Raw genomic sequence first — 56,797 nt, 5'->3', positions numbered from 1 at the left:
CGGCGTCCTCGCTGATGAGGTACGCGATCGCCGCGGCGATGTCGCGGGGCGTGCCGATGCGCGGGAGCACGCCGTCGGCGGCCATGGCCGTCTTGCGCTCCTCGGTGAGGGTGCCGCCCATGATGTCGGTGTCGATCGGGCCGGGGGAGATCGCGTTGACGGTGATCCCCTGGCCGCCGAGCTCCCGGGCGACGCTGCGGGTGAAGCCGATCACGCCGGCCTTGGCCGCGGAGTAGGCGGTCTTGCTGAAGGTGCCGCCGCCGCGCTGGGCGGAGACGGAGGAGAGGCTGACGACGCGGCCGACGCCGCGGGCGACCATCGACTCCACCGCACGGCGGGTGCTGAAGTGCACGCCGTTGAGGTTGACGTCGAGGACCCGCTGCCACTCCTCGGGGGTGACCTCGAGGTACGAGACGGGGGAGGCGATCCCGGCCAGGTTGACCAGCGCCACGACGGGCGGGAGGGCGGCCTCGAGCGTGTCGAAGGCGGCGCGGACCTGCGCGTCGTCGGCGACGTTCGCGCCGGCGCCCGCGGCCTGGACGCCGTGCTGCTCGGCGATCTCGGCGGCCACCTCCTGCGCGGCCTCGGCGTGGAGGTCGATGACGCCGACGTTCCAGCCGAGCTCGGCGAGGTGGTGGGCGGAGTAGCGGCCGATGCCGCGCGGGGACGCGGCGCCGGTGAGGACGACGGTCCGGGACTCGGGGAATGCGGTCATGAGGGTGCTCCTTCTCGGTCGGCGCGTCAGGCGATCGGCGCGGGGCCGAGCTCGTCCATCAGCTTCTTGATGGCGACGTAGGCGCGGTTGCGGTACGCGATCAGCTCCGCGGTCCGCTCGGCGGGCACGTCGAGGTAGCCGGCGCCGGACTTGGTGCCGAACTTCCCGGCGTCGACCAGCGCGGCCAGCGACTCCGGAGTGGCGAAGCGCTCGGGCCAGCGGGTCTGCAGCGAGGCGTAGCAGAAGGCGTAGACGTCGAGTCCGGCCATGTCGGCGATCGCGAACGGGCCGAAGACGGGGAGGCGGAAGCCGAAGGTGGTGCGGACGATCGTGTCGATGTCCTCGGGGGTGGCGATGCCCTCCTCGACGATCTGCGTCGCCTCGTGGAAGAGCGCGTACTGCAGGCGGTTGAGCACGAAGCCGGTGGAGTCCTTGACCCGCGCGGTCTCCTTGCCGGTCGCCGCGACGATCTCCTCGGCCAGGGTGATCGCGCTCTCGGCGGTGCCCCCGTGCGGGATCAGCTCGACGCCGGGGATGAACGGCGCCGGGTTGGAGAAGTGCACGCCGAGGAAGCGCTCGGGGTTCGTGACGGCCTCGGCCAGCGAGCCGATCAGGATGGTCGAGGTGTTCGAGCCGATCACGGCGTCGGGGCGCGCGGCGGCGCTGATCCGGCGGAGGGTCTCGTGCTTGATCTCGATCTTCTCGGGCACCGCCTCCTCGATGAAGTCGGCGGTCGCGACGGCCTCCTCGATCGAGGCGGCGGGGGAGAGGTTCCGCCGGATGCGCTCGACCGCGTCCTCGGGGAAGAGGCCGTCGGCGACGAACTGCGCGGTCTCGGTGAGCAGGCGCTCGTAGTTGCTGCGGGCGATCTCCTCGGAGATGTCGGCGATGACGACGGTGGCGCCGGAGAGCGCGAGGACCTGGGCCATGCCTCCGCCCATGTAGCCGGAGCCGACGACGGCGATGGTGCGTGCGGTCGGGGTGGTGGTGCCGGTGGTGTCGCTCATGTCTGTCGTTCCTTACTGCGAGGCCCGGGCCGCGCGGGGCAGCAGCGAGCGGATGTAGGTCTGGTTGGTCGAGCACATGCCGAGGCTGTCGCCGCCGTAGTGCTCGGCGAGGAGGATGCCGCGGAAGCCGCCCTCCACCGCGTCGCGCAGGACCTGGCGGTAGTTGATGAGACCGGCCTCCATGGTCGAGGGGACCGAGGTGGCCCAGGAGCCGTCGGCCGACTCGTCGCGGGTGTAGTTCTTCACGTGCATGTAGTTGGCGTAGGGGAGCGTCTTCGCGAACAGCTCGCGCCAGTCCTCGACCGGGCGGTGCAGGCGGATGAGGTTCGCGACGTCGGGATTGAGGCCGACGTTGTCCAGGCCCACCTCCTCGACGAAGCGGACGGCGCTGTCGGCGGTGCCGAGGTAGGTGTCCTCGTAGAGCTCGAGTGCGAGCGGGAGGCCCACGTCGGCGGCGTGCTTGCCGAGCTCGCGGATGCGGCTGACGGCGGCGTTCCAGACGTCGGGGTCGTCGGGGTCCTTCGGGCCCTCGGCGGTCCAGAACCAGAGCGCGCGCTTCTGGGCGGCGCTGAACGGCTGGTGCAGTCCGGTCGAGAAGACCTGCATGCCCCACTCGGCGGCCGCGTCGATGGTGCGGTGCGCGTAGGCGAGGTTCTTCTCCTCGTGCCCGGGCATGATCACGCTCTGGCGCTGCAGGTGCACCGAGGGGATGCCGATGCCGTGCGACTTCGCGATGCTGAGGAACTCGTCGCGGCGCGACGGCTCGAGATCGGCCGGGCGGACGTGGCTGTCGGCCAGCTCGGCGAGGGTGAAGCCGACCTGCTCGACCTGGGCGAACATGTCGTCCCAGACCTCGGGGGCCGCGTCGTGCAGGGCGACGCCGTCGCGGCCGACGGGCGGTATGCCGTGCAGGCAGGTGGCGATCGGCCAGGTCTCGGCGGTCCAGCTGTCGGGGTTCCAGTCGACGCCGTCCCAGGACTGCGCCCCCTGGAGGTTCGGCGCCCCCTGGACGGTCCGCGCGGGTGTGCTCTCGCTCATCAGTGCTCCATTGCGCTCGATTGCGACCGGCGTTGGTCGCACAAAAGATCCTATAGGAAATATAGTCCTGGAGCGGCGGAGCGCAAGGGGCGGGTGGGAGCGCGGCAGGCGGGACGCCATCCCGGCCACCTCCGGCACGTGGAAACCGCTTCGGCACGCTGAAACTGTCCGATTCCGCGAGCCTGAGCCGGATCCGCGAGTCGAACATCCGCCCCGGCCACGTCCGGCACGCGAAACTCAGTCCGGCACGTCGAAACCGACCGATTCCGCGAGCTTGAGCTAGAACTACGAGCCGAACATCCGCCTCGGCTACCTCCGGCACGCGCGAATCGTTTGGGCACGGCGGAACCGCCCGATTCCGCGAGCCTGAGCCGAAACCGCGAGTCGAGCATCCGCCCCGGGCACCTCCGGCACGTGGAAAACAGTCCGGCACGCTGAAACCGTCCGATTCCGCGAGCCGAGGCCGAAACCACGAGCCGAGGATTCGGCCCGGCTGCCTCCGGCACGCAAAAATCCGTCCGGCACGTCGAAACCGTTCAGTTCCGCGAGCCGAGGCCGACTTTGCGAGCCGAACCTGCGGTCCTGGGCAGTCCGCCCATCCTCGGCGCGTGAGAACCTCCCCCGCACGCCGGAATCGCCCGATTCCGCCAGCCGGGGAAGACTTCGCGAGCCCGCCCCTGAATCACGAGCCGAAGATCCGCCCCGGCCGCCTCCGGCACGGGAGAACCGCTCTGGCACGTCGAAACCGTGCGATCTCGCGAGCCCGGGCCTGAACCGCGAGCCGAAGATCCGCCCGGCCGCCTCCGGCACGCGAGAACAGCTCCGGCACGTCGGAACCGTGCGATCCCGCGAGCCCGGGCCTGAACCGCGAGCCGGATGTGCACCCAGGCCGCCTCTGGCGCGCGGAATCTGCTCCGGTACGTGAAAACCGTCCGATTCCGCGTGCCTGGGCCGGAACTGCGAGCCGAACATCGGCCACCGGCCACCTCCGGCACGTGAGAACCGCTTGGGCACGCAGGAACCGCCGGATTCAGCGAGTCCGAGCCGGATCCGCGAGCCGAAGTTTGACCTCGGCCACCTCCGGCACGCGAGAACCAGTACGGCACGCCGGAACCGGCTGATTCCACGAGCCCGAGCCGATCGAGCGAGCCGAGCCTCCGGCACCGGTCAGTCGGCGTGTCTCCGGCACGTCGGAACCGCTCCGGCACGGAGGAGCCGGCCGATCCCGTCGGACGGGCCGGGGCCACGAGTCCTTCGTCGTCCAGCGCGGTGGCGGCGGCGGGCGGACAGCCGAACGGCGGGGACCCCCGAGGGGATCCCCGCCGTCAGCGGTGGTGCGGTGGTGCGGTGGGTGTCAGCTCAGCGTGGAGCGGACGGCCGCGCGCGCCTGGTCGAGCGCGCTGCGCAGGGCGTCCGTGCTCGCCGCGCTCACCGAGCCGTGCGCGGCGGCCGTGCGCAGCTCGGCGCGCAGCTCGTCGCGGAACTCGGTGAGCAGCACCTCGGCGTCGCGCAGGGCGAGACGGGAGGCGGTGCGCGCGTCGACCGCGGCGGTGTCGGCGGCGGGGTTCTCGGCGGGCGGGGCGTCCTGCGGGCGCTCGCCGGTGGTCGAGCCCGAGGTCGAGTCCGACGTCGACTCCGCCGGGGCGGGCGTCTCGGCCGAGTGCTCCGGACCGCCGCGCGACGGACGCGAGTCGCGGGCGGCGCTCGCCAGATCCGCGCGCAGGCTCTTCATCGCCTCCGCGACGCCGAGGCGCACCTCGTCGGCCAGGCGGCGGACGGAGTCGGTCAGCTCCTCCTCGATGTCGCCGAGGTCGGTCGCGCGGTTCGCCAGCTCGTCGCGGCCGGCGTCGGTGATGGAGTAGACGGTCTTGCGGCCGTCGGCCTCCTTGGTGACCAGGCCCTCCTCCTCGAGCTTCGCCAGGCGCGGGTACACCGTGCCGGCGCTCGGGGCGTAGGTGCCGCCGAAGCGCTCGCTGAGCGCCTGGATCAGCTCGTAGCCGTGCTTGGGCGACTCCGCGAGGAGGTTGAGCAGGTAGAGGCGCAGGCGGCCGTGCGCGAAGACGGGGCTCACAGTGCGCTCGCGTCGGTGAGGCGCTGCGCGGCGGGAGCGGCGGGGGAGCGGCGGACGACGGTGACGGCGCCGGTCACCGAGTTGGCGGTGACGTCGACCCACTTCGAGTCGAGCGAGCCGGTGGTCGCGGTGTAGCCGCGGCCGAAGGTGCCCTTCACGACCTCGCCGTCGAGTTGGAGCGTGCCGGTGGCGGTGTTGATCCGGTAGCGGGCGCCGAGGCCCTCGTCGATCCGGATGGTGAGGTCGCCGCTGACGGTGTTGCACTGGATCTCGTCCGGTGCATCCTCGGCGTCGACGAAGACGCTGCCCGAGACGCCGTCGACGGAGAAGCGGGTGAGCGCGCCGGCGGTGGTGACGTCGCCCGAGACGGTGTGCGCGGTGACGCGGCCGGTGTGGTTGCGGACGGAGAGCTCGCCGTGGACGGTGTTCGCCTCGATGTCGCCGCGCAGGCCGTCGATGACGATGTCGCCGCCGACCGTGGAGACGCGGGCGTCCGAGTGCAGACCCGAGACGAGGCCGTCGGCCGAGACGGTGTCGAACTTGAGCGCGACGCCGCGGGGGACGAGCAGGCTGATGTCGGCGCGGTCGCCCTTGCGGCCGAGGCCCTTGGCGACGTCGACGACGGTGTCCCAGCGGAGCTGGATGTGGTCGACCTCGAGGCGGTCGCCGTCCATCGAGACCTTGAGCGGGCGGCCGGAGACGCTGTGCACCTCGACGCGGGCGGTGGGCTCGTCGTGCCCGATGACGTCGATCTGACCGCCGACCAGGGCGATCTTGATCGCGCGGACGACGTCGAGGTCGATGACCTTCGTCTCGCCCGCCTGCACGAGCCATTTCTCGAGCGACATGGTGCTCCTCCTCCTGCGCCCTCGCGGGGCGATCCTGCTGCTGGTGATACCGGGACGACTCGCGATATAGCGCGAGTCGATGGAAGTCACGATATATCGCGTGTTGCGCCGCGGGCAAGGGCGCTCGGCGATCACCCAGGGGAGCGCGAGCGTCTGCTAGACCGGGAGCATGGATCCGCTCACGGCACTGCAGGAGATCGCCGCCCTGCTCGAGCAGGAGCGGGCGTCGAAGTACCGCGCGAAGGCGTTCCGGAAGGCGCTCGCCGTGCTCGAGGGCATGGCCGAGGGCGAGCGGGCCGATCTCGCGCTGGTCCGCGCGGCGCCGGGGATCGGCGACACGACCTTCACCGTGATCCGCCAGGCGCTCGAGGGGCGGGTGCCGGACTACCTCGCCGAGCTGCGCGGCACCGCGTCCCTGCCCGAGAGCGCGCTGCGGAGCCTCCTCCGCGGCGATCTGCACAGCCACAGCGAGTGGTCGGACGGAGCGACGCCGATCGCGGCGATGGCCGACGCGGCCCGCGCGCTCGGCCACGAGTACCTCGCGCTGACCGATCACTCGCCGCGGCTGCGGGTCGCGCACGGGCTGAGCGCCGAGCGGCTCGCCGACCAGCTCGAGCACCTGGCCGGTCTCGACACCGGGTCGCTGCGGCTCCTGAGCGGGATCGAGGTCGACGTGCTCGAGGACGGCGCGCTCGATCAGTCCGAGGAGATGCTCGCCCGGCTCGACGTGGTGGTCGCGAGTGCGCACTCGAAGCTGCGGATGCCGAGCCGCGAGATGACGGCGCGCCTGGTCGCGGCGGCCGCGCATCCGCGGACCCGGATCCTCGGGCACGTCACCGGGCGGCTCGTCACGGGGGAGCGCGGCACCCGGCCGCCGTCGACCTTCGACGCGGAGGCCGTCTTCCGCGCCTGCGCCGACCACGGGACCGCGGTCGAGATCAACGCGCGCCCGGAGCGGGAGGACCCGCCGGACGAGCTGATCGCGCAGGCGCTGGAGCTCGGCTGCCTCTTCTCGATCGACAGCGACGCGCACGCCCCCGGTCAGCTCGGCCTCCTCGACTACGGCGCCGAGCGCGCCGAGCGCCTCGGCATCCCGCCCGACCGCATCGTGACGACGTGGCCGCTCCCGAGACTCCTGGACTGGCTCGCGCCCTGATCCCCCGCCGCGAGATGCCACTTGTGCACGCCTTTCACGGCGTGTCGCGTGCACAAGTGGCATCTCGCGGAAAGCGAAGTCGCGGGTGGTACCCCCTTGACAGGAGGGGCTAGCGCGGGGGGAGTTCCGGCGCAAGTAGTGATTTCCCAGCGTCGGGAGCGGCATGCTCGTGGGGGCCGTCTCCGAGGCGCGCCCTCCTCCGCTCCGACCAGACCAGGTGATCCCGTGGCCACGCAGACCGTTCTCGACGCCGTGCGCGCAGCGCCCACCCTCCTCGAGGCGATCCGGGCGGCCGACGCCCTGACGATCGCCGCCGTGAGCGACGGAGGCGGACGCGCGGTGCGCCTGCTCACCCGCGCGGCCCTCGACCCCGCCGACCAGCTCACCGCCATCGCCGCGGTGCACTCGCTCGCGCAGGTCTTCGACGAGGAGGCCGACCTCGCGCTGCTGCGGCTGCTCGCCGACGAGCGCGCCTTCATCCGCGAGCACGCCGCCTGGGCGTTCGGCGGCCGCCTGCCCCGGCCGGCCGCGGTCGGCCCGCTGCTGCGCATGGTCCGCGACGGCGGCTTCGCCGGCATGCTCGCGCAGCGCACCCTGCTGCTCTGGGCGTCCTCCACCCCCGACCTCGTCGCGCTCGCGCTCGAGGGTGCGCTGATCGGCGAGCGCGACCGCGACGTCCGCGCGCGCTACGTCGAGACGATCGGCCTGGTCCCCGGCGCGATCGCCGAGCGGACCCTCCTGCACACCGCCGCCGACGAGGGCGAGGTGTTCGAGGCGCGCGCCGCGGCCGCCGACGCGCTCGGCGAGCGGCCCTCCGACGACGCCGCGCTGATGCTCGCCCGCCTCGGCGAGATGCCGGAGCCGCTCGGTCCCGTCGCGCGCGTCGCCCTCGCCGACCGGGCGATCGCTCCCGTCGCCGACGCCGGCCCCACCGTCGCGCAGCTCTTCGTGCACGCCGACATCGACGGAACGCTCACCCGTGTCGGCGCGGGCGACAACGGCGGCATCGCCACCCTCCTCGTCCGCCTCGGAGACGCGCTGACCGAGGAGGACTGCATCGAGCGCGTCCTCACCCTCTCCCGCGGCACCTGGGCCGAGGCGGAGCGCGCGCTGGCCGAGCTGCCCGCCGCGGGCCACGGCTTCGCGCCCGTGCCGTTCGTGGGCGCCGCCGTGCCGATGCCGCTCGCCTGGCCGCGGCGTATCGCCGCCGAGCGCGGGATCCGCCGCTACCTCCGCGCGGCCGGCCGCGTCGACGTCGTGCACCTGCGGATGGCGGACGTCGGCTCGCTCGCCGCGGCCGCCGTCGCGCGCGAGCTGGAGATCCCCGTCGTCTTCACCGTCGCACCGGACCCGCACGCCCTGATCGCCGGGCTCGACGAGGCGGGCACCCTCTCGCGCGCCGACTTCGGCGACCGCGACGCCGTCGAGCACTTCTGGTTCCGCGTGCGCCTGGTGCAGCGGCTCGCCGCCGACGCCGCGCACACCGTGCTCTTCCCGCGCGCCGAGCTCGCCGAGACGATGCGCGACATGCTCGGCATCGACATCACCGCTCACCCCGAGCGGCACACGATCGTCCCCGAGGGGATCGACCTGCGCCTGGTCGAGCGCGGCGAGGAGGCGGCTCGCGCCGCCGCGGCCGGTGAGCCGGTCGCCCTCGACGCCGGCGACGACCTCTCCTCCCTCGACGCGCTCCTCGCCGAGCTGCCGGCCGAGCGCCGCGGGCTGCCGCTGCTGCTCAGCGTCGGGCGGCTGCACCGGGTGAAGGGGATGGCGACGCTGGCGGAGGCCTGGGCCGGCTCGCCGCTGCGCGACCGCGCGAACCTCCTCCTCGTCGGCGGCGACCTCGACGCGCCGACCCCCGACGAGACGGAGCAGCTCGACCGGATCCGCGCCGTCGCCGTCCGGCCCGGCTCAGCGGGCGGTCTGCTGCTCGCCGGGCACCGCCCCAACGGCACCGTCGCCCGCTGGCTGGGCGCCGTGCGTCACGGCCGCCCCGGGCTCGCCGCGGCCGGCGGCGCCTACGTCTGCGCGAGCGTCAAGGAGGAGTTCGGCATCGCGCTGCTCGAGGCGCTCGCCGCGGGGCTGCCGGTGGTCGCTCCGGCCACCGGCGGCCCGGCGACCTATGTGGAGGAGGGCGTGACCGGCTTCCTCGTCGACACCTCCGATCACGAGGCGCTCGCCGTCGCCGCCTGCTTCGCGCTCGACCTCGCCGCCGGTCCGCTCGCCGAGTACTCCGCCGAGCGCGGCCGCGCCATGGTGCGCGAGCGCTACACGATCGAGGCGATGGCGCACGCGCTCTCCGCCGTCTACGCGCGGGCGACCGCGGAGCAGGAGCGCCCGCTCGGCTCGGACCTCGTGCTGGGCGCCTCGTGACCCTGCTGATCGTCAGCCCCGACTACGCCTCGCACCTGCTGCCGCTGGCGACCCTCGGCACCGCCTGGCGCGAGGCCGGGGAGCGCGTCGTGGTCGCGACCGGCGACGCGACGCGCTCGATCGTCAACGGCTTCGGCTTCGAGCACGTCCCGCTCCGGCTCGGCCGCGGCTCCAACCCGGGCACGATCCGGGCGGAGGAGCAGGCGCCCGACGAGGGCGATTCGCTCCGCGGCTTCTTCGACGCGACCCGTCGCGGGATGGTGCCGACGCTGGAGTACCAGGCCGGCGAGCGGCTGACCGACCTGCTCTGGGACCCGGCGGGAGTCGCCGCGCGGCTGCGCGAGATCCTCGACGAGGTGCGGCCCGACGCGATCGTCGTCGACCACCTCGCCTTCACCGCGCGGGTCGCGCTGCGGGCGCTCGGCGTCCCCTACGGCGACGTGGTGCTCGGGCACCCGAGCGCACTGACGGTGCCGGGCGAGGTCTACGGCTTCCCGCCGGTCTGGCCCGACGCCTTCGAGCCGCCGGCCGAGGATCTGGCTCGGCTGCGGGCGCTCTGCGAGCGGGTCCGTGACTCCTTTACCGCGGAGTGGAACGCCGCGCTGACCGCGCTCGACCCGGCCGCGCCGCTCAGCCTCGACGCGTTCGCCGAGAGCGGCGACGTGCTGCTGCTGAACTACCCCGGCGAGCTGCACGACGCGGCGCGCACGGCGCAGCTCCCGCCGCACGCCTTCCTCGGCTCGGCCGTCCGCGGCGAGCCGCGCGACGCCGAGGTGGAGGAGTGGCTGGCCGCCTCGGACGACCCGGTCGTCTACGTGAGCTTCGGCAGCTTCCTCTCGGTGCGCGACGACGTGCTCGCGCGGGTGGTGGCGGCGCTGGCCGGCGTCTCCGTCGATGGGCGGCCGGTGCGCGTCGCGCTGGCCTCGGGCGCGACCGATCCGTCGGCCCTGGGCGACGTGCCCGCCGGCTGGCTGGTCCGCGGCTTCCTGCCGCAGGTGACGCTGCTCGGCCGGGCCGCGCTGGCGGTCACGCACGGCGGCAACAACAGCGTGACGGAGTCGATGACGGCCGGGGTGCCGCTGGTCGTGCTGCCGTTCTCGACGGACCAGTTCGCGGGGGCCGCGGGGCTGGAGGACGCGGGGGTCGCGGAGGTGCTCGATCCGAACGGTGCGACCGTCGATGAGCTGGCGGACGCCGCGCGGCGGATGCTCGCGCTGGACGGCGCGGCGCGGGAGCGGCTGGACGAGCTGTCCGCGGCGCTCACCGGGACGACCGGCCCCGAGCGGGCCTACGCGGCCCTGGCGCACGCCGCGTCGTGAGCACCGATCAGTCCGGCGCCGACGAGCCGGTCGCCGACGGACCCACCGCCGAAGAGCCTCTCGCCGACGGCCCCACCGCTGACGGACGCTGGCTGGTCGTCGACGGCCGCCGCTGGCGCCGGACCGACCCGAGCCTCCCCGAGGACGTCGTCGCGGCGCTGAAGTCGCACCTCGGCCGCGGCCGCTCCGGCGTGCGCACGGCGAAGAAGGCCGGCGACGAGGACGCGGTCGCCGCCGCCCGCACGCGGACCGGCCTGGCCAAGCACGGTCTCGGCGAGCGCGGCCCGAAGTGGTGGGACGAGCCCGAGCCCGCCCGCCTCGCCCGCGCCCTGGCGGCCCTCCGCGACCTCGACGCCCTGTAGCCCCTCCGCGAGATGCCACTTGTGAGCGCCCGCGTCGGCGTGTCGCGCTCATAAGTGGCATCTCGCGAAGGAGGCAGAGGGCGCGCGTCAGAGCAGGGACTGCGCCAGGGAGAGGGCGCCGCGGACGCCGGCCTCGTCGCCGAGGGCCGGGGGGACCAGGCGGAGGTGGGCGGCGCCGGTGCCGTTCGCACCGGGGGCGCCCATCAGGCGCTCCACCTCGGCCTCGGTGGCGGCGAGCAGGCCGGGCGTCTTGGCGACGCCGCCCCCGACGATCGCGAGGCGGACGCCCGCGACGTAGGCGAGTGTCGTCACGAGCTGGGCGAGGTAGTAGGAGCTGAAGCGCAGGTTCGCGGCCGCGTCCTCCGGTCCGAGGCTCGAGCCGTCCACGCCCCAGCGCGCCGAGATCGCCGGGCCGGCGACGAGCCCCTCGAGGCAGTCGCCGTGGAACGGGCAGGTGCCCTCGAAGCGGTCCTCCGGGTGCCGGCGCGGCAGCACGTGCGCCACCTCGGGCCAGCCGCTGCCGGCGAGCAGGCGGCCGCCGGCGATGATGCCGCCGCCGACTCCCGTGCCGACGGTGAGGTAGACGAAGTCGGGCTCACCCTGCCCCGCGCCCCAGCGCGCCTCGCCGAGAGCGGCGCCGTTGACGTCGGTCACGAGCGCGGTGCGGGCGCCGGGCGCCGCGGCCTCGAGCGGGGACAGCACGTCGGTGCCCTCCCAGCCGAGCTTGGGCGTGGAGGTGAGCCGGCCGTAGCCGGGCGAGGCGGGGTCGATGTCGAGCGGGCCGAACGAGGCGACGCCGATCGCGGCGACGGTCCCCTCGACGCCGTGGTCGCGGGTGAACGCGGCCAGGTCGCCGAGGGTCTCCGCCGGCCCGCGGGTGGGCAGGGTCGTCTTCGCGAGGATCCGCTCGGGGTCCTCCTGCGCGGCGATCGCGGCGACGACCTTGGTGCCGCCGGTCTCGATGCCGAGGAGGAGGGCGCGGGTTCCGGTGGTCACCGGGTCAGCAGGCCGCGACGCGTCCGACCTCGGCCGAGAGCGTGAGCTCGCTGCCGAGGACGACCGCGTAGTCGAGGTGCAGGCGCTTCAGCGAGTCGACCGTGGCGGCCGGAACGCACTCGGGCCGGCTCAGCGAGATCGGCGAGCCGTCCGCGGCGGCGATCGCGGCTCCGGAGAGCGCGTCGGCGAAGCCCTCGCCCGAGGCGAGGTAGGTGGTGTCGGTGAGCTCGGCGGGCGCGTACGCCTCGTTGATCAGGCGGCTGGTCGCGTAGCGGCTCTCGCCGCCGATGCGCGTGGTCCGGTCGACGAGGCCGGCCGAGGTGAGCTCGGCCTGGATGCCCGCGGAGATCGACGGCTCCTGGCCGAGCACGACCGCGGTCGTCGGGTCCAGGCGCGAGACCGCCGCGCGCGTGGCGGCGTCGAGGGCGGCATTCGCGCCGTCGACGAGGAGCACGGGCTCGCCCAGGCGGCCGGCGACCGGTCCGACGGAGAGGGCGTCGGGGAAGTTGCCCCCGGTGGCGAGGAAGACGTCTTCGGCCGAGCCGGCCGGGAAGGCGTCGGCGACGATCCTCCGCGAGGTGTCGTAGCGGTCGGTGCCGCCGATCCGCACGACCGTGCCGGCGACGGCGTCGATCTGCTGGAAGACGGCCGCCGACACGGTCAGCTCGCTGCCGACGACGACGACCTTCTTCGGGGCGAGCCGCGTGATCTCGGCGCTGGTGACGGGGAAGAGCTGGTCCGGGTCGGTCAGGAGCAGCGCGCCACCCTGGACCGCGGCGGCGGGTGCGGCGCTGAGCGCGTCGGCCCAGCCTCCTCCGCTCGCGATGTAGAGCACCGGCACGCCCGGATCGACGGACTGGGTGCTGGCGACGGAGGTGCCGTAGCGGTCGCTGCCGGAGATGCGGGCGGAGGAGAAGGACCACGCCTCAGGGGCGAAGTCGACGGCCGTGACCGGGCCGCCGGTGACGGCGACCTTCGTGGAGTCACCCACCCAGTCGGTGCGCAGCCAGAACTGGTCGCCGACGGTGGGGACACCGCTGCCGGTCGGCTCCTCGACCACGCGGACGACGTACGAGCCGTTCTCGAGTCCTGTGAGGGAGTAGTCCCACGTCGCGCCGGCACCGAGGGTCCTCTCGGTCGAGGCGACGAGGTCCGCGTCCCTCGGGTCGCCGGCGACGTCCCAGGCCTGCACCACGAAGCGGTGCGAGCCGGCGACGGCGGGCACCGTGACCCTGCCGCTGATCGCCCCGTCGGCGGCCATCGCCGCGGAGGCGGGCCCCACGACGAGGCCCGTGACGGCGAGGGCGCCGACCGCGAGCGAGGAGAGGGAGAGCGAGAGCGCTGAGGAGCGGCGGCGTCGAGGAGTCACGGTGTGGCTTTCCGTTGAGCGCGGCGGGCCGCGGCGGACACGATGGTTCGAATGCTAACGGCCCCGGTCGGAGGATCTGTCCCCCGACCGGGGCACTTCTGGTGAGTGCTGGCCGGTTCCGGGTCAGCAGCCGCGGAGCGACGCCACGTCCGCGGTGAGCGTGCGCACGCTGCCGAGCAGGAAGATCCGGTCGAGGTCCTGGCCCTGCATCGCCTTGCGGGTCTCGACGGGGACGCAGTTCGGCTCGCTCAGGTAGAGCGGGGCGCCGATCGAGGCGGCGGCGGGACCGGCCGCGAGGGCGTCGGCGAAGCCGGTCGCCGACGCGAGGAAGGCAGTGTCGACCAGCGGCGAGGGCGGGTAGGCCGCGTTGAGCAGGCGGCTGGTGTCGTGGCGGTCCTTGCCCGCGATGCGGTTCACGGAGCCGGTGAGGCCCGAGGCGCGGAGGTCGGACTCGATGCCGCTGGAGATCGTGCCGGTGCCGCCGATGAGCTGGCCGCGGCCGGCGTCGAGGCGGTCGATCGCGGCGCGGGTCGGCGCGTCGAGGCCGGGCTGCGCTCCGTCGACGAGCAGCACCGGCTGGTCGGTGCGGCCGGCGATCGGCGCGACGGACAGGGCGTCGGGGAAGTTGCCGCCCGTGGCGAGGAAGACGGTGCCGAAGCCGGCCGTGGGGAAGGCGCCCTCGACGATCTTCCGCGAGGTGTCATAGCGGTCCGAGCCGGCGACGCGGGAGGTCGGGGCGAAGGTGGCGAGCCGGTCGTAGACGGCGTCGCTGACCGAGAGCGCGTCTCCGACGACGACGATCCTCTTCGGCGAGAGGCGCGTGATCTCGGCGGCGAGGATGTCGGGGACGTCGTCCCGGTTGGTCAGGAGGAGGGCGCCGTCCTGCGTCGCGGCCGCGGGGCCGGCGCTGAGCGCGTCCGCCCACTTCTCGCCGCTCGCGATGTAGAGGACGGGGAGGTCGTCGCCGAAGTAGGAGCGGGTCACGGCGATGGCGGTCGCGATGCGGTCGTCACCCTGCAGGCGCCCGACCTCGGACTGGTACGCGGTCGGGGCGAAGTCGACGCCGGTGCGGCCGGCGGCGGGGACGGGGACGATCGCCGCGCCGGTGAGGCGGGGCAGGTTCGAGAAGTACTGGTCGTCGTAGGACGGGTAGCCGGGCTCGGCGAGGCGGAAGACCCACTCGCCGGCGGGGAGCGCCTTCTGCGCGGTGGTCCAGGCGTCGGCCGTGCCCGGGATGCCGGAGGTGCGGACCTCGGCGAACGGGTAGTAGGCCTTGGTCTCGCGCTCGTACCAGTAGGGCTGCACGACGAACGAGGTGGTCGAGACGCCGGACGCGGCGCTGGCGGTGACGGTGCCGGAGGCGGCGGTCGCGCGCGGGAGGCTGATCGTGAGGTCGGTGCGGGACTCGCCGACGCCGTCCGCCTCGACGTCGATCGGGGTGTCGCCGAACCAGGTCGGGTACCAGCTGTCGTCGCCGTCGACCGAGGCGAGGAGGTAGTAGGCCTCGCCGCCCGGGAGGGTGAGGGAGAAGGCGGCCTCGGTGGCGATCGTGCGGATCTCGGTGCCCGCGCCGTTCTCGACGCGGAGGCGGTAGGCGGCGCCGGTCGGAGCGGGGTGCGCGGCGTCGGTGTCCTTCAGCGCGATGGTGCCGGAGAGGACGATCTCGGCGGCCGGGTCGGCGGCGACGGCGTCGCGCTGGGTCTTGGCGTTCGACAGCGCGCGATCGAAGGCGTCGGTGGTCGCGGTCTGCGTCACGGTGCCGAGTGGGGCGTCCTCCTGCGCCTGCGCCGGACCGGCGGCGAGGCCGGTGAGCAGCACGGCGGAGACGCCGAGTGCGGTGAGAGGAGCGAGCGGCCGACGGCGGCGAGGAGTCACGGCAGATCTTTCGAGAGGATCCGCGGCGGACCGCGGGCGGACACGGTGCCTGAATGCTAGCTGCCAGGGTGCCTCGAGAACTCTCGCGGCGCCGCCCCGCAGACCCCCATCCGGGGGCCCGTCGCGGATCGGCGGGGGGTTGGCGGCGGGCGGCCGCGTCGGCGCCCCGTGCTGAGGAGCGGCCCGCGCAGCGCACCCCCTGCTGATCGAGTAGTCCGCGCAGCGCACCCCATGCTGATCGAGTAGGCCGCGCAGCGGGCGTATCGAGATCCACGCCCCGGCAGAGTGGTGGCGCAGCAGTCCTTGCGGTGGTGGGTCTCGATACGCCCTTCGGGCTACTCGACCAGCATGGAAAGGGGAGGTGGCCGCTCGTCCGGCAGGGATGCGCGCTCGCGACGGGAGCTGCGATCCTGCGCGCGAGACCGCGATAGTGAGCGATTCCGTGCGTCTCCTGGCGGAAATCGCAGGATCTGCGCGTGCGAGACTGGCTGCGAGCGTGCTCCACCCGCCCCGCGGGGACGGAGCCACTGGACCCGGTCCGCTCATCCGCATCCTTTCGCAGGAGGACTCGAATGACCGATACCGCCGTGCTCGCCACCGCCCCGACCCGCACCCCCGTCGCACGTACCCCCGTCGCCAAGGCGATCCTGATGTGCCGCCCCGAGCACTTCACCGTCGTCTACCGGATCAACCCCTGGATGGACCCGCAGGTCCCCACCGACACCGCCCTCGCCGTGCGCCAGTGGCAGACGCTGTACGACACCTACGTCGAGCTCGGCTTCGACGTGCAGCTGATCGAGCCCGAGGCCGGCCTGCCCGACATGGTCTACGCCGCGAACGGCGGGTTCGTGATCGACGGCATCGCCTACGGCGCCTCCTTCACCTACCCCGAGCGCCAGCCCGAGGGCCCCGCGTACATGGACTGGTTCCGCGGCGCCGGCTTCGACGTGCGCGTGCCCGAGGAGGTCAACGAGGGCGAGGGCGACTTCCTCCTCGTCGGCGAGCGGATCCTCGCCGGCACCGGCTTCCGCTCCGCCTCCGACTCGCACGCCGAGGTCGCCCGGATCTTCGGCCGCGAGGTCGTCACCCTCGAGCTGGTGAACCCGTCGTTCTACCACCTCGACACCGCGATCGCCGTGCTCGACGACACGAACATCGCCTACCTGCCGAGCGCGTTCAGCGAGGAGGGCAACCGCGTCCTCCGCGAGCTCTACCCCGACGCGATCCTCGTCTCGGAGGAGGACGCGTCCGTGCTCGGGCTCAACTCCTTCTCCGACGGCCTCAACGTCGTCATCGCCTCGCGCGCGGCCGGCTTCGAGCGCCAGCTGCGCGAGCGCGGCTACCACCCAATCGGCGTCGACCTGTCCGAGCTGCTGCTCGGCGGCGGCGGCGTGAAGTGCTGCACCCTCGAGCTGCGGCGCTGAGCCGCTCCTTTTCTCCCTCACCCACTCCGCAGAAGTCGTCGTACTCGGCACTCGAGTACGACAACTTCTGAGGAGTCGATCGTCCTCAGGAGGCACGACATGAGCATCACCGAGACCGACCGTTCCGCCGAGCTGATCGCCGCGGAGGAGGCGCACGCCGCGCACAACTACCACCCGCTGCCCGTCGTCGCCGCGACCGGCGAGGGCGCGTGGATCACCGACGTGGAGGGGCGCCGCTACCTCGACTGCCTCGCCGCGTACTCCGCCGTCAACTTCGGCCATTCGCACCCGGTGCTGCTGGACGCCGCACGCGCGCAGCTCTCCCGGGTCACCCTCACCAGCCGCGCCTTCCACAACGACAAGCTCGGCCCGTTCGTGACGGCGCTCGCCGCGCTCGCCGGCAAGGACATGGTCCTCCCGATGAACACGGGCGCGGAGGCCGTCGAGTCCGGCATCAAGGTCGCCCGCGCCTGGGGCTACCGGGTGAAGGGCGTCGCGCCCGGCCGCGCGAACATCATCGTCGCGGCCGGCAACTTCCACGGCCGCACCACGACGATCATCTCGTTCAGCGACGACGCGGAGGCGCGCGACGGCTTCGCCCCGTTCACGCCCGGCTTCCGGACGGTGCCGTTCGGCGACGCGGCGGCCCTCGAGGCCGCGATCGACGAGGACACCGTCGCCGTGCTGATCGAGCCGATCCAGGGCGAGGCGGGCATCGTCGTCCCGCCGGCCGACTACCTCCCCGCCGTCCGCGAGATCACCGCGCGGCACAACGTCCTCTTCATCGCCGACGAGATCCAGTCCGGCCTCGGCCGCACCGGCGCGACCTTCGCCTGCGACCTCGTCGACGTCGTCCCGGACGTCTACCTGCTGGGCAAGGCGCTCGGCGGCGGCATCGTGCCGGTGTCGGCCGTCGTCGCGAACGCCGACGTGCTCGGCGTGCTCCAGCCCGGCCAGCACGGCTCGACCTTCGGCGGCAACCCGCTCGCCGCCGCCGTCGGCCTCGCGGTCGTCGAGCTGCTCGCCACCGGGGAGTACCAGGCGCTGGCCCGCGAGCGCGGCGCCCAGCTGCACGCCCGCCTCACCGCCCTGATCGGGCGCGGCGTGGTCGCCGTCCGCGGCGCCGGACTCTGGGCCGGCATCGACATCGACCCCGCCCTCGCCTCCGGCCGCGCCGTCTGCGAGGCCCTGATGGCCCGCGGCGTCCTCGCCAAGGACACCCACGGCTCGACGATCCGCCTCGCCCCGCCCCTCGTCGTTACCGCCGGCGAGATCGACTCCGCCGTCGACGAGCTGGAGGCCGTGCTCGACTCCCTGCGCTGACCCCCCGCCTCCCTCCCGCGAGATGCCACTTGTGCACGCTTTCCACGGCGTGTCGCGTACACAAGTGGCATCTCGCGGAAGGCGCTGAGCCCCCTCGACCGGCGACGGCGAGGGGGCTCCGTCGTGCCCGGGCTCAGCGCGGATCCGGCGCTGTGCGGGCAACTCGCGGCGGATGCTGTCATGCTGGACGCGGCCGCCGCGGTCTCGGCAGCGATCCGCACACTCCGGGTCCACCTCCTCACCGCGACCCGCGCCCCCACCCGCACCGCTCCCGGTGCCGCACGATGCGGCGCGGAGCACGACCCGGGTGGCTGCGGACGAGGCCGTGCAGAGCACCGGAACCACCCGGCGGCTGCGACCACACAGACCACCTGCGCCGAGGCGCTCCGCACGAAGCGGGGGCCGCGCGCACCAGCACGACGCCACGTCCCCCACCAGAAAGCACCCATGCGAAACGCCAGAACCGCCAAGCCCGCGCGCCACCACCTCGAGCTCCCCGCCCCCAAGCCGCTGGAGAAGGGCGGCATGCGCATCACCCCGCTCGGCGGCCTGGGCGAGATCGGTCGCAACATGACCGTCTTCGAGCACAAGGGCAAGCTGCTCATCGTCGACTGCGGCGTGCTCTTCCCCGAGGAGAACCAGCCCGGCATCGACGTGATCCTCCCCGACTTCGCCGCGATCCGCTCGCGCCTGAAGGACATCGAGGCGATCGTGCTCACCCACGGCCACGAGGACCACATCGGCGGCGTGCCGTACCTCCTCAAGGAGCGCGGCGACATCCCGATCATCGCGTCGACCTTCACCCTCGCGCTGATCACCGCGAAGCTCACCGAGCACCGCATCACCCCGCGCACCCGCCCGGTGAAGGAGGGCGACCGGATCGACGCCGGCGTCTTCGACCTCGAGTTCCTCGCGGTCAACCACTCCATCCCCGACGGCCTCGCGGTCGCCATCCGCACCGAGGCCGGCCTCGTGCTGCACACGGGCGACTTCAAGATGGACCAGTTCCCGCTCGACGGGCGCACCACCGACCTCCCCGGCTTCGCGCGCCTCGGCGACGAGGGCGTCGACCTCTTCCTGGTCGACTCCACCAACGCCGACGTCCCCGGCTTCGCGATCTCCGAGGGCGACCTCGCCCCCGCGATCGACCAGGTCTTCCGCACCGCCCCGCGCCGCATCGTCGTCTCGAGCTTCGCCAGCCACGTGCACCGCATCCAGCAGGTGCTCGACGCCGCGCAGAAGCACGGCCGCAAGGTCGCCTTCGTCGGCCGCTCGATGGTCCGCAACATGGGCATCGCCGCCGAGCTCGGCTACCTCAAGATCCCGGCCGGCCTCGTCGTCGACATGAAGGTGCTCGAGAAGCTGCCCGCGACCCAGATCGTGATGATCTGCACCGGCTCGCAGGGCGAGCCGATGGCGGCGCTCTCGCGCATGGCCAACAAGGACCACATCATCGACATCGGCCCCGGCGACACCGTGCTGCTCGCCAGCTCGCTGATCCCCGGCAACGAGAACGCGATCTACCGGATCATCAACGCCTTCACCCGCTGGGGCGCGACGGTCGTGCACAAGGGCAACGCCAAGGTGCACGTCTCGGGCCACGCCAGCGCGGGCGAGCTCGCCTACTGCTACAACATCCTCCGCCCGACCGCGGTCCTGCCCGTGCACGGCGAGTGGCGCCACCTCACGGCGAACGCCGCGATCGCGACGCGCACCGGCATCGACGAGAAGAACGTCTTCGTCGTCGAGGACGGCGTCTCGATCGACCTCGTCAAGGGGCGCTCGCGGATGAGCGGCCGCATCCCGGCCGACCTCGTCTTCGTCGACGGCACCACGATCGGCGTCGCGACCGAGGACGCGATGATCGACCGCCGCGTCCTCGCCGAGGAGGGCACCATCACGGTGCTCGCCATCGTCGACCTGGACCGCGGCACGCTCGGCGAGCCGGTCGAGTTCTTCACCCGCGGCTTTGTGGAGGAGCCGAGCTGGAAGGAGAACGCCAGCAAGGCGATCGACGACGCGGTGCTCCAGGCCGCCGGCCAGCCGACCGACCGCGACGCGATCGAGAAGCTGATCACGCGCACCCTCGGCCGCTGGCTGACCCGCCGTCACCGTCGCAACCCGGTCATCACGACGATCGTCGTCGAGGAGTAAACCTCCGCCCCCGTGCACAACTAAGGCTGGATGGCCGCGATCGCCTCGTTTTCGGGCTGATCCGGGCATCCAGCCTTATTCGTGCACGCCTCGCGGCGGTGACCCGCGTCCCTCGGGCCGCCCGCCCGCGAACTGCCCGTTAGGGAACCGTATGGATCCGGGCGTTCTCGGCTCCGGAGCCGCCTCCGCCGAGTAGACACGTCCAGTGACCTCCTCTCTCGTCCGCGGCGACGCCGACGCCCTCGAACCCTCGCCCCTCTCCTCAGCGCCCTCCTCCGGGCGCCGCGGCGGAGTGAAGGCGTGGCTGCTCGAGGGGCTGCGGAGCGACTCCGGCGCGCACCCCGGGCCGCACTCCACCACCGAGAAGACGCACTCCTGGTGGCGCGTGATGTGCCTGACCGGCGTCGACTACTTCTCCACCCTCGGCTACCAGCCCGCGATCGCGGCGCTCGCGGCCGGCCTGGTCTCGCCGCTGGCGACCATCGTCCTGGTGCTGCTCACCCTCTTCGGCGCGCTGCCGGTCTACCGCCGGGTCGCCCGGGAGAGCTTCCGCGGCGAGGGCTCGATCGCGATGCTGGAGCGGCTGCTGCCCTGGTGGGGCGGCAAGCTCTTCGTGCTGGTGCTGCTCGGCTTCGCGGCGACGGACTTCATGATCACGATCACCCTGTCGGCGGCCGACGCCACCGCGCACGCGGTCGAGAACCCGTTCGCGCCGGCCTGGTTCCACGGCGCGGAGGTGCCGCTGACGCTGGGGCTGGTCGCGCTGCTCGGGATCGTCTTCCTCCGCGGCTTCAAGGAGGCGATCTCGATCGCGGTCGTGCTGGTCGCCGTGTTCCTCGCGCTGAACGCGGTCGTCATCGTCGTCGCGATCGCGCACGTCGCCGAGAACCCGGTGGTGATCGGGAACTGGTGGTCGGCGCTGACGACGCAGCACGGCAATCCGCTGATCATGGTCGGCATCGCGCTGATCGTGTTCCCGAAGCTGGCGCTCGGGCTGTCCGGCTTCGAGACCGGCGTGGCGGTGATGCCGCAGATCCGCGGCGACGCGAGTGACACCGACGCGGCCCCGGTCGGCCGGATCCGCGGGGCGAAGCGGCTGCTGATCACCGCCGCCGTGACGATGTCGGCGTTCCTGATCACCTCGAGCTTCGTGACGACGCTGCTGATCCCGCAGGCCGAGTTCCAGCCGGGCGGGCAGGCCAACGGCCGCGCCCTCGCCTACCTCGCGCACGAGTACCTCGGTGACGCCTTCGGCACCGCCTACGACGTCAGCACGATCTGCATCCTCTGGTTCGCGGGCGCCTCGGCGATGGCCGGGCTGCTCAACATCGTGCCGCGCTACCTCCCGCGCTACGGGATGGCGCCGCAGTGGGCCGCGGCGGTGCGCCCGCTGGTGCTGGTCTTCACGGCCGTCGCGTTCCTGATCACGATTCTCTTCCGGGCCGACGTCGACGCCCAGGGCGGCGCGTACGCGACCGGGGTGCTGGTGCTGATCACGTCCGCCTCCGTCGCCGTGTTCCTGTCGGCCAAGCGGAAGAAGCAGCGCAAGCGGGCCGTCGGCTTTGCGGTGATCGCGCTCGTCTTCGTCTACACGACGGTCGTGAACGTGGTCGAGCGGCCGGACGGCGTGCGGATCGCGAGCCTGTTCATCCTCGGGATCCTCGTGGTGTCGCTGATCTCACGGGTGCAGCGCTCGTTCCAGCTCCGGGCGACCTCGGTGACCTTCGACGCGCAGGCGCTCGACTTCCTCAGCACCGACGCCGACGACTACGGCGTGATCCGCATCCTCGCGAACGAGCCCGACGACGGCTCCGAGCGCGAGTACCGCGACAAGCTGGCCGAGGAGCAGCGCGACAGCAACCTGCCGATGCGCGGCCCGGTCCTCTTCCTCGAGGTGCACGCCACCGACTCGTCCGACTTCGAGGAGGACCTCGTGGTGCAGGGGCGCGTCTGCCACGGCTTCCGCGTGCTCACGGTGACGAGCGGCAACATCCCGAACACCATCGCGACAGTGCTCCTCGAGATCCGCGCCCTGACCGGCGTCGTCCCGGACGTCTACTTCGAGTGGACCGAGGGCGGCCCGCTCTCCAACATGTTCCGCTTCCTGATCACCGGCACCGGCGAGGTCGCCCCCGTCACCCGCGAGGTCCTCCGCCGCGCCGAGCCCCGCCGCGAGCGCCGCCCGGGCGTCCACGTCGGCTGACCCGCGCGCCCGCTCCCGCCCCGCCGCGAGATGCCACTTGTGCACGCCTTCCACGGCGTGTCGCGTGCACAAGTGGCATCTCGCGGGAGGGAGGGGACTGAGCGCACCCGACGTTCGGCGACGGGGAGTCGACGGGGAGCGTGGAGGGGTGGGTAGCCTCCCGCGATGATCGTCTTCCGTTCGCCCGGCGTCGCGACGGACGAAGCGCGACCGACGGCCTCCGTCTACGTCGACGGGTTCAACCTCTACCGGAGGGTCCTGGAGTCTGAGCCGACGCTCAAGTGGCTCGATCTCGCACGCCTGTGCGATCTCCTTCTGCCGACCTTCGACGTGGTCCGGGTCCGGTACTTCACCGCCATGATCCGGGCGACGCTCGGGACCGATCCGCAGGCGCCGGCTCGACAGCAGGCATACGTGCGCGCTCTGCGGACCTCTCCGCGGATCACCGTCCACGAAGGGATGTTCCGCATAGATCGTCGGACCATGCCCGTGCATCCTGCGCGGCTCGACGACGGCGGCCGGCTCGTGACGGTCGGAGTGCGCAGGACGGAGGAGAAGGGGTCCGACGTCAACCTGGCCGCCCACATGCTCGTCGACGCCTTCCGGGGCGAGGCGGAGACGTTCTTCCTACTGTCGAACGACTCGGACTTCACCGAGGCCTTCCGGATGGTGCGCGACGAGGCGGGCAAGGAGATCGGCCTGATCTCGCCGACCGACAGACCGTCGGCCTCGCTGCTCGCGGTGGCGCCCGCGCACATCCGCAAGATCCGCCGCGGTGTGCTCGAGCGGAGCCGGTTTCCGGATGTGCTCCACGACGACCGCGGCGTCCTCCGTCGCCCCGCTGCGTGGGGCGGAAAGAGCTGAGGCCCCTTCCGGAGAAGGGGCCCCGCGCCCGGTAGCCGAAGCGTCCGGGGGTGTCCCCTCAGCGTACGCGCCTCGCCTCCCTCGCCGCCGCGAGATGCCACTTGTGCACGCCTTCCACGGCGTGTCGCGTGCACAAGTGGCATCTCGCGGGAGGGAGGGGCGGGTCAGTCGCGGACCGTGGAGAGGGGCTCGGTGATGCTCTCGAGGCTGCGGCGCTCGGCGTCGACGCCGAAGATCAGGGCGACGACGCCGCCGACGATCATGACGGCCGCGCCGACGAAGTAGCCGACGGTGAGCGGGCCGCGGTCGCTGCCGTCGCCGATCAGCACGCCGTAGAGGGTGGGCGCGACGGCGCCGGCGATCTGGCCGAGGGTGAAGAAGTACGAGATCGCCTGGCTGCGCAGCTCCAGCGGGAAGATCTCGCTGACCGTGAGGTAGGCGCTCGAGGCGCCGGCGGAGGCGAAGAAGAACGAGACGCACCAGAGGATCGTCTGGGTCGTCGCGGTCAGCACGTCCATGCTGAACAGCAGCGCCGAGAGCGCGAGCACCGCCCCGGAGACGCCGTAGGTGAGGAAGATCATCTTCCGCCGGCCCCAGACGTCGAAGAGGTGGCCGAGCACCAGCGGACCGACGAGGTTGCCGATCGCGAACGGGAAGAAGAAGTACGAGACGGCGTTCTGCTCCACCCCGTAGAAGTTCTCCAGCACCAGCGCGTAGGTGAAGAAGATCGCGTTGTAGAGGAACGACTGGGTGATCATCATGGTCGCGCCGACCAGGGTCCGCTTCGGGTACTGCTTGATCAGCACCCGCGCGATGGTGCGGAACGGGATGCTCTCGGTCGCCTTCACCGTGATCGCCTGCGAGTCGTCGACCGGCTCGAGGACACCGCCCTCCGACTCGACGCGGCGCTCGATCTCGTCGACGGTGCGCTCCGCCTCCTCCTCGCGGCCGTGGGTCATCAGCCAGCGCGGGCTCTCGGGGATGTGCCGGCGGAGGTAGATGATCGCGAGCCCGAGGATCGGCCCGAGGAAGAAGCCGAGGCGCCAGCCGACGTTCTCGGCGAAGAGCTGGTCGTTGAGGAAGAAGAGGTTCGCCGCGGAGCCGAGCGCCGCTCCGCCCCAGTACGTGCCGTTGATCGCGATGTCGACGCGGCCGCGGTACTTCGACGGGATCAGCTCGTCGATGGCGGAGTTGATCGCCGCGTACTCGCCGCCGATGCCCATCCCCGCGAAGAAGCGGAAGACGGCGAGGAAGAGGTAGTTCGGCGCGAGCCCGGCCAGACCGCTCGCGACCAGGTAGATCACCAGCGTCAGGATGAAGAGCTTGCGCCTCCCGAGCCGGTCGCTCAGCCGCCCGAAGATCAGCGCGCCGACGATCTGGCCGACCAGGTAGACCGTGCCGAGCACGCCGACCTGCGCGGCCGAGAGGTCGAACTCCTTCGCGAAGCCGGCGCTCGCGACGATCTGGATCTCGAGGCCGTCCAGCACCCAGGAGAAGCCGAGGCCGACGACGATCGACCAGTGGAACCGCGTCCACGGCAGCCGGTCGATGCGGGCGGGGACGAGGCTCCGGACGGGGCCGCGCTCTTCGGTGTCGGTGGACATGGCTCGCGCCTTCCTGTCGCCCCGGCTGCGCTGCTGATGCGCGCGGTCCCGGACGCGGCGAGACGACGATAGACCCGAGCATCGCCGGGCTATGCACCCCTTGCCACGGCGCGCCTGCCGGGTGTATCCGGCGACGTGCGCGTCTGCCCCCTTCCGCGAGATGCCACTTGTGCACGCCTTCCACGGCGTGTCGCGTGCACAAGTGGCATCTCCCGCGGACGGGGAGGGGCGGGGCGCCGAGGGGGTGGGTAGCGTGGGGGGATGATCGATGCGACACCCGCCGGAACGCCCGCCTACGTCCTGAGCGAGGGGCCCGTCTGGGACGGGGAGACCGGCCGGCTGACCTGGGTGGACATCGAGGCGGGCGCAGTGCTGTCGGCGCCGCTCACCGCGGACGGGCTCGGGGCGATCACCCGCACGGACGTCGGCGAGCAGGTCGGCTGCGCGCTGCCGCTCGGCGACGGCCGGGTGCTCGTCGCGCTCACCCGCCGCCTGGCGATCCTGGAGGTCGACGGCTCGCTGACCCGCGGCTCCGAGCTGCTGCCCGAGGGGCACCGCTTCAACGACGGCTCCATCGACCCGCAGGGCCGGCTGGTCGTCGGCTCGCTGACGCTGGGCGAGTCCGTCGGTGACGACGTGCTGCTGCGCCTCGAGCACGACGGAGCGGTCACCGTCCTCGACCACGACCTGCGGCTCTCGAACGGCCTCGGCTGGTCGCCCGACGGCTCGGTGATGTACTCGGTCGACACGGAGTCGGGCGTCGTCTACCGCCGCCCGTACCTCGACGGGGTGAACGGCCCGCGCGAGACCTTCCTCGAGCCGGAGGAGGGCGTCTTCCTCGACGGCATGACCGTCGACTCCGAGGGCCGGCTGTGGTGCTCGGTCTGGGGCGGGAGCGGCGTGCGCGTCTACGACTCCGAGGGCCGCCGACTGGAGGGCGAGGGCATCGCGATCGACGCGCCGCACTCCTCCAGCATCGCCTTCGCGGGGGAGGCGCTCGACGTCGCCGTCGTGTCGTCGGCCTCGCGCGACCTGTCGGCGGACGAGCGGGCGCGGTACCCGCTCGCGGGCGGGCTGTGGCTCGCGCGGCCGGGCGCGACCGGGCTGCCGGCGCCGCGCTGGGTCGAGGCGCCGCTGCCCTGACGGGGCCGGGGGTCGCTTCGGGGCGGGGCAGCGACGGACCGGGGCCGGACTTCCGGACCCGCGGTCAGTCGGCGTCGACCGGCCCGGCCGGCTCCGACGCGGGCTGCGGCGTCAGGGTGACCCGCGAGATCCGGTAGCGGTCGGTCTCGGCGACCCGGAGGACGTGGTCGCCGACGACGAGGGTGTCGCCCACGACGGCGACCCGGCCGATCCGGTCGAGCACGTAGCCGCCGACCGTCTCGTAAGGCCCCTCGGGCAGCTCGATGCCGAGCAGCTCCTCCAGGTCCTCGAGGATCATGCCGCCGTCGAGGTCCTGCAGCTGCTCGGCGGCCTTCGCGTCGACGTCCTGGCGCGCGCCGTCGTACTCGTCGTAGATCTCGCCGACGAGCTCCTCGAGCAGGTCCTCGAGGGTGATGATGCCGTCGGTTCCGCCGTACTCGTCGATGACGACCGCGATCTGGTGGCCGTCCTGCCGCATGGTGCGCAGGGCCGCGAGCACCTTCGTCGTGCCGGGGACCGCCAGGATCGGGCGGGTGATGTCGGCGACGCTGCTCGCGGTGCCGTCGCGGCCCGCCTCCGGGAACGCGGCCATCAGGTCGCGCACGTGCACGAAGCCGAGGACGTCGTCGCGGTTCTCGCCGACCACCGGGTAGCGCGAGTGCGGCCGGCCGAGCACCTCCGCGTAGCCCTCGGCGACGGGCAGATCGCCGCGGAGGAAGTCGACGTCCGGCCGCGGGCGCATCACCTCGGCCACCCGCCGGTCGTCCGCGCGGAAGACGTCGGCGAGAAGCTGCCGGCTGTCCTCGGCGATCTCGGTGTTGCTCGAGATCATGTCGCGCACCTCGTCCGCCGAGACGCTCTCGCCCTTCTCGCGCGGGTCGGCGCCCAGCAGCCGGACGACGGCGTCGGTGGAGACCGACAGCAGCCAGATGATCGGTCGCATCAGGCGGGCGAGCGTGTTGAGCGGCGGGGCGAGCACCTTGGTGAAGGCGACCGACTTCTGCATGGCGAGGCGCTTGGGAACCAGCTCGCCGAGGACGAGCGAGAGGTAGGCGATGACGAGGGTCATCAGGATCAGCGCGACGGTCGCGGCTGCGCCGTTCGAGAGCCCGAGCGACTCGAGGGGCGGCACGAGGTCCGGCGCGATCGTCGAGGCACCGTACGCGGAGGAGAAGAAGCCGGCGAGCGTCACGCCGATCTGCACGGCCGAGAGGAAGGTGTTCGGGTTCCGCACCAGCTCGGCGATGCGCCGGCCGCGCTCGCTGCCCGCCTCGATCGCGCGCACCTGGCTCTCGCGGAGGCTGACGATCGCCATCTCGGTGCCCGCGAACACCCCGCCGATGAGCACGAACAGCACGACGAGGCCGATGTTGAGGAGGGTGTCCAGATCCACGGTGCTCAGAGTACGGACGTCCGCTCGGAGAACGCCTCGCGCCCTCTCAGGCGGCGGCGCGCCCCCGCCCACCCTCACTCCTCAGAAGTTGCGGTAGTCGCGCCCGACTACCGCAACTTCTGGGAAGTGGGCGGGCGGGCGTCGGGCGGGGTGCGTCCGCCGTCCAGAAGTTGTCGTACTGGCGTGCCGACTACGACAAGTTCTGGAGGGAGGCGGCGCGGTCAGGCGTCGGCCGGGCGGACGCCGATCGTCAGGATCAGGTTCGCGTAGATGCGGCGGTCGCCGCTGGCGATGGTGAGGGCGACGTCGTCGGTGCGGGCCTCGGCGTAGAAGGCGTGGCGCTCGACGGAGGTGAAGGGGACGCCGTCGAGGGTGGCGCGGAAGGCGTCCTGCGCGGGCACGTCGAGGCCCGGCGCGGGCGTCATCACGGTCGCCTCCTCGACGACGATCGCGGTCAGCAGGGCCTCGAGGATCTCGTCGACGGTGAGCGTGTCCGGGCGCAGGTTGAGGTGCACGAGCGCGGAGTTCTTCCCGAGCGTGGTGCCGACGGGGTAGTTGCCGTCGGCGATCAGGATCCGGGAGCCGTGGCCGGCGCGGGCGAGCGCGTGCAGGATCTCGGGGTGCAGGAGGGTCGTGGTCAGCATGGTGCTCCTCGGTGAGGGGGGTGGATGTCAGTGGTGGACGTGGGCGACGGAGGCGCCGGCGATCAGCCGGCCGGGAAGGGTGCGCGTCTCGAACGGCTCGGGGCTGCCGTCGAGCCGGCGCTCGATCAGCGCGGCGGCCTCGGCGGCGATGGCGTCGGTCGGCTGCTCGACGATGGTCAGCCGCGGTCGGACGACCCGTGCGAGCTCGACGGTGTCGAAGCCGACGATCGAGAGGTCGGCGGGCAGGCGCAGGCCGGAGTCGCCGAGCGCGGTCAGCGCGCCGACGGTCAGCTCGCGGTTGCTCGCGAAGACGGCGGTCGGCCGGTCGCGGCGGGCGAGGATCCGCTCCATCGAGGCGATGCCGCTCTCGACGCTCAGCGGGCCGAGCTCGACCTCGGCCGGCCCGAGGCCGCGGGAGGCGAGCTCGTCGAGGACGCCCGCGGTGCGCTCCCGGGTGGTCGACACGTCCGGATCGCCGCCGAGCACCGCGATCGCGCGGTGGCCGTGGTCGGCGAGGTGCCGGGCGGCGGAGGCGCCGGCCGCGCGGTTGTCGAGCACCACGCGGTCGGTCTCGAGCTCGTCGTCGACCCAGTCCACCGTCACCACGGGAGTGCCCTGCTCGGAGGCGCTGCGAAGCGCGTCGACGTCGCCCCGGGTCGGGACGGCGACGATCCCGTCCACCATCTTCTCGAGCAGCAGCCCGACGGCGGCGCCCGGCTCGGGCAGGCTGACGCCGATCAGCACGCCGATGCCGTCGCCGCGCAGGGCCCGCTCGAGCCCGGCGATGATCGACAGGTGGAACTCGTTGTCGAGCGCCGGCAGCAGCACGCCCACCGTGCGGGAGCGCCGCGAGCGCAGCCCGCGCGCGAAGCCGTTGACGCGGAAGTCGAGCCGCTCGGCCGCCGCCTCGATCGCGACGGCGTTCTCGGGGCGCACCGGCAGGCCGTTGTAGTGCTTCGAGATCGTCGAGAGCGACAGCCCGGTCAGCCGCTGCAGGTCCTTGTACGTCGCCATCTCAGAGCGCGGGGGAGCCGTAGCCGTCCCAGCCGGGGATCGTGCCGTCGGCGTCCCAGAGGTCGAGCCAGTCGGTGCTGCCCGGCCAGAGGAAGACCTGACCCTTGATCAGCCGGTTGTTGCGCTCGGCGCCGCGCAGCGACTCCTGCTCGGCGGCGGTGAGGGCGAGGGACGCGGCGGCGAGATTGGCCTCGATCTGCTCGGGCTTCACCGCGAACGGGATCGGGATCTGGCCGCGGTTGACGGCCCAGGCGAGGCAGACGACGACCGGGTGCACGCCGCGCTCGCGGGCGATGGCCTGCACGGCGGGGTGCTCGATGTCGACGAGGTCGCCGTCGACGCGGTCGCGCTCGGGGCGGGACGGCGAGCCGAGCGGCGAGTAGCCGATCGGCTGGATGCCGTGATCGAGGCAGTAGCGGAACAGCTCCGGCTGCTGGAAGCAGGGGTGCAGCTCCATCTCGTTGAGCGCCGGAGCGATGCGGACGTCGGCGAGGATCCGCTCGAGCTTCGCGATCGTGACGTTCGAGGTGCCGAGGTGCCGGACCAGACCGCGGTCGACGAGCGACTCGAGCGCCGCCCAGGTGCGCAGGAACGCGGCGTGCTCGTAGGGGCGCGCCTCCGGGTCGCGGGCGTCGGTCTCGGCGTGCGGCGGGTGGTGGTTGGGGAACGGCCAGTGCACGAAGACGGCGTCGAGCACGTCGAGGCCGAGGTCCTCGAGCGAGCGCTCGACCGAGGCGACCGCGGCGTCCGGCTCGTGCGCGTCGTTCCAGATCTTCGACATCACGAAGAGCTCCTCGCGCGGCACGCCGGAGTCGGCGATCGCGCGGCCGACGCGCGGCTCGTTGCCGTACACCGTGGCGCAGTCGAGCAGGCGGAAGCCGGCCCGGAGCGAGTGCTCGACGGCGAGGCCGACCGTCTCGGCGTCGTAGCGGTCGGAGCCGAAGGTGCCGGCGCCGATCGAGGGGATGCGGCGACCGCTCGCGAGGGTGCGGTGCGCCGGCGGGGCGGCGGTGCGGGGGTCGGCGGCGGTGACGGCGGCGTCCATGCCACTCCTCGGGGTCGTGAGGCGAAACGATTCGCAGTCAGCCTAGGTGCATCCCCACTTGTCGGACCAGGGCCGGGAGGCGAAACGACGCGAATCGTTTCGCCTCCCGGCATCCATGGCCTCGACCGCTACTTGCCGGTCACCGCGTCCTTCACGGCGCCGACGGCCTTCTCGACGATGTTCGGCTTCGGCGAGGTGCCGTAGAAGCGCTCGTCCGGCTGGGTGGGCGGCGGCATCGGCACGCCGTCGTCCGGGCTCGCCGTGCGGTAGCTGAACTCGCCCTTGCCGTCGGGCGTGGGTCCGGACGCCCAGCTGCCCTCGGCGGCCGCGGCGCCGTCCGAGAAGTTGATGTACTCGTACGACACCGAGCGCTCCTCCTTCGAGAGCGGGAAGTTCGAGGGCACCGGCAGGTCCTCCGCGCCCTCCGCGCGCAGCTCGGCGGCGGCGGCGATCCACTGGTTCTGGTGCATCGTGTCGCGGGCCAGGAGGAACGAGAGCAGGTCCCGCACGCCGTGGTCGTCGGTCATGTGGTACAGCCGCGCGACCTGCAGGCGGCCCTGCATCTCGGCGTTCGCGTTGGCGGTGAAGTCGGCCAGCAGGTTGCCGCTCGCCGTGATGTACGAGCCCTGCCAGGGGTTGCCGTTGCTGTCGACGGGGCGGACGCCGGCGCCGGCGACGATCGCGGCCTGGACGTCGGTGCCGCCGATGACCGCGCCGAGAACGGGGTCCTTCTTGATGGCGTCCTCGGACTGCTCGACGGGAGCCTTCTCGAGCAGCTGGGCGATCATGATCGCGATCATCTCGACGTGGCCGAACTCCTCGGCGCCGATGCCGTAGAGCAGGTCGCGGTACTTGCCGGGCTCGTGGGCGTTCCAGGCCTGGAAGCCGTACTGCATGGCGACGGTGATCTCGCCGTACTGGCCGCCGAGCACCTCCTGGAACCGGCGGGCGAAGACGGCGTCGGGCTTGGAGGGGGAGGACGTGAACTGGAGCTCTTGACGGTGGAAGAACATGCGGTCGTACCTTTCCGGGAGCAGTCGGTGCGGACCTCGTCGCCCGCTCTTCGACGGTAGGCAGGGCTCTCCGGCGCTCAGAAGGGGCTTGACCTCTCCTGCCGCTGCTTCCGGATCGGCGCACCCGGCGCTCCCGGATCGGACCAGTCGCGCTCCCGGATCAGACCAGGCGGCGCGACTCCGCCGTCACCACGCGGAACCAGCGGGCGCCGTAGCCGTCGATCCCGAGGGTCACCGAGCCGTCGTCGCCGATCGGCCGCGACTCGCCGCCGAGGGAGTCGACCAGGCGCGAGCCCGGCTCCGAGTCGGGGAGCGTGATCCTCACGGTGCGCGGGCTCGAGGCGAAGCTGTGCACGGCGACGGTCGTGCCGGTCGACGCGGACATCCGGTGCGCGAAGACGCAGGGCTGGTCGGCCGGGAGGTGGGTGTACTCGCCCCAGCCGATCTCGGGGGAGCGGCGGTAGAGCCAGGCGAGGCCCTTGATGTGCGCGAGCAGCGAGCCGGGGTCGCGGAGCTGGGCGGCGGCGTTGACGTGCTCCGGGCCGAAGCCGCCGCCGGGCGGGGCCGCGATCAGGTCGCCGGGCTCGGCGCGCGAGAAGCCGCCGTTCGCCGCGGAGGTCCACTGCATCGGCGTGCGGACGCCGCTGCGGCCGGGGATGTCGGCGTTCTCGCCCATCCCGATCTCCTCGCCGTAGTAGAGGACGGGCGAGCCGGGCAGCGAGAACAGCAGGCTGTAGACCATCCGGATACGGCGCGGGTCGCCGTCGAGCATCGGCGGGAGGCGGCGCACGATGCCGCGGCCGTGGATCCGCTGCGACTCCTCCGGCGCGAACGCGGTGAAGACCTCGTCGCGCTCGTCGTCGGTGAGCTGCGAGAGGGTCAGCTCGTCGTGGTTGCGGACGAAGTTGGCCCACTGGCTGCCGACGGAGATCGGCGGACGGCTCGCGATCGCCTCGACGAGCGGCGTCGCGTCCTCCCGTGCGAGCGCCAGGTAGAGGCGCTGATTGCCGATGAAGTCGAACTGCATCGACAGCTCGTCGGCGTCCTCGCCGCCGAAGAAGGCGAGCTGCTCGTCGCGGGTGGTGTTCACCTCACCGAGGAGCATCGCCTCGCCCGAGCGGCGGCTGATGAAGCGGCGCAGCAGGCGCAGCCACTCGTGCTCGTCGCGGGCGCCCGGCTCGATCAGGTAGGGCACCGCGTCGACGCGGAAGCCGTCGACCCCGAGCTGCAGCCAGAAGCCGACGAGCTTCGCGATCTCGTCGCGCACCGCCGGGTTGTCGGTGTTGAGGTCGGGCTGGTGCCGGTAGAAGTTGTGCAGGTAGTACTGCCCGGCCTCCTCGTCGAAGAACCAGACGCCGTCCTCGACGTCCGGGAAGACGTTCGCCGGCTGGTCGGCCGGCGTCTCGTCGCGCCAGACGTAGTAGTCGCGGTAGGGGCTGTCGGGGGAGGAGCGCGCCGCCTGGAACCACGGGTGCTGGTCGCTGGTGTGGTTGACGACCAGGTCGACGATGACGCGCATCCCGCGGTCGTGCGCAGTGCGGATCACCTCGACGACGTCGCCGTGGTGGCCGTAGCGCTCGTCGACGCCGTAGAAGTCGCTGATGTCGTAGCCGTTGTCCTTGCCGGGCGAGCGGTAAAACGGCGCGAGCCAGAGGCAGCCGACCCCGAGCTCGGCGAGGTAGTCGATCCGGTGCGCGAGACCCTCGAGGTCGCCGACGCCGTCGTCGTCCCAGTCCATGAAGGTCTTGACGTCGAGGTTGTAGTAGACGGCGGCGCGCCACCACAGGTCGCTGGTGTCGGTGACCCTCATGCGGACGCCTCCGCGGTGACGGTCGGGCGGATATGCGCGGGGGCGGTGCCGCCGGCGAGGGCGGCGGGGGCGAGGGGGGTCATGGCGCTCCGGGGTCGGGTCGGGGAGGGTCGCCCTCGACGGTAGGTGCGCGATGGATCTGCGTCTCCTCGTTGATTTCTCAGGGAGAGGGTGGCGGTCCGGTGCGTGGCTCGGGCGCGATCGTCACGATGTCGAACGAGCGAGCGGATCCTGACCGTGGACGAGCTCGGCGCGATGCCCGCTCGGGACGACCGCTCTCGAGGTGTCCAACCCGGACTGCATCGTGATCGACTACCGCGGTCCGTCGACCTTCCCGATCGGAGAGGACGGTTGGAAAGCGATCCGGCCCGGGCCCGAGCAGACGGCTGTGCGGTCGACATCGACGAGAGCGGCGTGGCGAGACCACGAGCAGCCAGGTCGCAGGCTACGCCGCGAACGGCGGGCTCCTCGACCTGACGGAGCACCGGGACGAGCTCGCGCAGGGGCAGACCTGGCTCGACGGCCTCGTCGACCCGGCGACGTTCGACGGGCACCTCTTCGCCGTCCCCGGCTTCGCGGGCGCGCGGGCCGTCGTCTACAGCAAGAAGCTCTGGGCCGAGGCTGGCGTGATGACCCTCCCCACCAGCTACCAGGAGCTCACCGCCGCGCTCGACGAGGTGAAGGCCGCGCACGCCGGCACCCCCGACTTCTCGGCCTTCTACCTCCCGGGGCAGTACTGGTACGCGGGGCTGCAGTTCGTCTGGGACGCGGGTGGCCGGATCGCGATGCAGGACGGCGACACCTGGTGGTCCACGCTCAGCTCGAGGGCCTCGCGGTCCGGTCTCGAGGCGTTCAAGGAGTTCCAGAACGCCTACTCCAGCGCCTCCTCGGCGACGCTGAACACCCTCGACCCCGACCAGAACCAGATCTTCGCCGACGGCAAGACCTCCGCGATCCTGACCACCGGCGTCGCCGGCGTCCTGAAGGCGAACCCGGAGCTGTCGGAGGACGAGCTCGGGACCTTCCCGATGCCGGGCGTCGACGGCGGCACGCAGCCGGTGGTGCTCGGCGGCTCGAACTGGGCGGTCGCCGCCAAATCGCGGAACGCCGACCTCGCCCGGCAGTGGATCGCCGTCGCCACGAGCCCCGAGGTGCAGCGCGACTTCGTCCACGGCGTGGACGGCTGGATCCCGAACAGCCGGGAGGGGATCGAGGCGGCGCAGTCCGATCTGAGCGAGATCGAGCGCGCGTTCTTCACCGCCGCGCTGACCTCGGAGTCCGTGCCGGCCAATCCGAAGTGGGCCGCGATCGAGAGCAACCGGGAGATCGAGTCGCTGTTCTCCTCGATCGCCTCGGGCGCGAAGAGCGTGCAGGAGGCGTCGGAGGAGTTCGACGCCGCCGCCGACGACACGCTCAACGGCCACTAGGCCGGCCGGGCGATCGCGCGATGTCCACCGCCCCGGCCGCCGCCCCGCTCCGCCCGGGGACGGCGGCCCGCCGCGCCCGGCGCCGCTCCTCGCTCGCCCCGCTGCTGCTGCTCTCCCCGGCCGGGCTGGTGCTCGCGGTCGTGACGATCGCCCCGATCGTGTTCCTCGTCCTCACCTCCTTCACCGACTACGACCAGCGCAGCCTGTTCACCGGTGCCTACGACGTCGTCGGGCTCGCGCAGTACGCGGACATCCTCGGCGACCCGGAGTTCTGGCTCGCGCTGGTGCGCACCCTCGTCTTCACGAGCGCTCTCGTCGCGGGCAGCGTGCTGATCGGCGCGGGGATGTCGCACCTGCTGACCCGGCTGCCGGCGGCTCTGCGCCTCCTCACGACCGTGGTGCTGATCCTCGCCTGGGCGATGCCGAACGTCGCCTCCTCGCTGATCTGGCGGTGGCTGTTCCAGCCTCAGTACGGCGTCGTCAACTGGCTGCTCACCCGGACAGGACTGGTCGGCGATCTGACCAGCACGAACTGGGCCGCCGACCCGCGGCTCGCCTGGGTCTGCATCTGGCTCCTCGTCGTCTGGCAGGCCGTGCCCTTCCTCGCCCTCACCCTGCACGCCGCCGAGACGCAGGTGCCGCTCGAGCGCAAGGAGGCCGCGCGACTCGATGGCGCCTCCGAGCTCGCGGTCTACCGGGTCGTCGTGCTCCCCGCCCTCCGGCCGACCCTGCTGCTCGTGACGATGCTCTCCGTGATCTGGGACTTCAACGTCTTCAACCAGATCTGGCTCGTCTCGGCCGGCGGGCCCGACGGCGCCACGTCCACGCTCGGCGTCTTCACCTTCACGACCGCGTTCTCGGGCGGCGCCCGGATCGGCACCGGCTCCGCCATCGCCGTGGCGTCGACGCTGATCCTGCTCGCCCTGAGCGCGGTCTACATCCGGACCCTCGTCCGCTCCGGAGAGGAGCTCTGACCGTGACCGCGACCTCGACTCGGCGCCGGCTGCGGCGCTACCCGTGGATCAGCTCGGCGATCGCGGTGCTGTTCTGCCTGCTCTGGCTCTTCCCCGTCTACTGGATGGTCAACACGGCCTTCAAGCCGCAGTCCGAGATGCTCAGCTCCACCCCGCACTTCCTCCCCGAGTCGCCGACCCTGGACAACTTCGTCCGGGCGCTCACCCAGGGCGACTTCCTGCGCCACCTGCAGAACTCGGTCGTGGTGGTGGGCGCGGCGGTCGTCTTCGCGATGGTGCTCGGGCTGTTCGCGGCGGCGGCGCTGGCGCGGTTCCGCTTCCGAGGCCGGCGGGCGATCCTGGTCCTGCTCCTCGTCGTGCAGATGCTCCCGGCGACGGCGCTGCTCCTGCCGCAGTTCCTGCTCCTGAACGCGGTCGACCTGATCGGGACCTCCGCGGGTCTCGCCCTCGCCTACGTGGCGGGCGTGCTGCCGTTCTCGATCTGGGTGATGCGCGGGTTCTTCCTCGCGCTCCCCGTCGAGCTCGACGAGGCGGCGCGCCTGGACGGCGCCTCGACCTGGCAGCTGCTCACCCGCGTCCTCTTCCCGCTGGTGATGCCCGGAATCGTCTCGAGCAGCGTCTTCGCCTTCATCGCCGGCTGGAACGACTACATCGTCGCCTACACGTTCCTGAAGGATCAGGCCAGCTACACGCTCCCGGTCTGGCTCGCGTCCTTCAGCACCGCGTCGGGCGGGCAGGTGGGGACGGACTACGGCGGGCAGATGGCCGGGGCCGTGCTCTTCTCGCTCCCGGTGGTCGTGTTCTTCCTGATCATCCAGCGTAATCTCGTGTCCGGGATGTCGGCCGGCGCCGTCAAGGGCTGAGCCGGTCACGGGCTGAGATGAAGGACCATGGGCCAGCTGCGCGTCACCGAGAAGGCACTGCCGTCGCACAACCGCCGGCACAACCGCTCGCTCGTCCTCCAGCGCCTCTTCCACGACGGTGAGATGAGCAGGGCGGATCTCGCTCGGATCAGCGGGCTCACCGCGGTCACGATCTCCGATCTGGTCGGCGAGCTGCACTCGGAGGGGCTGCTGCTCGACCTCGGCCCCCGCGTCGACGCCCGGGTGGGCAAGCCCGCGCTGGTGATCGCCTTCGACCACGGGGCGCGGAGCATCGTCGGCCTCGACCTCTCGGCGGAGGCCGAGTGCACCGGAGCCCTGGTCAGCCTGCGCGGCGAGATCCGGGAGCACCGCCGGCTCGCCCGCGACGGCGCGTCCGGGGCGGACGCGGTCGAGCTCGCCCTCGGCCTCGCGGCCGAGCTGATCGCCTCATCCCAGGCGCCGGTCCTCGGGATCGGGATCGGCTCACCGGGGGTCGTCGACCACGGCGGCGTCGTGCGCGAGGCCCCCAACCTCGGCTGGCGGGGCCTCGATCTGCGGAGCGTCTTCGCCGAGCGGTTCGGCCTGCCCGTGCACGTCGCGAACGACGCCAACACGGCCGCCCTGGCCGTGCACACCTTCCACCGCGGCGGCGGCGCGAACCTGCTGCTCGTGCTGCTCGGCGACGGCGTCGGGGCCGGCCTGATCATCGGCGGTTCCCTCGTCGAGGGCGATCAGTTCACCGGCGGCGAGATCGGCCACGTCGTCATCGACGAGGACGGCGAGCAGTGCTCGTGCGGGCGGCGGGGCTGCCTCGAGTCCGCGGTGTCCGTCGCGCACCTCGGCCCCCGGCTCGCGGCGGCCTCGGCTCCGGAGCAGGAGCGGCTGCTGCGCCGGGCCGGCCGGTCGCTCGGGATCGCGCTGGCGCCGATCGTCGCCGTGCTCGGGATCGACGCGGTCGTCCTCGCCGGTCCGGAGCGCTTCGTCGAGGGGGCCCTGCTCGAGGAGGCGCGCGCGACCATAGCCCGCCGCACCCTGCCGGCCGTCACCCGCGAGCTGCGGATGGAGTCCCGCACCGACCCGGGCGAGCTCGTCCTGCAGGGCGCCGCGGCGCTCGTCCTCAGCCACGAGCTCGGCATCTCCTAGCCGCCGGCCCGGTCCTCGAACGTCGTCGCACTAGGCGCCGAAGACGACGACGTCCTCGGACTCCTCAGAAGTTGTCGTACTCGAGCGCCGAGTACGACAACTTTCGGAGAGTGGCGGGGTGTCGGCCGGTGCGGTGCGCGGGTCAGTCGCGGGCGCGGCGAGTCTGCTTCGCGTTCGCGCGCTGCAGGGCGTCGACGAGCTCGGCTTTCGTCATGCGCGAGCGGCCGGAGACGTCGAGGCGCTTCGCGAGGTCCAGCAGGTGCGCCTTGGTGGCGTTCGCGTCGACTCCGCCGGCCGTGTCGCCGTCGCCGTCGGGGCCGCGCTGGGCGGCGCGGTCGTCGGAGGGGCCGCTCTCGGCCTTGCGCTCCCAGTGGTCGCCGACCTTCTCGTACTCGTGCTTCAGCGCGGCGAAGGCGGTGCGGTGCGCGCGCTCACCCTCGCCGTAGCTGTCGACGGCCGAGTCGTGCGCGGCCGACCACAGCTTCTGCGCGTGCTCGTCCGACCGCTCGATCGTCGACGGGATCTCCTCTTTCGCGGGCATGCTGCCTCCCTCTCGTCGCTCCGACGCTACCCCCGCCGTCCCCTTCCGCGAGATGCCACTTGTGCACGCCTTTCACGGCGTGTCGCGCTCATAAGTGGCATCTCGCGAAAGAGGGGGAGAGGGGGGTCAGGCGAGGAGGCGGTCCTGGACGAAGGCGCTGGCGAAGCGGTCGGTGGGGTCCCAGGCGGAGCGGAGGGTGCGCCACTCGTCGAGGTGCGGGTAGAGCGGGGCGATGTCGGCGGCGGTCGCCAGGAAGTGCTTGCCCCAGTGCGGGCGGGCGCCGAGCGGGAGCAGCGCGCCCTCGACGGCGGGCAGCACGGCATCGACGCCGGCGCGGTCCTTCTTGAAGGTGAAGTGGATGCCGACGCTGTCGCGACCGGAGGCGGGGGAGAGCCACTGGTCGTCGCCGGCCATGGTGCGCAGCTCGGTGATCAGCAGGACCTCGTCGATCCGCTCGCCGATCGCGCGCAGGGCGACGAGGGCCTCGCGGATGTTCTCGCGCGGCACCATGTACTCGCTCTGGATCTCGTCGCCGGCGCTCGGCTCGCGGTCGAGGCGGAAGTGCGGCAGGCGCTCCGACCAGGGGCCGACGGAGCCGCCGAACGGGTTGAGGTTCGAGTCGACGCCCTCCGAGACGGCGAACAGCGAGGCGGAGGCGGCGACCGCGCCGAGGTGCGTCGCGTCGACGTCGGCGACCGAGCCCTGCTCGACCTTGGTCTTCAGCCAGAGCTGCTCGACCGTGGGGCTCGACCAGTGCGTCATCAGGCTCACGCTGTAGGCGGAGGAGGTGATCGCGTCGAAGTCGTCGAGCACGCGGTCCCAGGGCAGGTCGACGAAGGCGTCCTGGCGGACGTCGAAGGTCGGCTGGATGTCGAGGGTCACCCGGGTGACGACGCCGAAGGCGCCGAGGCCGACGACGACGCCCTCGAAGCCGGGCTCGCCGCGGCGGATCGTGCGCAGCGAGCCGTCGGCCGTGACCAGCTCGAGCGCCGAGACGGCGGAGGAGAGGTTGGCGTTGCGGTCGCCCGAGCCGTGGGTGCCGGTCGAGATCGCGCCGGCCACCGAGATGTGCGGGAGCGAGCCCATGTTGTGCAGGGCGTAGCCGTTGCTGTGCAGGTGCGAGGCGACGATGCCGTAGCGGGTGGCGCCGCCGACGGTGACGGTGCTCGCGTCGGCGTCGATCACCGGGTCGGGGGCGATGCGGCCGAGGTGCAGCAGTGCCCCCGGGGTGTCGGGGAGGGCGTTGAAGGAGTGGCGGGTGCCGAGCGCGCGGACCCGCTCGTTCCCGCGGACGAGGTTCTGCACCTCGTCGATCGACTCCGGCTCGAGGATGTCGGCGGCGCGGTACTCGTAGGTGCCCGCCCAGTTGCTCCGTTGCGTCATGTCCCCATTCTGCCGGGCTCGCCGCCGGTTTGTTGCCAGGTGCAACGAATCCACGGCGAGCCCTCGGTGGCGAGCGTCCAGCGAGCGTGCAGCGGCGCTCAGTACTCGATGCGTCCGTGGCGGTCGTGGAACTCGCCGGTCGGGCCGTTCGGGCCGAGCAGGGCGAGCGCGACGGTCGCGTCGGTGCCCTCGGTGACGGTCTGGTGCCCGCCGTGGCCGTTGAAGTCGGTCGCGGTGTAGCCGGGGTCGCTCGCGTTGATCCGGAACTCGGGCAGGTTCTTCGCGTACTGCACGGTCAGGGTGATCACCGCGGCCTTCGAGGCGGCGTAGGGGATCGCGGGCACGCCGAACTCGTCGCGGCCGGGCGTGACCAGGGCGCGCGGCCAGCCGACTCCGGAGGAGACGTTGACGACGACGGGCGCGGCCGAGCGGCGCAGCAGCGGCAGTGCGGCCTGGGTCACGCGGACGATGCCGACGACGTTCGTCTCGAGGACGCTCGCCATCGCCTCCGCCGAGAGGTCGTCGACGCCGAAGGAGGTGCCGAGGATCCCGGCGTTGTTGACCAGGACGTCGAGGGCGGGGAGCGAGGCGAGGGCCGCGTCGACGCTCGCCTGGTCGGTCACGTCGAGCTGGACGACCTGGGCGCCGAGCGCCCGGGCGGCGTCGCCGTTCGCGGGGTCGCGCATGCCGGCGTAGACGGTGTGGCCGGCCTCGATCAGGCGGCGGGCGGTCTCGAGGCCGAGGCTCTTGTTGGCCCCGGTGATCAGTGTCGTTGTCATGGCTCCATGCTCCGCCCCGGCACTCCTGGCGCCCAGGCCCCGGTCGACGGGAGGACCAGCAGTACCAGGACCGCGCCGCCCCCGCGGGGGATCATGGGGGCATGAGCGAATTCGCGGACGTCCTCCGCTCCTGGCGCGAGCGCGTGACGCCCGCCGAGGTGGGCCTGCCTGCCGGACCGAGCCGCCGGACCGCGGGCCTGCGCCGCGAGGAGCTCGCCGCGCTGGCGGGCGTGAGCGTCGACTACATCGTGCGGCTCGAGCAGGGCCGGGCCGTGCATCCCTCGGCGCAGCTGCTCGGCGCGCTGGCCTGCGCGCTGCGGGTGACGGAGGCGGAGCGCGACCATCTCTACCGGGTCGCGGGGGTCGCGCCGCCGACCGCGACGCAGGTGCCGCAGCACATCACCCCGGGCGTGCAGCGGATCGTCGACCGCTGCGGCGACGTGCCGCTCGCCGTCTTCAGTGCGGCGCACGACATCCTGCTCTGGAACCCGCTCTGGGCGGCGCTGAACGGCGATCCCTCGCGGCACACGGGCCTGGACCGCAATCTGGTCTGGCGCTACTTCACCCAGGGGCACGAGGGCACGGAGTTCGACGACCAGCACGCCGAGGACTTCGCGAACGACCTCGCGGCGGATCTGCGCGCGGCGGTGGGCCGCTACCCGGACGACGCGGCGCTCGCGCACCTGGTGGCGCGGCTGCGGGCGACGTCGCCCGACTTCGAGCGGCGCTGGGCCGTGGCCCGGGTCGCCGAGCACCGCTCCAGCCGGAAGACCGTCACCTCGACGCCGGTCGGGCCGATCACGATCGACTGCGATGTGCTCGCCGTGCCGGGCGGCGATCTGCGGATCGTGATCTACACGGCGACGCCCGGCTCGACCGATCAGACGCGGCTCGATCTGCTCCGGGTCACGGGGCTGCAGGAGCTCGTGGCGCACTGACCGCGTCTGCCGTCCGGTCGGCGGGCGTGCTCGTGCCGAGCCGGTGCCGGCGCTCGATCGCCTGGCCCGCGTAGCCCGCGGCGACGATCAGCGCGGCCCCGACCGCCCCGAGCGGGCCGATGGCCTCGCCCGCGACGACGACGCCGACGAGCAGCGCCCAGACCGGCTCGGTGCCCATCAGGATGCTGGCGCGCGCCGCCGAGGTGCGCCGGACCGCCCAGAGCTGGACGACGAAGGCGAAGACCGAGCAGAGCAGCCCGAGGAAGAGGACGCCGGCCCAGCCGCCGGCGTCGAGCGCGCGGGCGGCGGCGGGCAGGTCCGGCCCGGCGAGGAGCGAGAAGACGGCGGCGCAGACGACCAGCTGCACGAGGACGACGCCGAGCGAGCCCTCCGTGCGCCCGCGGACGAGCCGGGCGCTGGCCGTGACGTGCACGGCGCGCACCACGGCCGCCGCGAGCACGAGGGCGTCGCCCCAGGTCGGGGTGCGCAGGCCGCCGTCCGAGACGAGCAGGGCGACCCCGACCACGGCCGCCACGGCGGTGACGAAGAAGGAGCGCGGCAGCCAGGAGCGCGAGGCGAGGCCCTCGAGCGCGGGCGTCAGCACCAGCGCGAGGCTGATCAGCAGGCCCGCGTTGGTCGCCGAGGTGAGGTGGACGCCCCAGGTCTCGAGCCCGATGATCGCGGCCTGCGAGGCGCCGAGGACGGCGGCGACGGCGAGACCGCGAGCGCGGGGGAGGTGCTCGCGGCGGGCGAGGCAGAGCAGGGCGAGCGCGGCGGCGGCGGTGAGGAAGCGCAGCGCGACGGTCGACGGGACGCCGATGTCGGCGGCGACGTCCTTCGCGGCGACGAAGCTCGCGCCCCAGACGGCGGCGACGGCGAGCAGCAGCAGGTCGACGGCGAGGTCGGGGCGGGCGCGGAGGGGCATGGGGACAGCGTCGCAGTCCGGAAGCGGAAGAGCGATCGGCTGTTCCTTCACCGACGATGAAGCGGCTGCTTTCCGGTTAGGCTCGCGCCCATGGATCCCGCCCGCCTCCGCCTGCTGCGCGAACTCGGCGATCGGGGGAGCGTGGCCGCCGTGGCCGCCGCGCTCGGGGTGAGCCCCTCCGCGGTCTCGCAGCAGCTCGCCGCGCTGCAGGCGGGCGTCCCGGTGCCGCTGACGGTGAAGGAGGGGCGGCGGCTCGTGCTCACCGAGGCCGGTGAGGCGCTCGCGGTCGCGGGGACGCGGGTGGCGGAGGCGCTCGCCGAGGCGGCGGACACCATCGGCTCGTTCCTCCGGCACGACGATCGCGCGGTGCGGGTGTCGGCGTTCCACAGCGCGGGGCTCGCCTTCTTCGGCCCGCTGCTCGCGGCGCTCGCCGACGGCCCGCGGGTGGCGCTCACCGATGCGGACGTCGCGCAGAGCCGCTTCGCCGGGCTGACCGCCGACCACGACCTCGTCGTCGCGCACCGACTGCCGCAGGATCCGGAGTGGCCGCGGGCCCGGCTGGTCGTCACCCCGCTCCTCGTCGAGCCGCTCGACATCGCGCTGCCGGCCGCGCATCCGCTCGCCGCGCAGTCGAGCATCCGGCCCGAGCAGCTCGCCGACGAGCAGTGGGTCTCCACGCACGAGGGCTTCCCGCTCACGGGCGTGCTCGAGCGCCTCGGCGCGCTGATCGGCCGCGCCCCGCGAGTCGCGCACCGGATCAACGAGTTCTCCGTCGCCGCGCAGGTCGTCCGCTCCGGCGCCGCGATCGCCATCCTGCCCCGGATCACCGCGGCACCGCTCGCCGTCGACGGCATGGTCCTCCGCCCGCTCGAGGGCGCCGGCCTCGTCCGCCACGTCGACGTCCTGGCTCGCCCGGACGCGCTGGCGCGCACCGCGGTCCGCACCGTGCTGGCGGCGCTGCGCCGCGTCGCCGCCGGCTGACGGCTCCACGTCCGGCGCCGGCGGATCTCGATATGCCCGCTCCCCGGGCCACTCGATCAGCATGAAGGGGCTGCCCGTCGTGCAGGCTGCTCGATCAGCATGGCCGGGCTGCCCTTGCATGCTGGTCGAGTAGCCCCGCAGGGGCGTATCGAGACCCGCCGTGGCCAGCAGGGCTGGTCGGCGGACGCTGGTCTCAGCGAGGGTGATACGCCCTGTGCGGGCTACTCGGTCAGCAGAGAGGCGCTCGAACGGTGGGGAGCGCTCGAGCGCTGCAGAACATCAGCTGAGAAGGGGTGGCCTCCGCTGTCAGGGGAGGGACCCTGCTCTCAGCTGATGTTGTGCGCACCCCCTGCTGGTCGAGGAGCCCCGGAGGGGCGTATCGAGACCCGGCGTCGTCAGCGGGGTGGTCTGCAGGCTGCTCGTCTGGAGCTGGGGGATCTCGATACGCCCGCTTCGCGGGCTACTCGATCAGCATGAGAGAGAGTGCGGCTCTCCTCTCGAGGACCCTCCGCAGGAAGTGGAGGATAAGCCGGTGAACGGCGTCGAAGACTCCGCGATGCGTGGAGGAGGCGGCCGGGATGCGAGGCTGGAAACCTGACTGCAACACGGTTTGTCCGTGCATCGGGGAGTCGGGGCCGTCGCGGCGCGGAAATCCTCCGTGCGACGACGCGGTGGAGTGCCCGGCTGCGGTCGACTGGGTCAGCGCCGCCCCCTCGGCGCGTGCCTTCCCCCGGGTCCGCCCCATCGGGTCCACCCCACCCCCCCCCAGCCCTCGACGCCCCTTGGAGCCCGCATGCCCCGCACCGCCCCGTCCCGGTCCCGCCTCCGCTCCGTGCTCGGCGTCCTCGCCGTCGCTGTCGTGGCCGGCACCACGCTCGCCGCCTGCTCCAACGGCTCCGACGCCGCCGAGTCCGGTGACGCCGGCTCGTTCGGCGAGGCCACGATGCAGCTCTCCTGGGTCCCCCACGTCGAGTTCGCGGGCGAGTACCTCGCCGACGCGAACGGCTACTTCGCCGACGCCGGCTTCGACTCCGTCACCCTCACCCCCGGCGGCACCGGCGCGACCGGCGCCGAGACCGCCATCGCGAGCGGCTCCGCCTTCGCCGGCGTCTCCTCGCCGCTGATCACCGGCCCCGCGATCTCGGAGGGCGCCGAGATGAAGATCGTCGGCGCGACCTACCAGAAGAACCCCTTCGCGATCGTCTCGCTGACCGACGCCCCGATCGAGACCCCCGAGGACATGGTCGGCAAGACCATCGGCGTCAGCGACAGCAACGACCTCGTCTGGCGCGCCTTCCTCGCCGCGAACGAGATCGACGAGGACGACGTCACCCGCGTGCCGCTCACCGACTCCACTCTGCTCACCACCGGCCAGGTCGACGGCTACATCGGCTACGCGACCGCCGGCGCGAACACGCTCAACCAGCGCGGCTTCTCGGCGCAGCAGTTCCTGCTCGCGGACACCGGCCTGCCGATGGTCGGCGAGACCATCGTCGTGGCGCAGGAGAGCATCGACGACGACCGCGAGAAGGTCAAGGCTTTGCTCTACGCGGTCGCCCGCGGCTGGCAGGACGCCGTCGCCGACCCGGACGCGACCGCCGCGACCGTCGTCGCCGACTACGCCGCCGACCAGAACTACAAGGTCGAGGAGCAGGCGCAGGTCATGGTCACCCAGACCGAGCTGATCAGCACCCCCGACACCGACGCGAACGGCCTGCTCACCATCACGCCGCAGCTGCAGGACGAGTCGGTCGCCTCGCTCGCCCTCACCGGCATCGAGCTCGACGCCGACGAGCTCTTCGACACCACGCTGATCGACGAGGTCTACGAGGAGCACCCGGAGCTGCTCGAGGGCTGACCCTCGACCCGGCCGGGCCCTGAGACGGTCCCGGCCACGACCACCACGGACCGCGCGGAGAGGACGAGCAGTTGACCGAGCAAGCGACCACCATCCAGGACGAGGGCATCCGCCTGTCGGGCCTGAGCAAGCGCTTCGACCTGGGCAGCCGCTCGGTGCAGGCCCTCGCCGAGGTCGACCTCGTCACTCCGCGCGGCTCCTTCCTCTCGCTGCTCGGCCCCTCCGGCTGCGGCAAGTCGACGATCCTGCGGATGCTGGCCGGGCTGGAGAAGCCGACCACCGGCTCCGTCTCGATCCACGGGACGCCCGTGCTCGGCACCAAGCGCTCGGCCGAGCTCGGCATCGCCTTCCAGGACTCGGCCCTCCTGCCCTGGCGCTCGGTCCGCTCGAACGTCCGGCTGCCACTGGAGCTGACCCGGCAGGCGGCGAAGCGCGACAGCATCCCGGACCTGCTCGACCTCGTCGGGCTGACCGGGTTCGAGGACGCCTACCCCTCGCAGCTCTCCGGCGGCATGCGCCAGCGCGCCTCGATCGCCCGCGCGCTCGTCGTCCAGCCCGATCTGCTGCTGCTCGACGAGCCGTTCGGCGCCCTGGACGACATGACCCGGCAGCGGCTCAACCTGGAGCTGCAGCGGATCTGGACCGCGCGCCCCGCGACCACGCTGATGGTCACCCACGGCATCGCCGAGGCGATCCTGCTCTCGGACACGGTCGCCGTGATGTCGCCGCGGCCCGGCCGGATCGTCGAGGTGATCGACATCGACCTGCCGCGCCCGCGCACCGTCGAGATGCTGCGCAGCCCCGAGTTCCACGCGATCGAGGACCGCATCACCGACATCCTCTTCTCGCAACACGGCGTCGCGATGGAGGACGAGGCGTGACGCCCTGGATCCGCACCAACTGGCGCGTCTTCGCCGGCCTCGCCGTCTTCGTGGCGGTCTGGTGGATCCTCGCCGACACCGTCTACCGCGAGAGCCGTGCCGTGCCGAGCCCCGGCGCGATCATCGCCGCGTTCGTCCGCGACGGGCCGCTCTTCTACCTCCGCAACGTCGGCGACACCGTGCTCGCCGCAGGCCAGGGCTACCTCTGGGGCAATCTCGCGGCCCTGGCGCTGGCCGCCGTCGCGCTGCTGCTCCCGTGGACCCACCGCGTGATCGAGCAGATCGGCGTGATCAGCCACTGCCTGCCGCTGACCGCGGTCGGCCCGGTGATCCTGGTGATCTTCGGCGGCCGCACCACCTCGATCTTCCTCGCGGCGCTGCTCGTCTTCTTCACCACGCTGATCGGCGCGCTGCTCGGCGTCCGCTCGGCCCCGCGCACCGCGCTCGACCTCGTCTCGGCCTACCGCGGCGGACGCTGGGCGAAGATCGTCAAGGTGCAGGCCATCGCGGCCGTGCCCGCGACGATCACCGCGCTGCAGGTCGGCGTGCCGGCGGCCATCCTCGGCGCCGTGCTCGGCGAGTACCTCGGCGGAGTGACCACCGGCCTCGGCGTCGCCCTCGCGGTCGCGCAGCGCCAGATGGACGTCGAGCGGGCCTGGGCCTTCGCCGTCACCAGCGGACTGGTCACGATCATCGGCTACGCGCTGATCGCGGCGCTCGGCCGCTGGCTGATGCCGCTGGTCGTCGGCCGGCCGCGCGCCAACCGCCGCCGCGCCCGCGTCGAGGTCGCCCGCGGCACGGGAGGCGTCGTATGAGCACCGCCACCCGCACCTCCTCCTCCACCCCGTCCTCCTCGTCGCGCGCCGCCCGCCGGCCGAGCGACCTCACCGGCCGGATGGTGCTGCGCATCGTCCGCGGCGAGCTCGTGCCGCTCGCCGTCGCCGCGGTCCTCGCGCTCGCGTTCTGGTACGCCTTCCTCGCGATCACCGACATCTCGCCGCTGCTGGGCAAGACGCCGACCGACGTCGCCGAGTACCTCGTCATCGAGGCCGACGCCGCGGAGAACCGCGCGATCGTCTTCGGCAACCTCGGCGTGACGGCCGTCGATGCGCTCGTCGGCTACGTCGCGGGGCTGCTGGTCGCCCTGGCGATCGCGGTGCTGTTCGTGCTGATCCGCTCGCTCGAGGCGACGGTGATGCCGATCGCGATGCTGCTGAAGTCGATGCCGCTGATCGTGGTGACGCCGCTGGTGACCCTGGCGATCGGCAACGGGATCGGCGCCGTCGCCACCGTCGGCGCGATCGCGGTCTTCTTCCCGGCGCTGGTCACGGTCGGCTTCGGCCTCCGCTCGCTCTCGCGCGAGTCCTTCGAGCTGGTCTCGGTCTACGGCGGCTCGCCGCTGGACGTGCTGCTCAAGGTGGCGCTGCCGACGGCGGTGCCGGCCATCTTCGCGGCCGCCAAGGTCGCGGTGCCCTCCGCGCTGAGCGGCGCGATGCTGGCCGAGTGGCTGGCGACGGGGCAGGGGCTCGGCGGTGCGGTGCAGCGCGCCTCCGCCGGATTCCGCTACGACGAGCTGTGGGCGTCGCTCGCGGTGATCACGGCGCTGGGAGTCGTCGCCTACGCGGTCGTCGCGATCGGCGAGAGACTGGCAGCCGTCCGCTTCGGCGGACAGAACTGAGGACGGACATGAGCACCACCACGAGCATCACCGGCGCCGTCTGGGACGGCACCCGCGCCCTCGGCACGGCGACCCTGGCCTGGAGCGGCGACGCGATCGCCTCCGTCGAGACGGCCGACGGCCCGAGTGGCGAGCGCGGATCGGGGGAGTTCTCGATCATCCCCGGCCTCGTCGACACCCACGTGCACCTCGGCGCCTACTCCGGCGCGGGCACGGCCGACTTCGCCTCCTGGCCGCTGGTCACCCCGCGCGAGGAGCGCGTCTTCCACATCGCGAACAACGCGCGGAAGGCCTCGCGGGCGGGCGTGACCACCCTGCGCGACCTCGGCGCCGACGAGCTGCAGATGACCGTGGCGCGGATGTTCGAGCAGGGCATCGCGGAGGGCCCGCGGATCGTCACGCACGGCGCGGTCGGCATGACCGCCGGCCACGGCGACCTCTTCGTGCCGCCGCACTACCCGCACCGCGACCGCGTCGCCGACAGCCCCGACGAGTGCCGCCGCCTGGTGCGCACCTGGGCGCGGGCCGGCGCCGACGGCATCAAGATCTATACCAGCGGCGGCGTGCTCTCGATGGGCGACAAGGTCGGCTGGCGGAATCAGACCGACGAGGAGATCGCCGCGACCATCGACGAGGCGCACGCGCTCGGGATGCCCGTCGCGGCGCACACCCACTCGGAGGTCGGCCTCGACCGGGCGCTCGCGCTCGGCGTCGACTCGATCGAGCACGGCACCGCGATCGGCCCGCAGCACTGGGCCACGCTCGTCGAGCGGAACCTGCCCGTCGCGCCGACCCTCTTCATCAACGACGTGATCGCGGCCGGCCGTGCGCCGTCGTCGCCGGAGGCGTCGCTCAAGGCGCAGGACGTGGTCGCCGTGCGCGACGCGGGCTTCCTCGCCGCGGGCCAGGCGGGCGTGCGCTTCGTGCTCGGCACCGACGCGAACGGCGTCTACGTGGACTGGGGCGAGCAGCTCGACGAGGTGCGGCGGATGCGCGAGTCCTTCGGCTGGAGCTCCGAGCGCGCCCTGATCTCCGCGACCTCGGACGCCGCGGCGGTCGTCGGACTCGGCGCGAAGGTCGGCCGGCTCGCTCCGGGCTTCGGCGCGGACTTCGTGGTGCTGCGCGGCCGCCCGTGGGAGAGCATCGACGACCTGCGCGCCGAGAGCATCGTCGCCGTCGTCTCGCGCGGCCGCGTCGTCTCGGGGGAGCTGCCGCGATGACCGCCACCGCGACCCGCCGCTTCGTGACCGCGGAGGCGCTGGGCGCTCCCCGTGGCGCGTACAGCCACGCCGTCGAGGCGCACGGCGTCGTCTACGGCTCGGCGATCGGGCCGTTCGCGCCCGGCGACGGCTCGGTGCCGGAGGGCACGGTCCCGGAGGGGATCACCGCGCAGACCGCCGCGGCCCTCGACAACATCGAGCGGCTGCTCGCCACGGAGTTCGGTCTGGGCCTCGGCGACGTGGTGCGGATCACGATGATCCTCAGCGACTTCGAGCGCGACTTCGCCGCCGCGTCCGAGGTCTACGGAGCGCGGTTCTCCGTCGATCCGCCGGCCCGCACCGTGATCGGCGCGGTGCTGCCGGGGCCGCTCGTGGCGCTGGACTTCATCGCGGCGCGCCCCTGAACCCGCTCTCCGCTCCCCACCGCCCGCACCACCGCCGGCACCGACGAAAGGCTCCCGTGACCTCCGACTCCTTCCTCCTCGGTCTGCCCAAGGTCGAGCTGCACGTGCACCTGGAGGGGACGCTCGAGCCCGAGCTGCGCGCGCAGCTGGCCGAGCGCAACGGCCTCCCCGTGCCCGAGGCGCTCGCCTACGACTTCGACTCGCTCGCCTCGTTCCTCGCCGTCTACTACCCGGCGATGGACGTGCTGCGCGAGGAGCAGGACTTCTACGACCTCGCGACGGCCTACTTCCGCCGGGCCGCGGCGGACGGGGTGGTCCGCGTCGAGGCGTTCTTCGATCCGCAGGCGCACACCTCGCGCGGGGTGCCGTTCGAGGCGGTGATCGGCGGCTACCACCGCGCCGCGCAGGACGCCGCGCAGCTGGGCGTGGACGCCGCGCTGATCCTCTGCTTCCTCCGCGACCTGTCGGCCGAGAGCGCGGCGGAGACGCTCGAGCGCGCACTGCCGTTCGCCGACCGGCTGATCGGCGTGGGCCTGGACTCGGACGAGCGCGGCAACCCGCCGGCGAAGTTCCGCGAGGTCTTCGCGCGGGCCCGCGAGGCCGGGCTGAAGCTGACGATGCACTGCGACGTCGACCAGCCGAACGGCGTCGAGCACCTGCGCCAGGTGCTCGAGGAGATCGGCGTGGACCGGATCGACCACGGCACGAACATCGTCGAGGCGCCCGAGCTGATCGACGTCCTTGTGGACCGCGGTCTCGCGCTGACCTGCTGCCCGCTCTCCAACTCCTTCGTCTCGAGCGACTCGAAGGCGCCCGAGATGCGCGCGCTGCTCGAGCGCGGCGTGCGGGTGACGGTCAACTCCGACGACCCGGCCTACTTCGGCGGCTACATCGCCGACAACTACGCGGCGCTCGCCGACGCGGGCTTCACCCGCGACGAGCTGGTGCAGCTGGCGCGCAACTCGGTGCTGGGGTCCTGGGCGTCCGAGGCGTCGAAGGCTGAGCTGCTGGCCCGGATCGACGCGTACGCGGGCTGATCCGCGGGCGGAGTCGCACGAGTGGACCCGGGCCGGGTCCTCACCCGGTCGCAGCGCCTCGTTCGGGTCCGGTCGCGCGCTCGCAGCTCTTCGAGTGGACGCGGACCGGGGTCTGACTCGGTCGCAGCGCCCCGTTCGCGTCCGGTCGCGCGCTCGCAGCCCTTCGAGTGGAGGCGTGCCGGGGTCTGCGGCGGTAGCGGAGCCCGTTGCGCGTCCAGTCGCGCCTGGCGCGCGCTCCGGCTGCTCAGTGCTGGTGCTCGTCCTCCCAGCGGGGGAACGGGTCGGCGAGGGTGCGCCAGAGGTCCGGGCCGGCGAGGAGCTCGCGCGGCGTGAGCAGGCAGCCGTGCAGGACGCGGGTGAGCTCGTCGACGTCGAGGTCGCGGCCGAGGAAGACGATCTCCTGGCCGACGGGCGCGTCGGTGCTCCAGCTGCGGATCGCCGTGGGGTCCAGGCTCAGGACGTCGCCGGCGATGGACCAGCTCGCGACCCGATCCGCCCGGCTGGCGAGGCGGACCAGGCCGCGGGAGCGGAGGATCCGGCCGACCCGGTGCGCGACGAAGTCGGTGGCGACCGCCGTGTTCAGGCGGCCGGGGTGGAACGGCAGGGGGTCGCGGAAGACGAACGTGGTCACCGACCCCGCGTCGCTCGGGACGCCGCGGAGGGCACGCTGCCAGCCGAGGTCCGAGGCGAGGCGGTGCGCGCGCTGCGGCGTGAGGACGGCGCGGCGCCGCCGGTAGCGGTCGAGGTCGTGCTCGGTGAGGATCTCCGCCCCGGGCGAGAGCGCTCGCAGCAGGTCGACGGCGGGCGAGGCTCCCGCGCCGTCGCCGTCGGTCAGGACGATCAGGCCGGCGAACTCGAGGCGCGCCGCGAGCCGCTCGGCGCGGTCCCACTGCTGGGGTCCGAGGTCCTCGGCGCCCTCGCCGAGCAGCACCCGGGTCACCTCGTCGACCGAGGTGACGGCGACGACGTCGAGGACGCCGATCCGGGTGTCGCCGGGGTGCCGCCGGACGCAGAGGTGCTCGAGGACGAGGGCGACCTCCATCGGGTCGGCGACCGGGTCGAGCGAGATCGCAGTGATGCCGCTCTCGCCGTCGTCGGCCTGGCGGGCCAGCTCGGCGGCCAGTTCCGCCGCGAACTCCGCGCTGTCCGAGTCCGGGAGGTCGACGGCGAAGCTCTCGACGGACGTGACTCCGCCGGACAGCTGCCGCGCGATCCGGGCGCTGTCGGCGGCGTCGGTCGCGCTCACCAGCGTGACGGCGAGGACGGGTGGTCGGGGCAGTGAGCGCGGAGTGTCCATGGCGAGCTACTCTAAACGATAATCGTTATCAACTCGAAGGAGCACTCGTGAAGGTCCGCAACTCGCTGAAGTCCATGAAGTCGATGCCGGGGTCGCAGGTGGTGCGCCGCCGCGGCCGGGTCTTCGTCATCAACAAGCTCAACCCGCGGTTCAAGGCGCGCCAGGGCTGAGGCCTTCGGGGCGCCCTCGAGGGCGGTGGCCGCGGTCAGCCCTCGAGGGCGTGCCGGACCGCGTCGTCGACGATGTGGCTGACGTGAGTGTCGGCGACGGAGTAGTGCGCCTCGCGCCCGATCCGCTCGACGGCGACCAGGCCGGCCGCGCGGAGGGTGCGCAGGTGCTGCGAGACCAGGGGCTGCGAGAGCCCGGTGGTCTCGGCGAGGTGCCCGACGGTCGACCGCTCGCTCGCCAGGGCGCGGAGCAGGCGCAGCCGCGAGGAGGAGGAGAGCACCTTGAAGAGCTCGGCCGCGGGCTCGAGATCCTCGGTCATCGGCACCTCCAGGTCATCTGCTCATCCAAGCAGACGTGCATGCATCGCGCGGCCTGCCGGCCGAGCAGCCCCGGTGCGGCGTCCTCCATGTCGGTCGAGTAGCCCCGGAGGGGTGTATCGAGACCCGCCGTCCCCGAACCCGGCTCAGTGGGCGAGGGCGCCCTCGCCCCGCAGGCGACCGTCGGCCAGCTGCACGACGCGGTCGGCGAGGGCGATCACGGCCGGGTCGTGCGAGACGCAGACGACGGCGACGCCGCGCCCCGCCTCGGCGCGCAGGATCTCGCGGATGCGCTCGGCGCTCGCCGCATCGAGTCCGGTCGTGGGTTCGTCCAGGAGGAGCAGGTCGGCGCCGCGCGCCAGCCCCTGCGCGAGCAGCGTCCGCTGCCGCTGCCCGCCGGACAGCACGGCGAACGGCTCGGCCGCGAGTGCGGAGATCTCGAGCCGCTCCATCGCCGCGGCGACCACCGCGCGCAGGTCCGCGCCGACCCGGCGCCAGCGACCGGTGCGCCCCCAGACGCCGACCGTCACGACGTCGCGGACGGTGACGGGGAGGCGATCCGAGACGGCGGTGCGCTGCGGGACGAAGGCGACCGCGGACGACACCGTGCGCACTCCCCGGGAGGGCTGCCGGGTGCCGGCGATCACCTCGAGCAGCGTCGACTTGCCCGCGCCGTTCGGCCCCGCGACGACGGTGAGCGTGCCCGGCGGCACGTCGAGATCGACGCCGTCCAGCGCGGTCCGCTCGCCGAAGTCGACGCCGACCCCGCGGAGGCTGACGCGGGAGGAGGGCTGCTGACTGCTGGACACGGCCCCGAGCGTACCAGTTTGATAATCGTTCTCATTATCCGTTACGGTCGGGCACCATGCCTGCCCTCCTCTCCGGGATCCTCGAGCCGTTCGCGCTCGACTTCCTCCAGCGCGCCCTCGCCGGCGGCGCCCTCGTCGCCGTCCTGTGCGGCGTCGTCGGGACCTGGGTCGTGATCCGCGGCATGGCGTTCCTCGGCGAGGCGCTCGCCCACGGGATGCTCCCCGGCGTCGCGCTGGCGACCGTGCTCGGCGCGCCCGTGCTGGTCGGCGGGGCGGCGAGCGCCGTCGCGATGAGTCTCGGCATCGCCGCGCTGCAGCGCCGGGGCCGGCTGTCGTACGACACCAGCATCGGCATGCTCTTCGTCTCGATGCTCGCGCTCGGCGTGATCATCATCAGCCACTCCGGCAGCTTCGCGACCGACGCGACCTCGATCCTGTTCGGCGACATCCTCGCCATCGCGCCGGTCGATCTCGTGCTGCTGGCCGTCGCCGCCGGAGTCGGGCTCGCGGTGGCGGCGGTGTTCCACCGGTCGCTGGTGGCGCTCGCGCTCGATCAGCGGATCGCCGCCGTCCTCGGGCTCGGGCCGCGCTCGGCCCAGGCCGCGCTGGTCGGGCTGGTGACCCTCGCGGTCGTCGCCTCGTACCAGGCCGTCGGCTCGCTCCTGGTCGTCGGGCTGCTCCTCGCACCCGCCGTCGCCGCGGGTCACTGGACGACGCGGATCCCGACCCGGATGGCGCTCGCCGCCGTGCTCGGCGTGCTCTCCGTGCTCGTCGGGCTGCTCGTCTCCTGGTACGCGGCGACCGCCGCGGGCGCCTCCGTCGCCGCCACCGCCCTCGCCGTCTCCGGACTGTCCTGGGCGCTGCGGGCGATGACCGTGTCGCGCCGTCCGCGCCGGGTCGCCGTCCCCGCCTGACCCTCGTCCCCCCTCCGAAAGGACCCCGTGCTCTCCCGCTCCATCCGCTCCCTCCGCACCGCCCCGGCGCTCCTCCTGGGCGCCCTCGCCCTCGCGGCCTGCTCCGCCGACCCCGCCGCCCCGCCGGTGGACGACGCGACCGGCGAGGGTCACGGCGCGATCTCGGGAGCCGCGGAGCTCGCCGAGCCCGCCCTCGGCCTCACCTGGATCGACCCGGCCGGCGCCGTCTCGCACCTCGACCTCCTGGACGAGAGCGTCGCCGAGCTCGGCACGGTCGGCGCCCCGTCCGCGCTGACGACCGACGGCCGCTACCTCTTCGCTCAGACCGCCGCCGGGGTCGAGATCGTCGACAGCGGCGTCTGGACCTGGGACCACGTCGACCACTTCCACTACTACCGCGCCGAGCCGGCGCTGCTCGGCACCGTCGCGGGCGAGGGGGAGGCGGTCGTCGCCACCACGAACCTCTCCACCTCCGGCGGCACCGGGCTGTTCTTCCCGGAGTCGGGCGAGGCGGTGCTCCTCGACACCGAGGCGCTGTCGAAGGGCGAGATCGTCGAGTCGTTCCGCCTGGACGGGGAGCCGGGGCCCGGGATGGTCGTCCCGGTCGGCTCGTTCGCGCTCGTCACCGAGGGTGCGGGGGAGTCGTCGTCGGTCGTCGGGCACACGGCCGACGGCGAGCGCACCGGCCTCGTCGAGGCGTGCCCGCAGCCCGCGGGGACGATCACCACCCGCGTCGGCGCGGTGATCGGCTGCGCGGACGGCGCGCTGCTCGCCACCGTCGACGGCGAGGAGCTCGTCGTCGAGCGGATCCCCTACCCCGAGGGCACGACCGCGCCCGCCGCGACGGGCTTCGCGAACCGCGAGGGCCGGCCGACCGTCGCCGCGCTCGCCGGCGGCGACGGGATCTGGCTGCTCGACACCCGCGCCCGCTCCTGGTCGCTGCTCCCCGCGCCCGCGCCGCTGGCGCAGGTGACCGCCGTCGACGACGAGGACGACCACGTGCTCGCGCTCGCGCAGGACGGCCGCGTGCTCGTGCTCGACGGCGCGGACGGCGCGGTGCTCGCGCAGACCGAGCCCCTCGCGGCCGAGTCGCTCGCCGCGGGCCTCGCCCCGACGCTCGTCGCCGACCAGCAGCGCGCCTACCTCAGCGCCCCCGCCGAGCGGCGCCTGCACGAGATCGACTACGCCGACGACGCCCGCCTCGCGCGCAGCTTCGACACGGCGACCGAGCCGGCGTTCACCGCCGAGACGGGACGCTGACCATGGGACGCACCCGACGCCGCGCACCCCTCGCCGTGGCCGCCGTCGCTTTGCTCGCGCTCACCGGCTGCTCGGCCGGCGCCGACGACCGCCCGCTGGTGATCGTCTCGACCAACATCCTCGGCGACGTCGTCGAGCGCCTCGTCGGCGAGGAGGCGGAGGTCGTGACGCTGATGAAGCCGAACGCCGACCCGCACTCCTTCGAGATCTCCGCGCAGGAGGCGGCGCGACTCCGCTCGGCCGACCTGGTCGTCTCCAACGGCCTGGGCCTGGAGGAGGGGCTGCAGCAGCACCTCGACGCCGCGGCCGCCGAGGACGTGCCGGCCTTCGTCGCCGGCGACGCGATCGACGTGCTCGACTACTCCGAGGGCGACGCCGAGGGCAGCCCGGACTCGCACTTCTGGACCGACCCGGCCCGCATGATCGCGGTCGTCGACGCGCTCGCGCCGGTGCTGGCCGACCTCGACCGCGCGGACCCCGAGGCCCTCGAGCGCAGCGCCGCCGAGTACCGCGCCGAGCTCGAGGCGCTCGACGCCGAGATGACGGCCGCCTTCGCTGCGATCCCGGAGGAGCGCCGCGCCCTCGTCACCAACCACCACGTCTTCGGCTACCTCGCCGACCGCTTCGACTTCGACGTCGTCGGCGCGGTGATCCCCGGCGGCACCACCCTCGCGGCGCCGTCCGCCTCCGACCTCGCCGACCTCGTCGAGGCGGTCGAGGAGACCGGCGTCCCCACGATCTTCGCGGAGTCCTCGTCTCCCGACCGCCTGGTCCAGGCGCTCGCGAGCGAGGCCGACATCCGCGTCGAGGTGGTCGAGCTGTTCACGGAGTCCCTCACGGGGCCCGAGGGCGGCGCCCCCGACTACCTCAGCATGATGCGCGTGAACACGCAGCGCATCGCCACCGGGCTCTCACCGTGAGCGCCCACGACCAGCACCAGGAGAACCACATCCCCATGCGAACCAGCCCCTTCCGCCGAGCGCCGCTCCGGCGAGCGCCCCTCCGCCGAGCCGGCCTCGGCCTCCTCGCCCTCGGCACGATCGCGACCCTCGCGGCCTGCTCCTCGAGCAGCGCCCCCGCGGCCGATCCGACCGCCGTCGCCGCACCTGACGCGGCCGGCACCCGGCTCGCCGTCGCCTACGAGGGCGGCATCCTCGTCCTCGACGGCGAGACTCTCGAGACCGTGGCCGACCTGGACTCCGAGGAGTTCACCCGCCTGAACCCGGCGGGCGACGGCCGGCACGTCATGGTCACCATGAGCGAGGGCTTCCAGCTCCTCGACACCGCCGCCGGCACCGACGGCGAGCCCGAGCTCACCGACGTCGTCTTCGCCGCCGACACCCCCGGCCACGTCGTCCGCCACGGCGGCAAGACGATCCTCTACGCCGACGGCACCAGCGACACGACGGTCATCGAGACCGCGGACCTGGCCGACGCCGAGGGCGTTCCCGAGGTCGAGACCATCCCGGGCGTCCAGGCGCACCACGGGGTGTCGATCGTCCTCGAGGACGGCACCTTCCTCACCACGGTCGGCACCGCCGACGGCCGCACCGGCATCGAGGTGCGCGACGCGTCCGGCGCCGTGGTCGCCACGAACGACCAGTGCCCCGGCGTGCACGGCGAGGGCACGGCCGAGAACGAGGTCGTGGTCTTCGGCTGCGAGAACGGCGCCCTCGTCTACGACGGCGGCGAGATCACCAAGCTCGAGGCGCCCGACCAGCCGTACGGCCGGATGGGCAACGCCTGGGTCAGCGAGACCAGCCCGATCGTCGTCGGCGACTACAAGGACGACCAGGACGCCGAGGGCTACCTCCTGCACCGCCTCGCGCTGATCGACACCGAGGCGAAGACCCTCGACGTCGTCGACCTGCCCGAGGGCGTCGAGTACACCTTCCGCGGCGTCGCGCGCGGCCCGGGCGACCTCGCCTACCTGATCGGCTCCGACGGAGCGGTCCACGTGATCGAGCCGGAGACCGGGGAGATCACCGACTCGTACCCCGTCGTGGACGCCTGGGAGAGCCCCGTCGAGTGGCAGGACCCGCACCCCGCCATCACGGTCGCCGGTGACATCGCCTACGTCACCGACCCGGCCGCGAAGAGCGTCCACGCCCTCGACCTGACCACCGGGAAGGTGCTGTCCAGCGCCGAGCTGGAGGTCACGCCGAACGAGATCGCGCTCGCCGCGAGCTGACGCACGGGACGACGGAAGGGCGCGGGGCTGCTGGCCCCGCGCCCTT

The 56,797-nt window shown here is 73.0% G+C and carries 50 protein-coding genes (1 of these 50 running past the window's edge); 28 read left to right on the top strand and 22 right to left on the bottom strand.

From position 1 onward, the window contains the following. The 5 genes from MT351_RS10580 to MT351_RS10560 all read right to left on the bottom strand — a co-directional run. Positions 1-715: the 5' portion of an SDR family NAD(P)-dependent oxidoreductase gene (locus tag MT351_RS10580; RefSeq protein WP_243582146.1), read on the bottom strand. The gene continues 53 nt to the left of window position 1, outside the view; only the first 715 of its 768 coding nucleotides appear in the window; its start codon is at positions 713-715; its stop codon lies beyond the left edge, outside the window. Between the two features lie 26 nt (positions 716-741). Then, positions 742-1,722, bottom strand: coding sequence for a 3-hydroxyacyl-CoA dehydrogenase family protein (locus tag MT351_RS10575; protein WP_243582145.1), 981 nt, complete (start codon positions 1,720-1,722; stop codon positions 742-744). Positions 1,723-1,734: 12 nt separating this feature from the next. Then, a complete protein-coding gene (locus MT351_RS10570) occupies positions 1,735-2,760 on the bottom strand; it encodes a sugar phosphate isomerase/epimerase (RefSeq protein WP_127887715.1) in 1,026 nt (341 codons plus the stop codon). 1,354 nt (positions 2,761-4,114) lie between these two features. Then, positions 4,115-4,831 carry a PadR family transcriptional regulator gene (locus MT351_RS10565; protein ID WP_243582144.1) on the bottom strand — a complete coding sequence of 239 codons (717 nt, stop codon included), beginning with the start codon at positions 4,829-4,831 and terminating at the stop codon, positions 4,115-4,117. Then, positions 4,828-5,679 carry a DUF4097 family beta strand repeat-containing protein gene (locus MT351_RS10560; protein WP_127887713.1) on the bottom strand — a complete coding sequence of 284 codons (852 nt, stop codon included), beginning with the start codon at positions 5,677-5,679 and terminating at the stop codon, positions 4,828-4,830. Before MT351_RS10560 ends, MT351_RS10565 begins: the two co-directional genes overlap by 4 nt. 169 nt (positions 5,680-5,848) lie before the next feature. Between MT351_RS10560 and MT351_RS10555 the strand changes: the two genes are divergently transcribed. The 4 genes from MT351_RS10555 to MT351_RS10540 all read left to right on the top strand — a co-directional run bounded on the left by MT351_RS10555 (position 5,849) and on the right by MT351_RS10540 (position 10,889). Continuing rightward, entirely contained in the window at positions 5,849-6,835 is a 987-nt protein-coding gene (locus tag MT351_RS10555) for a PHP domain-containing protein (protein WP_243582143.1), read from the top strand. Between the two features lie 225 nt (positions 6,836-7,060). Next, positions 7,061-9,208: a glycosyltransferase gene (locus MT351_RS10550; protein ID WP_243582142.1), complete on the top strand. Its 2,148-nt coding sequence runs from the start codon at positions 7,061-7,063 to the stop codon at positions 9,206-9,208. Continuing rightward, positions 9,205-10,527, top strand: coding sequence for a glycosyltransferase (locus tag MT351_RS10545; protein WP_243582141.1), 1,323 nt, complete (start codon positions 9,205-9,207; stop codon positions 10,525-10,527). The genes MT351_RS10550 and MT351_RS10545 overlap by 4 nt, the downstream gene beginning before the upstream one ends. A 92-nt stretch (positions 10,528-10,619) precedes the next feature. Continuing rightward, positions 10,620-10,889: a biopolymer transporter Tol gene (locus MT351_RS10540; protein WP_132436972.1), complete on the top strand. Its 270-nt coding sequence runs from the start codon at positions 10,620-10,622 to the stop codon at positions 10,887-10,889. An 87-nt stretch (positions 10,890-10,976) separates the two neighbouring features. Here the strand turns inward: MT351_RS10540 and MT351_RS10535 are convergent, their stop codons facing one another. From MT351_RS10535 to MT351_RS10520, 3 genes are all read right to left on the bottom strand, one after another. Then, positions 10,977-11,885 (bottom strand): ROK family protein, encoded by a 909-nt coding sequence (locus MT351_RS10535; RefSeq protein ID WP_132436631.1) that lies wholly within the window; start codon positions 11,883-11,885, stop codon positions 10,977-10,979. A gap of 4 nt (positions 11,886-11,889) precedes the next feature. Then, positions 11,890-13,254, bottom strand: a complete 1,365-nt coding sequence (locus tag MT351_RS19980) for a cell wall-binding repeat-containing protein (RefSeq protein WP_308197734.1) — start codon at positions 13,252-13,254, stop codon at positions 11,890-11,892. Positions 13,255-13,377: 123 nt separating this feature from the next. Then, positions 13,378-15,129, bottom strand: coding sequence for a cell wall-binding repeat-containing protein (locus MT351_RS10520; protein ID WP_132436635.1), 1,752 nt, complete (start codon positions 15,127-15,129; stop codon positions 13,378-13,380). A gap of 572 nt (positions 15,130-15,701) precedes the next feature. On the opposite strand from MT351_RS10520, the gene ddaH reads away from it, so the two are divergent. The 5 genes from ddaH to MT351_RS10495 all read left to right on the top strand — a co-directional run bounded on the left by ddaH (position 15,702) and on the right by MT351_RS10495 (position 23,097). Then, complete coding sequence (gene ddaH / locus MT351_RS10515; protein WP_123736539.1) at positions 15,702-16,553, top strand: dimethylargininase; 852 nt, start codon at positions 15,702-15,704, stop codon at positions 16,551-16,553. Positions 16,554-16,652: 99 nt separating this feature from the next. Continuing rightward, on the top strand, positions 16,653-17,876 hold the full coding sequence (gene rocD, locus MT351_RS10510) for an ornithine--oxo-acid transaminase (protein WP_243582140.1): 1,224 nt from the start codon (positions 16,653-16,655) through the stop codon (positions 17,874-17,876). A 525-nt stretch (positions 17,877-18,401) separates the two neighbouring features. Then, positions 18,402-20,030, top strand: a complete 1,629-nt coding sequence (locus MT351_RS10505; protein ID WP_207901707.1) for a ribonuclease J — start codon at positions 18,402-18,404, stop codon at positions 20,028-20,030. A gap of 388 nt (positions 20,031-20,418) precedes the next feature. After that, positions 20,419-22,233 (top strand): amino acid transporter, encoded by a 1,815-nt coding sequence (locus tag MT351_RS10500; protein ID WP_243582195.1) that lies wholly within the window; start codon positions 20,419-20,421, stop codon positions 22,231-22,233. 165 nt (positions 22,234-22,398) lie between these two features. Continuing rightward, positions 22,399-23,097 carry an NYN domain-containing protein gene (locus tag MT351_RS10495; RefSeq protein ID WP_132436641.1) on the top strand — a complete coding sequence of 233 codons (699 nt, stop codon included), beginning with the start codon at positions 22,399-22,401 and terminating at the stop codon, positions 23,095-23,097. Between the two features lie 164 nt (positions 23,098-23,261). Here MT351_RS10495 and MT351_RS10490 read toward each other — a convergent pair whose 3' ends face one another. Further along, complete coding sequence (locus MT351_RS10490) at positions 23,262-24,701, bottom strand: MFS transporter (RefSeq protein WP_123448104.1); 1,440 nt, start codon at positions 24,699-24,701, stop codon at positions 23,262-23,264. Positions 24,702-24,962: 261 nt separating this feature from the next. Here MT351_RS10490 and MT351_RS10485 point away from each other — a divergent pair, with 261 nt between their 5' ends. Then, entirely contained in the window at positions 24,963-25,844 is an 882-nt protein-coding gene (locus MT351_RS10485) for an SMP-30/gluconolactonase/LRE family protein (protein ID WP_123448105.1), read from the top strand. Between the two features lie 64 nt (positions 25,845-25,908). On the opposite strand, the gene MT351_RS10480 is transcribed toward MT351_RS10485, so the two are convergent. The 6 genes from MT351_RS10480 to MT351_RS10455 form a co-directional block, all read right to left on the bottom strand. Next, positions 25,909-27,237: a hemolysin family protein gene (locus MT351_RS10480; protein WP_243582139.1), complete on the bottom strand. Its 1,329-nt coding sequence runs from the start codon at positions 27,235-27,237 to the stop codon at positions 25,909-25,911. 221 nt (positions 27,238-27,458) lie between these two features. After that, positions 27,459-27,881, bottom strand: a complete 423-nt coding sequence (locus MT351_RS10475; protein WP_243582138.1) for an RbsD/FucU family protein — start codon at positions 27,879-27,881, stop codon at positions 27,459-27,461. A 27-nt stretch (positions 27,882-27,908) separates the two neighbouring features. After that, positions 27,909-28,895 (bottom strand): LacI family DNA-binding transcriptional regulator, encoded by a 987-nt coding sequence (locus tag MT351_RS10470; protein ID WP_123736532.1) that lies wholly within the window; start codon positions 28,893-28,895, stop codon positions 27,909-27,911. Between the two features lies 1 nt (position 28,896). Continuing rightward, on the bottom strand, positions 28,897-29,940 hold the full coding sequence (locus tag MT351_RS10465; RefSeq protein WP_123736531.1) for an aldo/keto reductase: 1,044 nt from the start codon (positions 29,938-29,940) through the stop codon (positions 28,897-28,899). A gap of 128 nt (positions 29,941-30,068) precedes the next feature. After that, positions 30,069-30,953 (bottom strand): manganese catalase family protein, encoded by an 885-nt coding sequence (locus MT351_RS10460; protein WP_243582137.1) that lies wholly within the window; start codon positions 30,951-30,953, stop codon positions 30,069-30,071. Between the two features lie 160 nt (positions 30,954-31,113). Then, a complete protein-coding gene (locus MT351_RS10455; protein WP_243582136.1) occupies positions 31,114-32,763 on the bottom strand; it encodes an alpha-amylase family protein in 1,650 nt (549 codons plus the stop codon). 386 nt (positions 32,764-33,149) lie between these two features. Here MT351_RS10455 and MT351_RS10450 point away from each other — a divergent pair, with 386 nt between their 5' ends. From MT351_RS10450 to MT351_RS10435, 4 genes are read left to right on the top strand one after another with little or no spacing between them, the layout of a single operon-like run. Continuing rightward, a complete protein-coding gene (locus MT351_RS10450) occupies positions 33,150-34,190 on the top strand; it encodes an extracellular solute-binding protein (RefSeq protein WP_279398255.1) in 1,041 nt (346 codons plus the stop codon). 20 nt (positions 34,191-34,210) lie between these two features. Further along, positions 34,211-35,164: a carbohydrate ABC transporter permease gene (locus MT351_RS10445; protein WP_243582135.1), complete on the top strand. Its 954-nt coding sequence runs from the start codon at positions 34,211-34,213 to the stop codon at positions 35,162-35,164. 2 nt (positions 35,165-35,166) lie between these two features. Continuing rightward, positions 35,167-36,027 carry a carbohydrate ABC transporter permease gene (locus MT351_RS10440; RefSeq protein ID WP_243582134.1) on the top strand — a complete coding sequence of 287 codons (861 nt, stop codon included), beginning with the start codon at positions 35,167-35,169 and terminating at the stop codon, positions 36,025-36,027. Between the two features lie 27 nt (positions 36,028-36,054). Continuing rightward, positions 36,055-37,170, top strand: a complete 1,116-nt coding sequence (locus MT351_RS10435) for an ROK family transcriptional regulator (RefSeq protein ID WP_243582133.1) — start codon at positions 36,055-36,057, stop codon at positions 37,168-37,170. A gap of 142 nt (positions 37,171-37,312) precedes the next feature. Here MT351_RS10435 and MT351_RS10430 read toward each other — a convergent pair whose 3' ends face one another. From MT351_RS10430 to MT351_RS10420, 3 genes are all read right to left on the bottom strand, one after another. Further along, a complete protein-coding gene (locus tag MT351_RS10430; RefSeq protein WP_123706382.1) occupies positions 37,313-37,711 on the bottom strand; it encodes a ChaB family protein in 399 nt (132 codons plus the stop codon). 126 nt (positions 37,712-37,837) lie between these two features. Next, complete coding sequence (locus MT351_RS10425; RefSeq protein WP_243582132.1) at positions 37,838-39,094, bottom strand: D-arabinono-1,4-lactone oxidase; 1,257 nt, start codon at positions 39,092-39,094, stop codon at positions 37,838-37,840. 98 nt (positions 39,095-39,192) lie between these two features. Next, positions 39,193-39,873 carry an SDR family NAD(P)-dependent oxidoreductase gene (locus MT351_RS10420; RefSeq protein WP_243582131.1) on the bottom strand — a complete coding sequence of 227 codons (681 nt, stop codon included), beginning with the start codon at positions 39,871-39,873 and terminating at the stop codon, positions 39,193-39,195. 101 nt (positions 39,874-39,974) lie between these two features. Between MT351_RS10420 and MT351_RS10415 the strand changes: the two genes are divergently transcribed. After that, positions 39,975-40,811: a helix-turn-helix transcriptional regulator gene (locus MT351_RS10415; RefSeq protein ID WP_123706385.1), complete on the top strand. Its 837-nt coding sequence runs from the start codon at positions 39,975-39,977 to the stop codon at positions 40,809-40,811. Here MT351_RS10415 and MT351_RS10410 read toward each other — a convergent pair. Further along, positions 40,780-41,736 (bottom strand): DMT family transporter, encoded by a 957-nt coding sequence (locus MT351_RS10410; protein WP_243582130.1) that lies wholly within the window; start codon positions 41,734-41,736, stop codon positions 40,780-40,782. The two genes, MT351_RS10415 and MT351_RS10410, sit on opposite strands and share 32 nt — an antisense overlap. A 90-nt stretch (positions 41,737-41,826) precedes the next feature. Between MT351_RS10410 and MT351_RS10405 the strand changes: the two genes are divergently transcribed. The 8 genes from MT351_RS10405 (at position 41,827) to add (ending at position 49,795) form a co-directional block, all read left to right on the top strand. Further along, on the top strand, positions 41,827-42,717 hold the full coding sequence (locus MT351_RS10405; RefSeq protein ID WP_243582129.1) for a LysR family transcriptional regulator: 891 nt from the start codon (positions 41,827-41,829) through the stop codon (positions 42,715-42,717). A gap of 793 nt (positions 42,718-43,510) precedes the next feature. Then, positions 43,511-44,575: an ABC transporter substrate-binding protein gene (locus MT351_RS10400; protein WP_132436735.1), complete on the top strand. Its 1,065-nt coding sequence runs from the start codon at positions 43,511-43,513 to the stop codon at positions 44,573-44,575. Positions 44,576-44,646: 71 nt separating this feature from the next. Next, complete coding sequence (locus MT351_RS10395; RefSeq protein WP_123446992.1) at positions 44,647-45,456, top strand: ABC transporter ATP-binding protein; 810 nt, start codon at positions 44,647-44,649, stop codon at positions 45,454-45,456. Continuing rightward, positions 45,453-46,271: an ABC transporter permease gene (locus MT351_RS10390; protein WP_185020174.1), complete on the top strand. Its 819-nt coding sequence runs from the start codon at positions 45,453-45,455 to the stop codon at positions 46,269-46,271. The genes MT351_RS10395 and MT351_RS10390 overlap by 4 nt, the downstream gene beginning before the upstream one ends. Further along, a complete protein-coding gene (locus tag MT351_RS10385; protein WP_123736422.1) occupies positions 46,268-47,134 on the top strand; it encodes an ABC transporter permease in 867 nt (288 codons plus the stop codon). Before MT351_RS10390 ends, MT351_RS10385 begins: the two co-directional genes overlap by 4 nt. A gap of 8 nt (positions 47,135-47,142) precedes the next feature. Then, a complete protein-coding gene (locus MT351_RS10380) occupies positions 47,143-48,354 on the top strand; it encodes an amidohydrolase family protein (protein ID WP_123736421.1) in 1,212 nt (403 codons plus the stop codon). Next, positions 48,351-48,758, top strand: a complete 408-nt coding sequence (locus MT351_RS10375) for a RidA family protein (RefSeq protein ID WP_123736420.1) — start codon at positions 48,351-48,353, stop codon at positions 48,756-48,758. Before MT351_RS10380 ends, MT351_RS10375 begins: the two co-directional genes overlap by 4 nt. Positions 48,759-48,814: 56 nt before the next feature. After that, positions 48,815-49,795, top strand: coding sequence for an adenosine deaminase (add, locus tag MT351_RS10370; RefSeq protein WP_243582128.1), 981 nt, complete (start codon positions 48,815-48,817; stop codon positions 49,793-49,795). A 244-nt stretch (positions 49,796-50,039) separates the two neighbouring features. On the opposite strand, the gene MT351_RS10365 is transcribed toward add, so the two are convergent. After that, the gene (locus tag MT351_RS10365; RefSeq protein ID WP_243582127.1) at positions 50,040-51,092 is read right to left on the bottom strand and encodes a GTP-binding protein; all 1,053 of its coding nucleotides are present in this window, start codon (positions 51,090-51,092) and stop codon (positions 50,040-50,042) included. Positions 51,093-51,139: 47 nt separating this feature from the next. Here MT351_RS10365 and ykgO point away from each other — a divergent pair, with 47 nt between their 5' ends. Then, on the top strand, positions 51,140-51,262 hold the full coding sequence (ykgO, locus tag MT351_RS10360; RefSeq protein WP_123446985.1) for a type B 50S ribosomal protein L36: 123 nt from the start codon (positions 51,140-51,142) through the stop codon (positions 51,260-51,262). Between the two features lie 35 nt (positions 51,263-51,297). Here the strand turns inward: ykgO and MT351_RS10355 are convergent, their stop codons facing one another. Both MT351_RS10355 and aztA read right to left on the bottom strand, forming a co-directional pair. Next, a complete protein-coding gene (locus MT351_RS10355; protein WP_123446984.1) occupies positions 51,298-51,579 on the bottom strand; it encodes a helix-turn-helix transcriptional regulator in 282 nt (93 codons plus the stop codon). A 144-nt stretch (positions 51,580-51,723) separates the two neighbouring features. After that, a complete protein-coding gene (gene aztA / locus MT351_RS10350; protein ID WP_243582126.1) occupies positions 51,724-52,386 on the bottom strand; it encodes a zinc ABC transporter ATP-binding protein AztA in 663 nt (220 codons plus the stop codon). A 56-nt stretch (positions 52,387-52,442) separates the two neighbouring features. Between aztA and aztB the strand changes: the two genes are divergently transcribed. From aztB to aztD, 4 genes are read left to right on the top strand one after another with little or no spacing between them, the layout of a single operon-like run. Next, positions 52,443-53,300, top strand: a complete 858-nt coding sequence (gene aztB, locus MT351_RS10345; protein WP_132436751.1) for a zinc ABC transporter permease AztB — start codon at positions 52,443-52,445, stop codon at positions 53,298-53,300. 27 nt (positions 53,301-53,327) lie between these two features. Beyond that, positions 53,328-54,560, top strand: coding sequence for an ABC transporter (locus MT351_RS10340; protein ID WP_243582125.1), 1,233 nt, complete (start codon positions 53,328-53,330; stop codon positions 54,558-54,560). 2 nt (positions 54,561-54,562) lie between these two features. After that, the gene (gene aztC / locus MT351_RS10335) at positions 54,563-55,480 is read left to right on the top strand and encodes a zinc ABC transporter substrate-binding protein AztC (RefSeq protein ID WP_243582124.1); all 918 of its coding nucleotides are present in this window, start codon (positions 54,563-54,565) and stop codon (positions 55,478-55,480) included. Positions 55,481-55,515: 35 nt separating this feature from the next. Beyond that, positions 55,516-56,751, top strand: a complete 1,236-nt coding sequence (gene aztD, locus MT351_RS10330) for a zinc metallochaperone AztD (protein WP_185020434.1) — start codon at positions 55,516-55,518, stop codon at positions 56,749-56,751. Positions 56,752-56,797 lie beyond the last annotated feature (46 nt).

It is taken from the genome of Rathayibacter sp. VKM Ac-2926 (assembly GCF_022815565.1).
Lineage (GTDB): Bacteria > Actinomycetota > Actinomycetes > Actinomycetales > Microbacteriaceae > Rathayibacter > Rathayibacter festucae.
This window is presented reverse-complemented; position numbering and strand designations above follow the sequence as displayed.

Excerpts from the sequence above, each read along its gene's own strand:
- MT351_RS10575 (WP_243582145.1), bottom strand. The coding sequence starts at position 1,722 with ATGAGCGACACCACCGGCACCACCACCCCGACCGCACGCACCATCGCC.
- MT351_RS10570 (WP_127887715.1), bottom strand. The coding sequence starts at position 2,760 with ATGAGCGAGAGCACACCCGCGCGGACCGTCCAGGGGGCGCCGAACCTC.
- MT351_RS10560 (WP_127887713.1), bottom strand. The coding sequence starts at position 5,679 with ATGTCGCTCGAGAAATGGCTCGTGCAGGCGGGCGAGACGAAGGTCATC.
- MT351_RS10555 (WP_243582143.1), top strand. The coding sequence starts at position 5,849 with ATGGATCCGCTCACGGCACTGCAGGAGATCGCCGCCCTGCTCGAGCAG.
- ddaH (WP_123736539.1), top strand. The coding sequence starts at position 15,702 with ATGACCGATACCGCCGTGCTCGCCACCGCCCCGACCCGCACCCCCGTC.
- rocD (WP_243582140.1), top strand. The coding sequence starts at position 16,653 with ATGAGCATCACCGAGACCGACCGTTCCGCCGAGCTGATCGCCGCGGAG.
- MT351_RS10505 (WP_207901707.1), top strand. The coding sequence starts at position 18,402 with ATGCGCATCACCCCGCTCGGCGGCCTGGGCGAGATCGGTCGCAACATG.
- MT351_RS10500 (WP_243582195.1), top strand. The coding sequence starts at position 20,419 with ATGTGCCTGACCGGCGTCGACTACTTCTCCACCCTCGGCTACCAGCCC.
- MT351_RS10495 (WP_132436641.1), top strand. The coding sequence starts at position 22,399 with ATGATCGTCTTCCGTTCGCCCGGCGTCGCGACGGACGAAGCGCGACCG.
- MT351_RS10490 (WP_123448104.1), bottom strand. The coding sequence starts at position 24,701 with ATGTCCACCGACACCGAAGAGCGCGGCCCCGTCCGGAGCCTCGTCCCC.
- MT351_RS10485 (WP_123448105.1), top strand. The coding sequence starts at position 24,963 with ATGATCGATGCGACACCCGCCGGAACGCCCGCCTACGTCCTGAGCGAG.
- MT351_RS10475 (WP_243582138.1), bottom strand. The coding sequence starts at position 27,881 with ATGCTGACCACGACCCTCCTGCACCCCGAGATCCTGCACGCGCTCGCC.
- MT351_RS10470 (WP_123736532.1), bottom strand. The coding sequence starts at position 28,895 with ATGGCGACGTACAAGGACCTGCAGCGGCTGACCGGGCTGTCGCTCTCG.
- MT351_RS10465 (WP_123736531.1), bottom strand. The coding sequence starts at position 29,940 with ATGGACGCCGCCGTCACCGCCGCCGACCCCCGCACCGCCGCCCCGCCG.
- MT351_RS10460 (WP_243582137.1), bottom strand. The coding sequence starts at position 30,953 with ATGTTCTTCCACCGTCAAGAGCTCCAGTTCACGTCCTCCCCCTCCAAG.
- MT351_RS10455 (WP_243582136.1), bottom strand. The coding sequence starts at position 32,763 with ATGAGGGTCACCGACACCAGCGACCTGTGGTGGCGCGCCGCCGTCTAC.
- MT351_RS10445 (WP_243582135.1), top strand. The coding sequence starts at position 34,211 with ATGTCCACCGCCCCGGCCGCCGCCCCGCTCCGCCCGGGGACGGCGGCC.
- MT351_RS10435 (WP_243582133.1), top strand. The coding sequence starts at position 36,055 with ATGGGCCAGCTGCGCGTCACCGAGAAGGCACTGCCGTCGCACAACCGC.
- MT351_RS10430 (WP_123706382.1), bottom strand. The coding sequence starts at position 37,711 with ATGCCCGCGAAAGAGGAGATCCCGTCGACGATCGAGCGGTCGGACGAG.
- MT351_RS10425 (WP_243582132.1), bottom strand. The coding sequence starts at position 39,094 with ATGACGCAACGGAGCAACTGGGCGGGCACCTACGAGTACCGCGCCGCC.
- MT351_RS10420 (WP_243582131.1), bottom strand. The coding sequence starts at position 39,873 with ATGACAACGACACTGATCACCGGGGCCAACAAGAGCCTCGGCCTCGAG.
- MT351_RS10415 (WP_123706385.1), top strand. The coding sequence starts at position 39,975 with ATGAGCGAATTCGCGGACGTCCTCCGCTCCTGGCGCGAGCGCGTGACG.
- MT351_RS10410 (WP_243582130.1), bottom strand. The coding sequence starts at position 41,736 with ATGCCCCTCCGCGCCCGCCCCGACCTCGCCGTCGACCTGCTGCTGCTC.
- MT351_RS10405 (WP_243582129.1), top strand. The coding sequence starts at position 41,827 with ATGGATCCCGCCCGCCTCCGCCTGCTGCGCGAACTCGGCGATCGGGGG.
- MT351_RS10400 (WP_132436735.1), top strand. The coding sequence starts at position 43,511 with ATGCCCCGCACCGCCCCGTCCCGGTCCCGCCTCCGCTCCGTGCTCGGC.
- MT351_RS10385 (WP_123736422.1), top strand. The coding sequence starts at position 46,268 with ATGAGCACCGCCACCCGCACCTCCTCCTCCACCCCGTCCTCCTCGTCG.
- MT351_RS10380 (WP_123736421.1), top strand. The coding sequence starts at position 47,143 with ATGAGCACCACCACGAGCATCACCGGCGCCGTCTGGGACGGCACCCGC.
- MT351_RS10375 (WP_123736420.1), top strand. The coding sequence starts at position 48,351 with ATGACCGCCACCGCGACCCGCCGCTTCGTGACCGCGGAGGCGCTGGGC.
- MT351_RS10365 (WP_243582127.1), bottom strand. The coding sequence starts at position 51,092 with ATGGACACTCCGCGCTCACTGCCCCGACCACCCGTCCTCGCCGTCACG.
- MT351_RS10355 (WP_123446984.1), bottom strand. The coding sequence starts at position 51,579 with ATGACCGAGGATCTCGAGCCCGCGGCCGAGCTCTTCAAGGTGCTCTCC.
- aztB (WP_132436751.1), top strand. The coding sequence starts at position 52,443 with ATGCCTGCCCTCCTCTCCGGGATCCTCGAGCCGTTCGCGCTCGACTTC.
- aztC (WP_243582124.1), top strand. The coding sequence starts at position 54,563 with ATGGGACGCACCCGACGCCGCGCACCCCTCGCCGTGGCCGCCGTCGCT.
- aztD (WP_185020434.1), top strand. The coding sequence starts at position 55,516 with ATGCGAACCAGCCCCTTCCGCCGAGCGCCGCTCCGGCGAGCGCCCCTC.